The 54,933-nt window shown below is 68.1% G+C and carries 59 protein-coding genes (1 of these 59 only partly in view); 27 read left to right on the top strand and 32 right to left on the bottom strand.

What is annotated here, in order from left to right; genetic code table 11:
* Together H7A85_RS17365 and H7A85_RS17360 are read right to left on the bottom strand one after the other, a co-directional pair.
* On the bottom strand, nt 1–306 hold the 5' portion of the coding sequence (locus H7A85_RS17365) for an AI-2E family transporter (protein WP_182087226.1). It extends 765 nt beyond the left edge of the window; the window shows 306 of its 1,071 coding nt (coding positions 1–306); its start codon is at nt 304–306; its stop codon lies beyond the left edge, outside the window.
* Nucleotides 307–485: 179 nt separating this feature from the next.
* Nucleotides 486–1,169: a YggS family pyridoxal phosphate-dependent enzyme gene (locus tag H7A85_RS17360; protein WP_182087225.1), complete on the bottom strand. Its 684-nt coding sequence runs from the start codon at nt 1,167–1,169 to the stop codon at nt 486–488.
* A gap of 392 nt (nt 1,170–1,561) precedes the next feature.
* Here H7A85_RS17360 and leuS point away from each other — a divergent pair, with 392 nt between their 5' ends.
* From leuS to H7A85_RS17335, 5 genes are read left to right on the top strand one after another with little or no spacing between them, the layout of a single operon-like run.
* A complete protein-coding gene (gene leuS / locus H7A85_RS17355) occupies nt 1,562–4,204 on the top strand; it encodes a leucine--tRNA ligase (RefSeq protein ID WP_182087224.1) in 2,643 nt (880 codons plus the stop codon).
* Complete coding sequence (locus H7A85_RS17350; RefSeq protein ID WP_182087223.1) at nt 4,191–4,748, top strand: hypothetical protein; 558 nt, start codon at nt 4,191–4,193, stop codon at nt 4,746–4,748. Before leuS ends, H7A85_RS17350 begins: the two co-directional genes overlap by 14 nt.
* A gap of 13 nt (nt 4,749–4,761) precedes the next feature.
* A complete protein-coding gene (gene holA, locus H7A85_RS17345) occupies nt 4,762–5,805 on the top strand; it encodes a DNA polymerase III subunit delta (RefSeq protein ID WP_182087222.1) in 1,044 nt (347 codons plus the stop codon).
* Between the two features lie 59 nt (nt 5,806–5,864).
* On the top strand, nt 5,865–6,908 hold the full coding sequence (locus H7A85_RS17340; RefSeq protein ID WP_182087221.1) for an aldo/keto reductase: 1,044 nt from the start codon (nt 5,865–5,867) through the stop codon (nt 6,906–6,908).
* Nucleotides 6,909–6,967: 59 nt separating this feature from the next.
* Complete coding sequence (locus H7A85_RS17335; protein ID WP_182087220.1) at nt 6,968–7,372, top strand: lysozyme inhibitor LprI family protein; 405 nt, start codon at nt 6,968–6,970, stop codon at nt 7,370–7,372.
* A 132-nt stretch (nt 7,373–7,504) separates the two neighbouring features.
* Here H7A85_RS17335 and H7A85_RS17330 read toward each other — a convergent pair whose 3' ends face one another.
* The 11 genes from H7A85_RS17330 to hemE all read right to left on the bottom strand — a co-directional run bounded on the left by H7A85_RS17330 (nt 7,505) and on the right by hemE (nt 18,573).
* On the bottom strand, nt 7,505–8,509 hold the full coding sequence (locus H7A85_RS17330; protein WP_182087219.1) for a ParB/RepB/Spo0J family partition protein: 1,005 nt from the start codon (nt 8,507–8,509) through the stop codon (nt 7,505–7,507).
* Nucleotides 8,510–8,576: 67 nt separating this feature from the next.
* On the bottom strand, nt 8,577–9,386 hold the full coding sequence (locus tag H7A85_RS17325) for a ParA family protein (RefSeq protein WP_244631255.1): 810 nt from the start codon (nt 9,384–9,386) through the stop codon (nt 8,577–8,579).
* Nucleotides 9,387–9,446: 60 nt separating this feature from the next.
* On the bottom strand, nt 9,447–10,178 hold the full coding sequence (gene rsmG, locus H7A85_RS17320; protein ID WP_182087218.1) for a 16S rRNA (guanine(527)-N(7))-methyltransferase RsmG: 732 nt from the start codon (nt 10,176–10,178) through the stop codon (nt 9,447–9,449).
* The gene (gene mnmG, locus H7A85_RS17315; RefSeq protein WP_182087217.1) at nt 10,162–12,045 is read right to left on the bottom strand and encodes a tRNA uridine-5-carboxymethylaminomethyl(34) synthesis enzyme MnmG; all 1,884 of its coding nucleotides are present in this window, start codon (nt 12,043–12,045) and stop codon (nt 10,162–10,164) included. The genes rsmG and mnmG overlap by 17 nt, the downstream gene beginning before the upstream one ends.
* 63 nt (nt 12,046–12,108) lie before the next feature.
* Nucleotides 12,109–12,663, bottom strand: a complete 555-nt coding sequence (locus H7A85_RS17310) for a GNAT family N-acetyltransferase (protein ID WP_182087216.1) — start codon at nt 12,661–12,663, stop codon at nt 12,109–12,111.
* Between the two features lie 45 nt (nt 12,664–12,708).
* Nucleotides 12,709–14,016, bottom strand: a complete 1,308-nt coding sequence (gene mnmE / locus H7A85_RS17305) for a tRNA uridine-5-carboxymethylaminomethyl(34) synthesis GTPase MnmE (RefSeq protein WP_182087215.1) — start codon at nt 14,014–14,016, stop codon at nt 12,709–12,711.
* Complete coding sequence (locus tag H7A85_RS17300) at nt 14,013–14,498, bottom strand: YbaK/EbsC family protein (protein ID WP_182087214.1); 486 nt, start codon at nt 14,496–14,498, stop codon at nt 14,013–14,015. Before H7A85_RS17300 ends, mnmE begins: the two co-directional genes overlap by 4 nt.
* A 107-nt stretch (nt 14,499–14,605) precedes the next feature.
* Nucleotides 14,606–15,871 carry a transcription termination factor Rho gene (gene rho / locus H7A85_RS17295; RefSeq protein ID WP_182087213.1) on the bottom strand — a complete coding sequence of 422 codons (1,266 nt, stop codon included), beginning with the start codon at nt 15,869–15,871 and terminating at the stop codon, nt 14,606–14,608.
* A gap of 227 nt (nt 15,872–16,098) precedes the next feature.
* Nucleotides 16,099–16,599, bottom strand: a complete 501-nt coding sequence (locus tag H7A85_RS17290) for a gluconokinase (RefSeq protein WP_182087268.1) — start codon at nt 16,597–16,599, stop codon at nt 16,099–16,101.
* A gap of 125 nt (nt 16,600–16,724) precedes the next feature.
* Nucleotides 16,725–17,255 (bottom strand): protoporphyrinogen oxidase HemJ, encoded by a 531-nt coding sequence (gene hemJ / locus H7A85_RS17285; protein WP_182087212.1) that lies wholly within the window; start codon nt 17,253–17,255, stop codon nt 16,725–16,727.
* Between the two features lie 295 nt (nt 17,256–17,550).
* Nucleotides 17,551–18,573 (bottom strand): uroporphyrinogen decarboxylase, encoded by a 1,023-nt coding sequence (gene hemE / locus H7A85_RS17280; RefSeq protein ID WP_182087211.1) that lies wholly within the window; start codon nt 18,571–18,573, stop codon nt 17,551–17,553.
* Nucleotides 18,574–19,168: 595 nt separating this feature from the next.
* Here hemE and H7A85_RS17275 point away from each other — a divergent pair.
* The 7 genes from H7A85_RS17275 (at nt 19,169) to H7A85_RS17245 (ending at nt 24,585) form a co-directional block, all read left to right on the top strand.
* Nucleotides 19,169–19,768, top strand: coding sequence for a Maf-like protein (locus H7A85_RS17275; RefSeq protein WP_182087210.1), 600 nt, complete (start codon nt 19,169–19,171; stop codon nt 19,766–19,768).
* Nucleotides 19,761–20,597 (top strand): shikimate dehydrogenase, encoded by an 837-nt coding sequence (locus H7A85_RS17270; protein WP_182087209.1) that lies wholly within the window; start codon nt 19,761–19,763, stop codon nt 20,595–20,597. Before H7A85_RS17275 ends, H7A85_RS17270 begins: the two co-directional genes overlap by 8 nt.
* The gene (coaE, locus tag H7A85_RS17265; protein ID WP_182087208.1) at nt 20,594–21,181 is read left to right on the top strand and encodes a dephospho-CoA kinase; all 588 of its coding nucleotides are present in this window, start codon (nt 20,594–20,596) and stop codon (nt 21,179–21,181) included. Before H7A85_RS17270 ends, coaE begins: the two co-directional genes overlap by 4 nt.
* Before the next feature lie 63 nt (nt 21,182–21,244).
* Nucleotides 21,245–21,958 carry a DNA polymerase III subunit epsilon gene (dnaQ, locus tag H7A85_RS17260; RefSeq protein WP_182087207.1) on the top strand — a complete coding sequence of 238 codons (714 nt, stop codon included), beginning with the start codon at nt 21,245–21,247 and terminating at the stop codon, nt 21,956–21,958.
* 105 nt (nt 21,959–22,063) lie between these two features.
* Nucleotides 22,064–22,969 carry an EamA family transporter gene (locus H7A85_RS17255; protein WP_182087206.1) on the top strand — a complete coding sequence of 302 codons (906 nt, stop codon included), beginning with the start codon at nt 22,064–22,066 and terminating at the stop codon, nt 22,967–22,969.
* A 37-nt stretch (nt 22,970–23,006) separates the two neighbouring features.
* On the top strand, nt 23,007–23,345 hold the full coding sequence (locus H7A85_RS17250) for a hypothetical protein (RefSeq protein WP_182087205.1): 339 nt from the start codon (nt 23,007–23,009) through the stop codon (nt 23,343–23,345).
* 142 nt (nt 23,346–23,487) lie between these two features.
* Complete coding sequence (locus H7A85_RS17245; RefSeq protein WP_182087204.1) at nt 23,488–24,585, top strand: alpha/beta fold hydrolase; 1,098 nt, start codon at nt 23,488–23,490, stop codon at nt 24,583–24,585.
* A gap of 48 nt (nt 24,586–24,633) precedes the next feature.
* On the opposite strand, the gene secB is transcribed toward H7A85_RS17245, so the two are convergent.
* On the bottom strand, nt 24,634–25,152 hold the full coding sequence (gene secB / locus H7A85_RS17240; protein ID WP_182087203.1) for a protein-export chaperone SecB: 519 nt from the start codon (nt 25,150–25,152) through the stop codon (nt 24,634–24,636).
* 160 nt (nt 25,153–25,312) lie between these two features.
* A complete protein-coding gene (locus tag H7A85_RS17235) occupies nt 25,313–25,828 on the bottom strand; it encodes an FxsA family protein (RefSeq protein WP_182087202.1) in 516 nt (171 codons plus the stop codon).
* A 171-nt stretch (nt 25,829–25,999) separates the two neighbouring features.
* On the opposite strand from H7A85_RS17235, the gene H7A85_RS17230 reads away from it, so the two are divergent.
* From H7A85_RS17230 to H7A85_RS17215, 4 genes are read left to right on the top strand one after another with little or no spacing between them, the layout of a single operon-like run.
* Nucleotides 26,000–26,698: a Tim44/TimA family putative adaptor protein gene (locus H7A85_RS17230; protein ID WP_182087201.1), complete on the top strand. Its 699-nt coding sequence runs from the start codon at nt 26,000–26,002 to the stop codon at nt 26,696–26,698.
* Nucleotides 26,699–26,728: 30 nt separating this feature from the next.
* Entirely contained in the window at nt 26,729–27,865 is a 1,137-nt protein-coding gene (locus H7A85_RS17225) for an MltA domain-containing protein (protein WP_182087200.1), read from the top strand.
* Nucleotides 27,862–28,407, top strand: a complete 546-nt coding sequence (locus tag H7A85_RS17220) for a Smr/MutS family protein (RefSeq protein WP_182087199.1) — start codon at nt 27,862–27,864, stop codon at nt 28,405–28,407. Before H7A85_RS17225 ends, H7A85_RS17220 begins: the two co-directional genes overlap by 4 nt.
* Nucleotides 28,404–28,808, top strand: a complete 405-nt coding sequence (locus tag H7A85_RS17215) for a helix-turn-helix transcriptional regulator (RefSeq protein ID WP_182087198.1) — start codon at nt 28,404–28,406, stop codon at nt 28,806–28,808. Before H7A85_RS17220 ends, H7A85_RS17215 begins: the two co-directional genes overlap by 4 nt.
* A 193-nt stretch (nt 28,809–29,001) precedes the next feature.
* On the opposite strand, the gene H7A85_RS17210 is transcribed toward H7A85_RS17215, so the two are convergent.
* Entirely contained in the window at nt 29,002–29,940 is a 939-nt protein-coding gene (locus H7A85_RS17210) for a DUF1402 family protein (RefSeq protein ID WP_182087197.1), read from the bottom strand.
* Nucleotides 29,941–30,108: 168 nt separating this feature from the next.
* Complete coding sequence (locus H7A85_RS17205) at nt 30,109–30,570, bottom strand: Lrp/AsnC family transcriptional regulator (RefSeq protein WP_182087196.1); 462 nt, start codon at nt 30,568–30,570, stop codon at nt 30,109–30,111.
* Nucleotides 30,571–30,733: 163 nt separating this feature from the next.
* On the opposite strand from H7A85_RS17205, the gene H7A85_RS17200 reads away from it, so the two are divergent.
* The 3 genes from H7A85_RS17200 (at nt 30,734) to ilvD (ending at nt 34,337) form a co-directional block, all read left to right on the top strand.
* Nucleotides 30,734–31,459 (top strand): aspartate/glutamate racemase family protein, encoded by a 726-nt coding sequence (locus tag H7A85_RS17200; protein WP_182087195.1) that lies wholly within the window; start codon nt 30,734–30,736, stop codon nt 31,457–31,459.
* 63 nt (nt 31,460–31,522) lie between these two features.
* Nucleotides 31,523–32,320 (top strand): class II glutamine amidotransferase, encoded by a 798-nt coding sequence (locus H7A85_RS17195; RefSeq protein ID WP_182087194.1) that lies wholly within the window; start codon nt 31,523–31,525, stop codon nt 32,318–32,320.
* A gap of 172 nt (nt 32,321–32,492) precedes the next feature.
* Nucleotides 32,493–34,337 (top strand): dihydroxy-acid dehydratase, encoded by a 1,845-nt coding sequence (gene ilvD / locus H7A85_RS17190; protein WP_182087193.1) that lies wholly within the window; start codon nt 32,493–32,495, stop codon nt 34,335–34,337.
* 62 nt (nt 34,338–34,399) lie between these two features.
* Here the strand turns inward: ilvD and H7A85_RS17185 are convergent, their stop codons facing one another.
* The gene (locus tag H7A85_RS17185) at nt 34,400–34,789 is read right to left on the bottom strand and encodes a helix-turn-helix domain-containing protein (protein WP_182087192.1); all 390 of its coding nucleotides are present in this window, start codon (nt 34,787–34,789) and stop codon (nt 34,400–34,402) included.
* Nucleotides 34,790–34,897: 108 nt separating this feature from the next.
* Here H7A85_RS17185 and H7A85_RS17180 point away from each other — a divergent pair, with 108 nt between their 5' ends.
* Complete coding sequence (locus H7A85_RS17180; protein ID WP_182087191.1) at nt 34,898–35,668, top strand: SDR family oxidoreductase; 771 nt, start codon at nt 34,898–34,900, stop codon at nt 35,666–35,668.
* Between the two features lie 48 nt (nt 35,669–35,716).
* Here H7A85_RS17180 and hslU read toward each other — a convergent pair whose 3' ends face one another.
* A complete protein-coding gene (hslU, locus tag H7A85_RS17175; protein ID WP_182087190.1) occupies nt 35,717–37,030 on the bottom strand; it encodes an ATP-dependent protease ATPase subunit HslU in 1,314 nt (437 codons plus the stop codon).
* A 323-nt stretch (nt 37,031–37,353) separates the two neighbouring features.
* Between hslU and H7A85_RS17170 the strand changes: the two genes are divergently transcribed.
* On the top strand, nt 37,354–38,076 hold the full coding sequence (locus tag H7A85_RS17170; RefSeq protein WP_182087189.1) for a LuxR family transcriptional regulator: 723 nt from the start codon (nt 37,354–37,356) through the stop codon (nt 38,074–38,076).
* A gap of 20 nt (nt 38,077–38,096) precedes the next feature.
* Nucleotides 38,097–38,699: an alpha-ketoglutarate-dependent dioxygenase AlkB gene (locus H7A85_RS17165; protein ID WP_182087267.1), complete on the top strand. Its 603-nt coding sequence runs from the start codon at nt 38,097–38,099 to the stop codon at nt 38,697–38,699.
* Nucleotides 38,700–38,703: 4 nt separating this feature from the next.
* Here H7A85_RS17165 and H7A85_RS17160 read toward each other — a convergent pair whose 3' ends face one another.
* From H7A85_RS17160 to hisB, 9 genes are all read right to left on the bottom strand, one after another.
* A complete protein-coding gene (locus H7A85_RS17160) occupies nt 38,704–40,266 on the bottom strand; it encodes a glucan biosynthesis protein (protein ID WP_182087188.1) in 1,563 nt (520 codons plus the stop codon).
* 114 nt (nt 40,267–40,380) lie between these two features.
* Nucleotides 40,381–41,355: a type I pantothenate kinase gene (coaA, locus tag H7A85_RS17155; protein ID WP_244631254.1), complete on the bottom strand. Its 975-nt coding sequence runs from the start codon at nt 41,353–41,355 to the stop codon at nt 40,381–40,383.
* Nucleotides 41,345–41,665, bottom strand: coding sequence for a phosphoribosyl-ATP diphosphatase (locus tag H7A85_RS17150; RefSeq protein WP_182087187.1), 321 nt, complete (start codon nt 41,663–41,665; stop codon nt 41,345–41,347). The genes coaA and H7A85_RS17150 overlap by 11 nt, the downstream gene beginning before the upstream one ends.
* A 17-nt stretch (nt 41,666–41,682) precedes the next feature.
* A complete protein-coding gene (gene hisF, locus H7A85_RS17145) occupies nt 41,683–42,489 on the bottom strand; it encodes an imidazole glycerol phosphate synthase subunit HisF (protein WP_182087186.1) in 807 nt (268 codons plus the stop codon).
* 53 nt (nt 42,490–42,542) lie between these two features.
* Entirely contained in the window at nt 42,543–43,100 is a 558-nt protein-coding gene (locus H7A85_RS17140) for a Uma2 family endonuclease (RefSeq protein ID WP_182087185.1), read from the bottom strand.
* A 68-nt stretch (nt 43,101–43,168) separates the two neighbouring features.
* Nucleotides 43,169–43,903: a 1-(5-phosphoribosyl)-5-[(5-phosphoribosylamino)methylideneamino]imidazole-4-carboxamide isomerase gene (gene hisA / locus H7A85_RS17135; protein ID WP_182087184.1), complete on the bottom strand. Its 735-nt coding sequence runs from the start codon at nt 43,901–43,903 to the stop codon at nt 43,169–43,171.
* Nucleotides 43,904–44,557, bottom strand: coding sequence for an imidazole glycerol phosphate synthase subunit HisH (gene hisH, locus H7A85_RS17130; RefSeq protein ID WP_182087183.1), 654 nt, complete (start codon nt 44,555–44,557; stop codon nt 43,904–43,906).
* Nucleotides 44,558–44,562: 5 nt separating this feature from the next.
* Nucleotides 44,563–45,024: a DUF2628 domain-containing protein gene (locus H7A85_RS17125; RefSeq protein WP_182087182.1), complete on the bottom strand. Its 462-nt coding sequence runs from the start codon at nt 45,022–45,024 to the stop codon at nt 44,563–44,565.
* On the bottom strand, nt 45,021–45,629 hold the full coding sequence (gene hisB / locus H7A85_RS17120; protein ID WP_182087265.1) for an imidazoleglycerol-phosphate dehydratase HisB: 609 nt from the start codon (nt 45,627–45,629) through the stop codon (nt 45,021–45,023). The genes H7A85_RS17125 and hisB overlap by 4 nt, the downstream gene beginning before the upstream one ends.
* Nucleotides 45,630–45,933: 304 nt before the next feature.
* On the opposite strand from hisB, the gene hslV reads away from it, so the two are divergent.
* The 5 genes from hslV (at nt 45,934) to H7A85_RS17095 (ending at nt 51,676) form a co-directional block, all read left to right on the top strand.
* Nucleotides 45,934–46,494: an ATP-dependent protease subunit HslV gene (gene hslV / locus H7A85_RS17115; protein ID WP_348519702.1), complete on the top strand. Its 561-nt coding sequence runs from the start codon at nt 45,934–45,936 to the stop codon at nt 46,492–46,494.
* Nucleotides 46,495–46,951: 457 nt separating this feature from the next.
* Entirely contained in the window at nt 46,952–48,196 is a 1,245-nt protein-coding gene (locus H7A85_RS17110; RefSeq protein WP_182087181.1) for a porin, read from the top strand.
* Between the two features lie 207 nt (nt 48,197–48,403).
* Entirely contained in the window at nt 48,404–49,159 is a 756-nt protein-coding gene (locus H7A85_RS17105) for a potassium channel family protein (RefSeq protein ID WP_244631251.1), read from the top strand.
* Nucleotides 49,160–49,571: 412 nt separating this feature from the next.
* Nucleotides 49,572–50,819: an EAL domain-containing protein gene (locus tag H7A85_RS17100; protein ID WP_182087179.1), complete on the top strand. Its 1,248-nt coding sequence runs from the start codon at nt 49,572–49,574 to the stop codon at nt 50,817–50,819.
* Between the two features lie 47 nt (nt 50,820–50,866).
* The gene (locus H7A85_RS17095; protein ID WP_244631250.1) at nt 50,867–51,676 is read left to right on the top strand and encodes a trypsin-like peptidase domain-containing protein; all 810 of its coding nucleotides are present in this window, start codon (nt 50,867–50,869) and stop codon (nt 51,674–51,676) included.
* 3 nt (nt 51,677–51,679) lie between these two features.
* On the opposite strand, the gene H7A85_RS17090 is transcribed toward H7A85_RS17095, so the two are convergent.
* The 4 genes from H7A85_RS17090 to H7A85_RS17075 form a co-directional block, all read right to left on the bottom strand.
* A complete protein-coding gene (locus tag H7A85_RS17090; RefSeq protein WP_182087177.1) occupies nt 51,680–52,267 on the bottom strand; it encodes a hypothetical protein in 588 nt (195 codons plus the stop codon).
* A 61-nt stretch (nt 52,268–52,328) separates the two neighbouring features.
* Nucleotides 52,329–53,141, bottom strand: coding sequence for a hypothetical protein (locus tag H7A85_RS17085; protein ID WP_182087176.1), 813 nt, complete (start codon nt 53,139–53,141; stop codon nt 52,329–52,331).
* A 190-nt stretch (nt 53,142–53,331) separates the two neighbouring features.
* The gene (locus tag H7A85_RS17080) at nt 53,332–53,628 is read right to left on the bottom strand and encodes a hypothetical protein (protein ID WP_182087175.1); all 297 of its coding nucleotides are present in this window, start codon (nt 53,626–53,628) and stop codon (nt 53,332–53,334) included.
* Nucleotides 53,629–54,255: 627 nt separating this feature from the next.
* On the bottom strand, nt 54,256–54,630 hold the full coding sequence (locus tag H7A85_RS17075; protein ID WP_182087174.1) for a hypothetical protein: 375 nt from the start codon (nt 54,628–54,630) through the stop codon (nt 54,256–54,258).
* Between the last annotated feature and the right edge of the window lie 303 nt (nt 54,631–54,933).

The following is a 54,933-nucleotide window of genomic DNA, read 5'->3' as shown; positions in this document are numbered from 1 at the left end:
ATCGTTGAACTGCTGCACCAGGGCGACGCCGCCCCAGGCGACGGGGGCGATGATGAGCGCGAAGGTCACGAGATAGACGATGGCGAGCGCCAGCCAACGGGGCATGCCTGTACGCTGGAGAAGCCGGGCGAGGCCGCAGAAGATCGCCGCGATCAGGAGGCTCGCGAAGATCAGGAAGAAGGCGGACGCCGCCAGCGAGAACACCACCACGAGGAGGATCAGGCCCAAGACGATCGCCGCCATCGTCACGGTTCGATAGGCGAGGCGCGGGGGAACGGCGGCGTCGGGCGCGGATGTATCGGTCACGGGGGTCGATCCGGATGGGAAGGGCCGGGTCCCTTGTCAGGGATCCGCCGTTCGGGGCCATGGGCGCTCCGGCACGAGCGTCGGATCGCGAGCGGGCATATAAGGCGCCCCGCCCCCTCGGGAACATGCGCGGCGCACGGCAGGGACCCCAGCCCTGCCGGAGCGCCGCTCGCCGCCCGTCAGGCCGGGTCCTTGGCCGCGCGATGGCCGAAGATCGCCGACCCCACGCGAACGCTCGTCGCGCCGAACGGGATGGCGCGCTCGAAGTCGCCCGACATGCCCATGGACAGCTTCGGGACGCCGGCTTCCCCGGCGATCTTCTGGAGAAGCGCGAAATAAGGCCCGGGATGCTCCGCCACGGGGGGAATGCACATCAGCCCCTCGATCGCGAGACCGTGGCTTTCGCGGCAGCGCCGAACGAACTCGGCCGCCTCGCGCGGCGCGATGCCGGCCTTCTGCGCTTCCTCGCCGATATCGACCTGCACGTAGAGGTGCGGACGCCGGTTCTGGCGTTCCATCTCCTTCTTGAGCGCGCCGGCGATCTTGTCCCGGTCCACAGTCTCGATCACGTCGAACAGCGCCACCGCCTCCGCCGCCTTGTTGCTCTGGAGCGGGCCGATCAAGTGGAGTTCGACGCCTGTGAACTCCTCGCGCAGGGCCGGCCACTTCGCCCCCGCTTCCTGAACGCGGTTCTCGCCGAAGACGCGCTGTCCGGCCCCGAGCACGGGGCGGATGTCGTCGGCCTCGAAGGTCTTCGACACGGCGACGAGCTCCACCGAACCCGCGGGGCGTCGGGCCTCTTCCTCGGCGGCGCGGATGCGGGCCCGGATCTCCTCGAGGCGTTGGACGGCGGTCTCGCTCATGGCGTTCCTTGAAGGCAGCACGGTTTCGAATTAGATTGAGGAGCAGGTGCCGGAGCGCTAACTCCGACACCCTTCGCCTTAGATGAAGAGTTGGACCCGGAGGATAGCTTGCCGGCCTCTCCGGGGCCGTTTCATCTCAAGCGTGATGATACAGCGGTATCAACCACATCGCGATCACTCCTTTCGAAGACAAAGCCTATGCCAAGGCCGCGGGGGCTCATCCTCCGCGGCGGCGCGGGCTGGCGTCGCGCGTCTGCTTCTGTCTTCGAAGGCGCTGTTATGCGGTCTCCCCGCGAGCTTGTGAAGGCGGCGATAAGTCAATATTGACTTATGCCCGAGGCTCCGCGCCTTGCCCGCCCGCATCCACGTCTCCGCAGGAACCACCGCCCGAAATGGCCATCGAACGATACAATCCCCGCGCCGCCGAACCCCGCTGGCAGGAGGCTTGGGGGCAGGCGAAGCTTTTCGAGACGGACACGGACGCCGACGGCCAGCCCTACTACGTCCTCGAGATGTTCCCCTATCCCTCGGGCCGCATCCACATGGGCCACGTGCGCAACTACGCGATGGGCGACGTCGTGGCGCGCTACAAGCGGGCGCAAGGGTTCAACGTCCTCCACCCGATGGGCTGGGACGCGTTCGGCATGCCGGCCGAGAACGCCGCCATGCAGAACAAGGTCCATCCGCGCGAATGGACCTACCAGAACATCGCCACCATGCGCGGCCAGCTCAAAAGCATGGGCCTGTCGCTCGACTGGTCCCGCGAGTTCGCCACCTGCGACGTCGAATACTACGAGCAGCAGCAGCGCCTCTTCCTCGACATGCTGGACAAGGGTCTCGCCTACCGGCGCAAGTCCAAGGTGAATTGGGACCCGGTGGACCAGACCGTGCTCGCCAACGAGCAGGTGATCGACGGGCGCGGCTGGCGCTCGGGCGCCGAGGTCGAAAGCCGAGAGCTGACGCAATGGTTCTTCCGCATCACCGACTATGCCGACGACCTTCTGTCCGCGCTCGACGCGCTGCCCGGCTGGCCGGACAAGGTGCGCACCATGCAGCGCAACTGGATCGGCAAGTCGGAAGGTCTGTCGGTACGCTGGGCGCTAGAATCCGGTACGGCGCTTTCAGCCGCGATCGTCGCAGGCGACGAGATTCGACCGGAGATCGAGGTCTTCACGACGCGCCCCGACACGCTGTTCGGCGCCTCATTCCTCGCAGTGGCGCCTGATCACCCACTAGCCAAGGCGGCCGCCGAAGCGAACCCGGACCTCCAGGCCTTCATCGACGAGGTGAAGCGCGGCGGCACGGCGGCGGCCGAGATCGAGACCGCGGAAAAGCGCGGCTTCGACACGGGGCTGCGGGCCGTCCATCCGCTCGACCCCGAATGGACGGTGCCGGTCTATGTCGCCAACTTCGTTCTGATGGAATACGGCACGGGCGCCATCTTCGGCTGCCCGGCGCACGACCAGCGCGACCTCGACTTCGCGCGAAAGTACGGCCTCCCCGTCACGCCCGTGGTCCTGCCGGACGGCGGCGACGCTTCGAGCTTCAATGTGGAGGCGACCGCCTATGACGGGGACGGGCGCCTCTTCAACTCGCGCTTCCTCGACGGGCTGACCCCGGCGGAAGGCTTCGACGCCGTGGCGACGCGCCTGGAAGCCGAAACGCTCGGCAATCGCCCGGTGGGGACACGCCGCGTCAACTTCCGCCTGCGCGACTGGGGCATCTCGCGCCAGCGCTACTGGGGCTGCCCGATCCCGGTTCTCCATTGCGAAGCCTGCGGCGTCGTGCCGGAGCGCCGCGAGAACCTGCCCGTGCGCCTGCCGGACGACATCGACTTCGAGAAGCCCGGCAACCCGCTCGACCGCCATCCGACCTGGCGCCACGCCACCTGCCCGCAATGCGGCGGCGAAGCCCTGCGCGAAACCGACACGATGGACACCTTCGTCGATTCCTCGTGGTACTTCACGCGCTTCACAAGCCCCCGCGCGCCCGAGCCGACCGTTCCGGCGGTCGCCGACCGCTGGCTGCCGGTGGACCAGTATATCGGCGGCATCGAGCACGCGATCCTGCATCTTCTGTATTCGCGCTTCTTCACCCGCGCGATGCGCGCCACCGGCCATGTCGGCTTCGACGAGCCGTTCCGCGGCCTCTTCACCCAAGGCATGGTGGTGCACGAGACCTACCGCGACGGGCGGGAATGGGTGCCGCCCGCCGATGTCGCGATCGAGGAGATCGAAGGGTCCCGCACCGCCCGCCGCCTGTCCACCGGCGCTCCGATCGAGATCGGCGGCATCGAGAAGATGTCGAAGTCGAAGCGGAACGTCGTCGATCCCGACGACATCATCGGCTCGCTCGGCGCCGACACCGCCCGTTGGTTCATGCTGTCGGATTCGCCCCCCGAGCGCGACGTGATCTGGACGGAAGCGGGCGCGGAAGGCGCGCACCGCTTCGTGCAGCGCGTCTGGCGGCTCGTGGCCGAGACCGCCGAGGTCCTGAACGGGCTGGAACAGGGCTTTGCGGAAACGAGCAGCGCGGCCACCGCCGTTCGCCGCGCTGCGCACCGGACGGCGGCGGGTGTCGGCGACGACATCGAGCGCCTCGCCTTCAACAAGGGCGTCGCGCGGCTCTACGAGCTCGTCAACACCCTGTCCGCCGCCCTGACCCCGGAAGCCCTGAAGGCCGACGTGTCGCTGCGCGAGGCCGCGCGCGAAGCGCTGTCCATTCTCGTGCGGCTGGTCGCGCCGATGATGCCGCATCTGGCCGAAGAATGCTGGCGCGCGCTGGGCGAAAGCGGCCTGTGCGCGGCCGCGCGCTGGCCAAAGGCCGACCCGGCGCTCCTTGCGGTCGACGAGATCACCCTGCCGGTGCAGATCAACGGCAAGAAGCGCGGCGACATCACCGTCTCGGCCAAGGCCGCCAAGGAAGACGTGGAAGCCGCCACCCTGGCGCTTCCCTTCGTGGTGGAAGCGCTTGCCGGCGCCAGCCCCAAACGCCTCGTCGTGGTTCCGGGAAGGATCATCAATGTCGTCGTCTAGCCGCCTCGCACTTCTGGCCGCCTCGGCGCTGCTTCTGGCCGGCTGCACCTCCGGCCCGCTCTACGGCACGACCCATGTCGATCCGGCGACCGGCGCGCGCTCCTCGATCCTCACCGATCTTCGCGGGCGCATCGCCGTGACGCCGGCTTCGACGCGCACCGCGCAGGTCTTCCGCAACGCCGTCCTTTACAAGCTGAACGGCGCGACGCCCGTGTCCGCGCCGCTCTACGAGCTGCGCTACACCGTCACCGGCACCGATCAGGTCGCTTCGGTGGAAGCGGGCACGGGCACGCCGAGCGCCGCGATCTATCGCATGAGCGTCCAGTACCAGCTCGTGCGCACGAGCGACAACAAGCAGATCGCCAACGGCACGCGCTCGGCCATGGTGCCCTACGACCGGACCAACCAGCTCTTCGCCGCCGAGCGCGCGGTGATCGATGCGCGCGATCAGGCGGGCGAGGGCGCGGCCGAGCGCATCCTCGGCGCCATCGCGCCCGTTCTCCAGCGCGAGGCCTTCCAGACCCCGACCGTCGCCAAGAACTGACGGGGAAGCCGGCTTGGCCCAGAAAAAGGCGCACGAGGTCGACGCCTTCCTGTCGCGGCCCGACACGTCCTTCCCGGTGATCCTCCTTTACGGACCCGATCCCGGCCTCGTGTCGGAGCGGGCCGAGGTCGCGGCCCGGCTGTCGGGCGTCGAAGCGGGCGACCCCTTCGCTCACGTCGTTCTCCAGGCCGACGAGCTCGAGCGCGACATCGGCCGCCTGTTCGACGAAGCGCGCACCGTTTCGATGTTCGGCGGCCGCCGCCTCGTGCGCGTCAAGGGCGCGGGCAACGGGCGAAACCTCGCCGACGCCGTCGCCGATCTCGCCGCCGAGCCGCCGCCGGGCTGCACCATCGTCATCGAGGCGGGGGACCTGAAGAAGTCCGCGCCCCTGCGCACCCAGACCGAGCGCGGGCGCGCCGCGATGGCGTTGCCCTGCTACCAGGACGAGGACAAGGCGCTCGATCGGATGATCGACGAGGAATTGACTGAAGCCAAGCTCACGATCGACCGCACCGCGCGCGAGGCACTGCGCGATCGCCTCGGCGCCGACCGGCGCGCCTCGCGCGGCGAGGTCCGCAAGCTCTGCCTTTATGCGCTCGGCAAAAGCCAGATCTCGGTGGAGGACGTCGAGGCCATCGTCGGCGACGTGTCGGCCGAAACCGTGGACGAGGCGGTGGACGCGGCCGCCAGCGGCGAGGTGAAGCGCCTGCCAGAGGTCATCGGTCGCCTCGTTTCGGGCGGCACGTCCACCTTCCAGCTGCACGGCGCGCTTCTGCGCTTCTTCCAAGGCTTGCAGCTCCTGCGCGCCGAGGTGGAGCGGGGCATGCCCGTCTCGGCGGCGGTCGAAAAGCGCCGCCCGCATTTCCGCCGACGCCCGGCGCTGGAAGCCGCGCTCGGCGCCTGGGACGGAGCGGGCATCTCCGGCGTTCTGGCGCGGCTCGAAGCCAACATTCTCCTGTCGCGCCGCGAAAGCGCCTTGGCGATCACGATCATGCGCCGTAGCCTGATGGAGATCGGCGTCGACGCCGCGCGCCGGCGCGCGCGCAACCGGCGCTGACCGGGACAAGCGAAGGGCGGAGGATCCCTTCGCATCCCGTAGAAACGGGAGGGAAACCCATGGAATACCGCACGCTCGGACGCTCGGGACTGAAGGTCTCCGCGCTCACCATGGGCACGATGACCTTCGGCGGCTCGGGCGTCTTCGGCGCCACCGGGGCGACCGGTCTCGAGGAGGCGAAAAGCCTCATTAACATTTGCCTCGATGCCGGCATCAACCTCATCGACACGGCCAACATGTATTCCGCCGGTCTGTCGGAGGAGATCATCGGCGAAGCGCTGGGGGCCAAGCGTCCGAACGACGTCCTGATCGCCTCCAAGGTCCGCGCGCGCATCGGAAAAGGGCCGAACGACGAGGGTCTGTCGCGCCACCACGTGATCCGCGAGTGCGAGCGCTCCCTGAAGCGGCTGCGCACCGATGTGATCGACATCTACTACCTCCACGAATGGGACGGCACGACGCCGCTGGAGGAAACGATCGCCGCCCTCGACACGCTCGTGGCCCAGGGCAAGATCCGCTATATCGGCTGTTCCAACTATTCCGCATGGCAGGTGATGAAGGGGCTCGGGATTTCCGATCTCCGCCATCATCCGCGCTTCATCACCCAGCAGATCCACTACACGCTGGAAGCGCGCGAGGCCGAGTACGAGCTCCTGCCGCTTTCGGTGGACCAGGGGCTCGGCGTCCTTGTCTGGAGCCCGCTCGCCGGCGGTCTTCTGTCCGGCAAGCATCGCAAGGGAGCGACCGCCGAGGGAAGCCGTCTCACCGCCGGTTGGACCGAGCCGCCGATCCGCGACGAGGATCGCCTGTGGCGCATCGTCGACGCCCTGGTGGAGATTGGGAAGGGACGAGGCGTTTCGGCCGCTCAAGTTGCGCTCGCCTGGCTGCTCGGGCGCCCGGCCGTCGCCTCGCTGGTGATCGGCGGGCGACGCGAGGACCAGTTCCGCGACAACATCGCCGCCGCCGCGCTGACCCTGTCGGACGAGGAGCGTCGGCGTCTCGACGAGGTCAGCCGGCCGCCGGTGATCTATCCCTACTGGCACCAGCAGAACACCTCGCGCGACCGCTTCGGCCCGGCCGACCTCGTTATGGATCGCGGCTGAGCGGACCGGGGTCTGCGAAAGACGATCGCACCGCCTGCGTCGAACTGGAGGAAACCACCATGCGGACTTTCGCTTTCTGCATCGTTGCCGTCCTCATCGGTTCCACGATGGCGAGTGCGGCGGACATCTGCGACGACCAGACCACCCAGACGGCCCTCAGCGCCTGCGCCGCGCAGCAGTTCGAACAGGCCGACGACAAGCTGAACACGGCCTATGCCGAAGTTCTGGAACGCCTGGAGGGGGAGCCCCCGCGCCGCGACCTCCTGCGGGCCGCCCAGCGCGCCTGGGTGGCGTTTCGCGACGCCGAATGCACCTTCGCCGTCTCAGGGACCGAGGGCGGTAGCGCGGAGCCGATGGTGAACGCGCAATGCCGCGCCGAACTGACGGACAGGCGAACCGGCGACCTGAAGGATTATCTCGCCTGCGGCGAGGGCGACCTCAGCTGCCCACTCCCGCCGAACTGATACCCTTTTCGGGGGAGAAGAATTTCGGCGAAACGGCCGAACTCGAACGTGGCGCGGCGTCCCCATACGAGCGGATCGTTCGAGTTCATGCCCATCTCGAACGTCCGGTTCCGGCGCCCCGAAGCCGAGCGCTCAGAGCGAGCGAACGCGCGGTCCCTTGTTCTCCTCCTGCGGCCCGCCCGACTGGAGAAGGCGGCAGATCGCGTCGAGCTGGTCGAGATTGCGGAAGTCGAGGCGCAGGGTCCCGCCCTGGCCGGCCATCTCGATAGCGACGGGAAGCGACAGCGTTTCGGTGAGAAGCTGGGCGAGGGCGCGCGCGTCGGACGCCTCGGGCGAGGCGGGGGCCATCGGCGTGCGGCGCCGGGGGCTCGGCTTGGAAGCGGACACAGGGGAGGGGGAGGGGGAGGGCGCCGGGGTCTCGGGCCCGCGCGCCAGCACCTCGGCCTCGCGCACCGACAGGCCTTCCTCGACGATGCGCCGGGCGAAGGCTTCCGGGTCGTCCTGCACCACGGCGGTGCGCGCCGCGCCCGCCGACAGCTGGCCTTGGCTCACCATCGCCTTGACGCTGTCGGGCAGCTTCAGGAGGCGCAGCGTGTTGGCGACATGGGAGCGGCTCTTGCCGACGACGTCCGCAAGGTCGGCCTGCGTATAGTCGTGCTCGGCGATCAGCATCTCGTAGCCCATCGCTTCCTCGATCGGGTCGAGATCGGCGCGTTGGACGTTTTCGATGATCGCGATCTCAAGCGACTGGCGATCGGAAATCTCGCGAAGGACGATCGGCACGTCTTTCAGCGCCGCGCCCTTGGCCGCGCGCCAGCGCCGCTCGCCGGCGACGATCTCGAAGCCGGCCGCCCCTTCCACCTTGCGCACCAGGATCGGCTGCACCACGCCGTGCTGGCGAACGGAGGCGGTGAGCTCGGCGAGATCCGTCTCGTCGAAATGCCGGCGCGGGTTCTTCGGGTTGGCGCGAAGCTCGCCCACGGCCACGCGCCGCTCGCCACCGCCGCTCCCCTCTCCCCCGCGTACGGGCGCGGGAAAGGCGCCGGCGGCGCGCTGCGGCAGGCCGGAGGAAGCCGATCCGCCGATCAGGGAGGCGAGCCCGCGCCCCAGCCTCTGGCGACCCTTGTCCTCGCTCATACGCGTCTCCTGCATGTGGTCAGCACCGGACGGTTCGGCCCGCCCTTCGTTGTCGTTTCGAATTCGCTCAGGCGGCCGCCAGATCGCGCTCGCGCTGGATCACCTCGGACGCCAAGCGGATATAGGCCTGACTGCCCGGGCATTTCATGTCGTAGAGGATCGCCGGCTTGCCGAAGCTCGGCGCCTCCGACACCCGCACGTTGCGCGGGATGATCGTCTCGTAGACGTGGTCGCCCATGTAGGAGCGCACGTCGCGCACCACTTGGCTCGCCAGATTGTTGCGCCCGTCGAACATGGTGAGAACGATGCCGTGCAGCGACAGGGCGGGGTTCAGCGTGTCGCGCACCTGCTCCACCGTTTCCAGAAGCTGGCTGAGCCCTTCCAGCGCGAAGAACTCGCACTGGAGCGGCACGAGGATCGCGTCCGCCGCCGCCATGGCGTTGATCGTCAGGAGGTTCAGCGAGGGCGGGCAGTCCACCAGCACGAAGTCGAACTGGGTGCCTTCCTCGCCGTGGAAATGCAGCGCGTCGCGCAGGCGATAGGCGCGCCCCGTGGCGTTGGAGATCTCCATCTCGACACCGAGGAGATCCAGCGTTGAGGGCACGACCGACAGGTTCGGAACGGCCGTCGCCATCGCCGATTCCGAGATCGAGGCGTTCTCGACGAGGACGTCGTAGGACGAGGTCGCGCGGTCCTCCCGGTCGATGCCGAGACCCGTGGAAGCGTTGCCCTGCGGGTCGAGGTCGATCAGGAGCGTGCGCTTGCCGATCGCCGCCAGCGCCGTCGCCAGATTGATCGCGGTCGTGGTCTTGCCGACGCCGCCCTTCTGGTTCGCGACCGTAATGACGCGCATACGCGGAACGGAAAGCGTGTCCATGTTCTGTCGTCTCCAACCCGGGCGCGGTGCGCGCGAGCGTCATTCCAAAGGCCGGCGGGTTTAGGCGATCCGCTGGAGGGAGCGGATTTCCAGGACCACCGAGCCATCCTCGACGGGTGAGGGATGCTTTACCATGTTAGAACGCCAATGGGCAGCAGCTTCCGCGATTTCGCTCTCGTGCGAGCGCCCCTTGAGGAACCAGAGAATGGTGTCCTCACGCTTGTGCGGGGCAACGAGGGAGAAGAGATCGGCGAGCGAGGCCAGCGCCCGGGCGCTGATGCCGTCCGCCGCTGCCAGCACGCCTCCGCAGCCCTCGATCCGCTCCGCATGGACCGTCACCGGAAGGTTCAACTCGCGCGCGGCCGTGCGCAGGAACGCTGCCTTCTTGTCGTTGCTCTCAATGAGATGCACCGACCCGCCCTCACGCTCGGCCATAAGAATACCGAGAACGATCCCCGGCAGTCCGGCACCCGAGCCGAGATCGACCCAGCGCGAAACAGCTTTCGCCTTCTCGCCGAGGACCAGACCGTCTTCGATATGGCGCGTCCAGATTTCCGGCACGGTGGAAGGCGCGATCAGGTTAATGCGTGCCTGCCACGTGCGTAGGAGAGTGACATAGGCGTCCAACCGCTCCACTGTTTCACGTGAAACAGCGTTGCGTGACAGGACAGCGGAGCGCTCTTCGGCAAGCTTCGCCTCCGTCGCCGCCTTGCCCATGCGGGGACGGGGAGGGGTCGAGCGCTTCGGGGAGGCGGCGGGGCGAGCCGCCTTTCGATCAAGCGGCTTGCGCAAGGTCCACCTTTCGAAGGGCGACGAGGATCAGGGCGAGGGCGGTCGGCGTCATCCCGTCGATGCGCTCGGCTTCGGCGACCGTCGTGGGCCGACGCTCCGTCAGCTTCTGGCGAAGCTCGTTCGACAGGCCTTTGATGGCGGCGAAATCGAGCGTTTGCGGAATGGCTCGCGCCTCGTCCCGCTTCAACTGCAACTGGTCGCGGCGCTGGCGATCGAGATAAACGTCATAACCCGCCTCGATTTCGATCCGCTCCCGAACCGATCCTTTTATATCCTGGATTTCCGGCCAAACCTTGATGAGCATATCGAGCGAAATGTCGGCATGCGACAGGAGCAGCCACGCCGTTCGCGTGCGTCCATCCTGATTGACCGGTAGCCCGTTGCGGGCGGCCTCGGTCGAGGTCAGCGACAGGGATTCGAGGCGCTTGCGCGCGTCGGTCAGCGCCAGTTCGCTGGCCTCGAACAACGAGCGGCGCCTGCCGTCCACCAAACCCCACTCGATCCCGAGCGGCGTCATCCGCCGGTCGGCGTTGTCGGCGCGCAGCGACAGGCGGAACTCGGCGCGGCTGGTGAACATGCGATAGGGCTCGGACACGCCCCGGCTCGTCAGGTCGTCCACCATCACGCCGAGATAGGCGTCGGAGCGGTCCACCACGACGGGCTCGGCCCCGCCCGCGCGGCGCGCCGCGTTGAGCCCGGCGAGCAGCCCTTGCGCCGCCGCCTCCTCGTAGCCCGTCGTTCCGTTGATCTGCCCGGCGAGGAACAGGCCTCGCGCCGCGCGCACCTCCAGCGAGCGGGTAAGCTCGCGCGGGTCCACATGGTCGTATTCGATGGCATAGCCGGGCTTCAGGATGGCGACGCGTTCGAGACCCGGAAGCGATCGGAGGAAGGCCTCCTGCACGTCGGCGGGAAGCGATGTCGACAGGCCGTTCGGATAGACCGTCGGGTCGTCCAGCCCTTCCGGCTCCAGAAACACCTGATGCCCGTCGCGGTCGCCGAACTTGACGATCTTGTCCTCGATCGAGGGGCAATAGCGCGGGCCGACGCCTTCGATATCCCCGGAATAAAGGGCCGAGCGGTGGAGGTTGTCGCGGATGATCTGGTGGGTCTCGGGCGTCGTGCGGGTGATGCCGCAGTCGATCTGCGGATTGTCGATCCGGGTCGTCAGATACGAGAACGGGTAAGGCTCGTCGTCCGGGCGCTGCATGTCGAGCCCGGCCCAGTCGATCGTACGCCCGTCGAGCCGCGCCGGCGTACCCGTCTTCAGGCGGCCGAGGCGCAGGCCGAGGCGGCGCAGCGTCACGGACAGCCCAAGCGAGGGCTTTTCCCCAACGCGCCCGGCCGGGATCTTGGTGGTGCCGATGTGGATCAGGCCGTTCAGGAAGGTGCCGGTGGTGATGACGGCCGCGCCGCAGCGGATGCGCCGGCCGTCCTCCAAGACGACGCCCCGGACGCGGTTGCCCTCATCTAGATCGAGATCGAAGGCATCGCCCTTGACCACCCGCAGCCCGGCTTGCGCGCGCACCGCGGCCTGCACCGCCGCCTTGTAGAGCTTGCGGTCGGCCTGGGTGCGAGGGCCGCGAACGGCCGGACCCTTGCGTCGATTGAGGAGGCGGAACTGGATACCGCCCCGGTCGGCGGCCTCGCTCATGATGCCGCCGAGCGCATCGATCTCGCGCACGAGATGGCCCTTGCCGATGCCCCCGATCGCCGGATTGCAGCTCATCGCGCCGACCGTCTCGAAGGCGTGCGTCAGGAGAATGGTGGACGCCCCGGCGCGCGCGGCCGCGCTTGCGGCCTCGACGCCCGCGTGTCCGCCGCCGATCACCACGACGTCGGCGACGAGTTCGACTGGTTCCTGTGTCATGGGACAAGGGTTAAGCCTTGGCGCCGCCGGGCTGTCAATCGATGCCGTACGAACGCGATGCGGTCAGGGTGCGAGCGGCGGGGTCGAGGAGGGCGTCGTCGGAACCGGTCGCAGGCGGGCCATGATGAAGCAGTCGACATAGGCGCCGGCGCGAAGGGTGGACTGGCGCGCCCGCCCCTCGATCTCGAAGCCGGCCGAGCGGTAGAGCGAGACGGCCGGATCGTTGTCGACCTGGACGTCGAGTTCGAGCCGCAGGAGGCCGAGCCAATCGTCGGCCAGATCGAGGAGCGCGCACAGAAGGGCGCGGCCGATGCCGCGGCGGTGGAAATCGTCGTGGACGCCCATGCCGATCGCCCCGACATGCGCCCGCCGCCCGGCGTCGCGATGGAGCGAGGCGGTGCCCACGATCTGCGGGCCGATTTCGGCCACGAGGAGGGTGAGGTCCGACCGCCCCTCGAACAGGCGGCGCCGGACCTTGTCGCCGGTCTCGAAGGGCAGGCGCAGCGTGCCGAACCGAAAGGCCGGCAGGTTGCACAGGGCCGCGATGCCGTCGGCATCGCCCGGCTCGGCGCCGCGGATGACGAACGGGTCGCTGGGGACGGCGGCTGGTCTCGGCATTCGACCACGATCCAAGGACGCCCCCCAGTTCCAGGGGCCGCGCCCCTACTTGCCGATACAGAACTCGGAAAAGATGACGCCAAGAAGGTCCTCGACGCCGGTTCGCCCCGTCAGGCTCCCGAGCCGGTCGGCGGCAAGGCGAAGGGTTTCGGCGGCGATTTCCGGGGGGAGGGTCGTATCGAAGTCCCGGAGGAGGCCAAGCGTGCCCGCGATGATCTCGCGATGGCGCTCGCGCGCCGGCAGAACGGCGGCGGGGTCGCCCACCGCCGCGCCGGCATGGGCGGCGATGCGCGCGATCAGTTCGGGAAGACCCGCGCCCGTCTGCGCCGATATGGCAAGGTCGGCGTCCGGCCGGGAAGCCGTGTCGCCGAGATCGGACTTGGTGCGGATGCGCAAGCTCGGAATAGCCGGATCGAGCCCGAGGTTTTCGTTCGTCCCGCCCGGCTCAGTGAGATGAAGCACGAGCCCGGCGGCCTCCATCGCGGCACGGGCGCGCTCGATGCCGATGCGCTCCACGGCGTCGCCGGCCTCGCGCAGGCCCGCCGTGTCGGAAAAGCGCACGGGAATGCCGCCGAGGTCGAGGCGCAGCTCGATCACGTCGCGCGTTGTGCCGGGAACGGGCGAGACGATCGCGACCTCGCGCTCGGCCAGCGCGTTGAGAAGGCTGGACTTGCCGGCGTTCGGCGCGCCCGCGATCACGACGTGGAATCCGTAGCGCCAGATTTCGCCGCGCCGGGCGCCGGAAAGGCTCTCCTCCATGTCGGCGAGGAGACGCGCGATCTCGGCGGCGACCCCTTGCGAGACGTCGTCCGACACGTCGCCTTCGTCGGAAAAGTCGAAATCGGCCTCCAGCAGCGCGCGGGCGTGGAGAAGGCGGCGCATCCAGCCGTCGGCCAACTGGCGCATGCCGCCGTCGGCCTGCGCCAGCGCCTGGGCGCGCTGGCCTTGCGTTTCGGCTGCCAGGAGATCGGCAAGGCCTTCGGCTTCCGTCAGGTCGATCCGCCCGTTCTCGAAGGCGCGGCGGGTGAACTCGCCGGCCTCCGCCAGTCGGATGCCGGGAAGGCGGGTGAGGGCAGCCAGCATGGCGCTCGCCACCGCTCGCCCGCCATGAATGTGAAACTCGGCGAGATCCTCGCCCGATACCGAGCCGGGCGCGGGGAAGAACAGAAGGAGGCCCCGGTCGATCGGCGCGCCATCGGCACCCCGAAACGTGCGCAAGACCGCGCGGCGCGGTTCGGGAACGCCGCCCGAGAGGTTCTCCATCGCCCCGCGCGCCGCCGGCCCGCTGACGCGCAGGACCGCGATGCCGGCGGGCAGGGTGCCGGACGACAGGGCGGCGATCGTGTCCGTCATGACACCCCGATCACCTCGGCGTCGCAGGCGACGCGAAGCGCGTCCGGCACCGTTTCGAACACGTGGAACGGCGTGCCGGCGGCCGCCCAGACGAAGGGAAACGCGAGGAGGTCGCGGTCCATGAAGGTGCGCAGCGGCGTGGGGGCCCCGAGCGGCGCGACACCGCCGATGGCAAAGCTCGTGGCGTCCCGCACGAAATCGGCGTCGGCGCGGCCGAGCGCCTCGCCGATCACGGCGCCGACCGCCTTCTCGTTCACCCGGTTGGCGCCCGACACGAGAAGCAGATAGGCGGTGCCCGTCTCCTTGCCCCGGAAAACGAGGCTCTTGACGATCTGCCCGACCGAGACCGACACGGCGGCGGCGGCTTCCTCGGCCGTGCGCGCGATGGTCTGCGTTTCCACCACGCGAATGGCAAGGCTTTTGGCGAGCGCCGCGATCTCGACGCGGCGCACCGCATCCGGTCGGCTCGGCTGGTCGGTCATGGCGGGGCTGGCTCCTGTCCTGTTCGCCGGGCTCTAGCACTCCGTTCGCGCACGAAAAAGGCCGCCGTGTCGCCACGGCGGCCTTCGGAAAGGGGAAATGTCCCCCCTTACGTGTTCATCGAGTCGAAGAAGTCCGCGTTGGACTTGGTCTGCTTGAGCTTGTCGTTGAGGAACTCGATCGCGTCCGTGGTGCCCATCGGCGCCAGGATGCGGCGCAGGACGAAGATCTTCTGCAGGTCCTGGCGCGGCACGAGGAGGTCCTCCTTGCGCGTGCCGGACTTGAGGATATCCATGGCCGGGAAGATGCGCTTGTCGGCGACCTTGCGGTCGAGCACGAGCTCGGAATTGCCGGTGCCCTTGAACTCCTCGAAGATCACCTCGTCCATGCGGGAGCCCGTGTCGATCAGCGCGGTCGCGATGATGGTGAGCGAGCCGCCTTCCTCGATGTTGCGTGCCGCGCCGAAGAAGCGCTTGGGGCGCTGGAGGGCGTTGGCGTCGACGCCGCCCGTCAGCACCTTGCCGGAGGAGGGAACCACCGTGTTGTAGGCGCGGCCGAGACGCGTGATGGAATCCAGAAGGATCACCACGTCGCGCCCGTGCTCGACGAGGCGCTTGGCCTTCTCGATCACCATCTCGGCGACCTGGACGTGGCGCGTCGCCGGCTCGTCGAAGGTCGAGGACACGACCTCGCCCTTCACCGAGCGCTGCATGTCGGTGACTTCCTCCGGCCGCTCGTCGATGAGCAGCACGATGAGGTAGCACTCGGGATGGTTGGCGGTGATCGAATGGGCGATGTTCTGGAGGAGCACCGTCTTGCCGGTGCGCGGCGGGGCGACGATCAGCGCGCGCTGGCCCTTGCCGAGCGGGGCGACGAGGTCGATCACACGGGCCGACAGATCCTTCTTGGTCGGATCCGGATTCTCCATCTTGAACCGCTCGTTCGGATAGAGCGGCGTCAGGTTGTCGAAGTGGCTCTTGTGGCGGATCCGCTCCGGGTCGTCGAAGTTGATCGTATTGACCTTGAGAAGCGCGAAATAGCGCTCGCCGTCTTTTGGGGAGCGGATCGTGCCTTCCACAGTGTCGCCGGTCTTCAAGGAGAAGCGGCGGATCTGGGAAGGGCTGATGTAGATGTCGTCGGGGCCCGGCAGATAGTTGGCCTCGGGGCTGCGCAGGAAGCCGAAGCCGTCCTGCAGCACCTCGACGACGCCCTCGCCGATGATCTCGACATCCTGCGCGGCCAAGCGCTTCAGGATGGCGAAAAGCAGCTCCTGCTTGCGCAGGACGGACGCGTTCTCGACCTCGTTCTCCTCGGCAAAGGCGACGAGCTCGGCGGCGTTCTTGTTCTTGAGGTCCTGGAGTTTGATCTCGGACATGGAAATAGGGCTCCACCCCATCCGGGCCGTCAGGCCGCTCGGCGATGGGGGCGTAAATCAACGGGGGATGGGCTCGGCCGGAACAGCAAGGCGAGGGGTTCGGCAGAAGCAGACGGGACGATCGGCCATGCCGCGTCGCGCCTTGAGGCGGGATAGACGAAGAATCCTATAGCGGACCCGCCGACGCCCCGCAAGATGGGATCGGAGCGGGCGGGGCGCGCGGGTATCTAAGCGGAGGAGGCCTGCGCTTCGAGCCCCAGGCGGTGCAGGGCATCCTCCACCACCGCGTCCGGCGCCTGCGCGACCGACACGCGCACGCCTTCCTCATCGGCTTCCAGCGGCTGGAAATCGGCGAACTGCGAGGCGAGGAGCGAGGGCGGCATGTAGTGCCCCCGGCGCTTTTCCATCCGCTCGCGGATCACGTCCATGTCGCCTTCCAGCTCGACGAAGCGCACATGCGAGCGTGCCTCGCGCAGGGTGTCGCGGTAGCGGCGCTTCAGCGCCGAGCAGGTGATCACGACGCTCGCCCCCGCGTCCGCGCGCTCCGATATCCAGTCGCGGATGGAAGCCAGCCACGGCGCCCGGTCCTCGTCGTTCAAGGGAACGCCCTCCCGCATCTTCTCGATGTTGGCAGGGGGATGGAACTCGTCGGCTTCCGCGAAACGCCAACCGAGGCGCGCGGCAAGCCCCTTGGCCGTCGTGGTCTTGCCCGTGCCCGACGGCCCCATCACGACGAGACAGGTGGGGCGGCCGGAAACGGGGGAAGGCTGGGACACGGGAACGGACGCGGCTCCATGGAACGGACGACACCCAAGATCGCGCCGCTCCGCCGAAAGGCAAGCACCGCCGCCCGTCAGAACGGCTTCACCACCACCAGGATCACGATGGCGACCATGAGAAGCGCCGGCACCTCGTTGACGATGCGCCAGTGTCGACTGGTCTTGGTGATCTCGTCGCGCTCGAAGCGCTTGCGCGAGGCCGACAGATAGCCGTGCACACCCGACAGGAGCACCACGAACAGAAGCTTGGCATGCAGCCAGCCGCCCCGGAACGCATAGACCTCGTAGGCCAGCCACAGTCCCGCCACCCAGGTCACGATCATCGCCGGGTTGATGATGCCGCGCATCAGGCGCCGCTCCATCACCTTGAACGTCTCGGCCTGCGCCGAGCCGACGCCCGCCTCCGTGTGGTACACGAAGAGGCGCGGCAGATAGAGCATTCCCGCCATCCACGAGATCACCGCCAGGATATGCAGGCTCTTTACCCAGAGCTCCGCTTCCAGCGGAACGAACCCGAACAGCACCACCGCCAGAACCAGCCCGCCCGCCAGCGAAACCAACAGCGACCGATCCTTCGCCACCTCCGAAGACCCCTGAACGCTCATCGACCAACCACCCTCATCATCTTCCAACCTGCCTAATCCAGAACCCTTCCAAACAAAAGCCGACGCTTTGTCCAAGGGCATGGGGCGAGGGTTGGCGGACGGGTGGCATGGGGCTCAGCCCCAAACCCCGCCAGGGGAAATGATTTCCCCTGGACCCCTCTTCGTTGGGGATGTGTCCGAGATCAGGGAGGGCCGCTGGCCCTCCCCGATCTCGGAAATAAGTCCAAACGAAAAGAAGGGTTCGGGAATTCCTTCCCGAGCGGGGACCGGGGCGGCAGCCCCGCCATTCCATCCGCTACCCGCGCCGCACGCGTTCGAGCAAGGCTTCGACGTGGGCGATGGGGGCGTTGGGGGTGATGCCGTGGCCGAGGTTGAAGACGAGGGGGCCGGCGCCGAGGCGCTCGAGGATGGTGTCGATGCCCTCGTCGAGCGCTCGGCCGCCGGCGATGAGGCGGAGGGGGTCGAGATTGCCTTGGACGGGGCCGGATTTTTGGAGCTCGGCGGCGTGAGAGAAGGGAACGGACCAGTCGAGGCCGAGCGCGTCGACGCCGGTGCCCTCGCGGTAGGCCTGGAGGAGGGGGCCGGCGCCCTTGGGGAAGCCGATGATGCGGGCGCCGGGGACGGCCGCGCGCACGCGATCGACGATCACCTTCGTCGGACGGATCGAGAAGCGGTGGAAGGACAACTCGTCGAGGACGCCAGCCCAGGAATCGAAGATCTGGACGCAGTCGGCCCCGGCCTCCAGCTGGCGGATCAGATATTCGGCGCTCATCTCGGCGAGGAGGGCGAGGAGTTCGTCCATCGCCTCCGGGTGCTGGTAGGCGAAGAGGCGGGCGGGGGCTTGGTCGGGCGTGCCGTGGCCGGCGATCATGTAGGTCGCCACCGTCCAGGGCGCGCCGCAGAAGCCGATGAGGGCGGTCTCAGGGGGAAGCTCGGCGCGCAGGCGCGCGACGGTCGCGATCACCGGGGCGAGGTGCGTTTCGGCGCGGCTCGGATCGAGCGCGGCGATCTCGTGGGGGGCGATCGGGTCCATCTGCGGCCCTTCGCCTTGCACGAAGCGCACGTTGCGCTGGAGCGCGTCGGGGATCACCAGGATGTCGGAAAAGAGGATCGCCGCATCGAAGCCGAAGCGCCGGATCGGCTGGAGCGTGACCTCGGTGGCGAGATCGGGATTGTAGCAGAGGTCTAGGAAGCCGCCGGCCCTGGCGCGCGTCTCGCGGTATTCCGGCAGGTAGCGCCCGGCCTGGCGCATCAGCCAGACGGGGGGCGGAAACACCGTCTCGCCGGCGAGGACGCGCAGAAGCTTTCGCTCTTCCATGAAGGACCTTTCGAAACCGGGAGGATTGTCGGAGCAGGGATGCCGCCCCTCGGGCGCCCCGTCCAGTGCTTTCTCAGAAGGGTTGGCGGCGGGCGCCTCCGGTTCGGGAGATGGGCCGCAGAGGTTTTCCCGTCCTCCCCTCTTAGAAAAGAAATCCATGAAAAGAGAGATTCTGATTCTATGAGTCGGTGGATCATGGGAATTCACAGGGGACACCGGAAAAGGCTGCGAATGCCCGGCCGCACCGCGATCGTTTCGCAGCCGTTGGAAACCCTTGGAGCGCATGGGTTCTGGCTTTCCGAAGCGAGTGTAGCGGAAGTGGGAAAGACCCGCTTTTCACAAGCACTCGTCCACAGGGGGGATGGGGTGCCGATCTGTGGATGACGGCGGGGTTTTCAAAAGGGGCGAAAATTCGCTCCAAGGCTTGACGGACCTTGTCCGCTGATTCCCACAGAGGCCCCGGAATCACGGGGTTTTCGCGGGGGCTCCCTTGCCACGAGGGGCCGAATCGAGTCCGTCCGCCAGGCTCTCGGGCTTTCCGAAGCGGTGTCCGCTCCCGTATGAACGGGGAGGGCTCGCGAGGAAGGATCGCTCGATGACGCAAACCCTCATTCTGGCATCCGGCAGCCGCCACCGGCAGGCGCTTCTGCGACAGGCCGGCATCGAGGCGATGGCGGACCCCTCGACGCTGGACGAGCGGTTGGTGGAAGCGCCCCTGAAGGATTCGGGCGCGACGCCGGACGAGGTGGCGCTGGTTCTGGCCGAGGCGAAGGCCGTGGACGTGTCCGAGCGCCATCCCGGCGCCCTGGTGATCGGCGCCGATCAGGTCCTGTCCGTCGGCGACGAGGTGCTGCACAAGCCGGCCGATATGGAAGGGGCGCGGCGCACGCTTCTCAAGCTGTCGGGGCGCACCCATCATCTCGACTCCGCCGTGGTGCTCGCCAAGGACGGCGAGGCCGTGTGGCGCCACGTGTCGCGCGCCTCGATCACCTTTCGCGAGTTGAGCCCCCCCGAGATCGGGCGCTATCTCGCGGTGGCCGGCGATGGGGTTCTGACGAGCGTCGGCGCCTATCAGGTGGAAGGATTGGGGATCCGGCTGATGAGCCACATCGAGGGCGATCTCTTCACCATCATCGGCCTGCCCATGCTGCCGCTTCTGGCCGAGCTCCGATCGCGGGGCGCGATCGATGGCTGACACGCCACGCGCCTTCGTCACCGGCTGGCCGATCCACCATTCCCGCTCGCCGCTGATCCACAACACCTGGCTGCGCGAGCTGGAACTTCCCGGCTCTTACGAGCGGATCGCGGTGCCGCCCGAAGAGTTCGGCGCCTTCCTCGGCGGTCTGCGGGCCGACGGCTTCGTCGGCGGCAACGTCACCATCCCCCATAAGGAGGCGGCGTTCGCGGCCTGCGCCCGGCGCGACGGCGCGGCCGAGGCGATCGGGGCGGTGAACACCTTGTGGTTCGAGGGGGACGCGCTCGTCGGCGGCAACACGGACGCCTACGGCTTTTCCGCCAATCTCGACGAGCGCCTCGCCGGTTGGCGCGAGGCCGGCTCGGCGCTGGTGCTGGGGGCGGGGGGCGCGGCGCGGGCCGTGGTGCATGCCCTGAAGGGGGCCGGCATTCCCCGCATCACCGTCCTCAATCGGACGCAAGCGCGCGCCGAGCGGCTGGCGGCCGAATTCGGCGTCTCGGCCGACGGCGAAGCGGCGTTCGCGGCGCTGGCGGGCGGGGCCGATCTCGTGGTCAACACGCGCGCACCCAATTCGGACGGCGCCCAGGCCGACGCGCGGGCGCTGGATGCCCTGCCCGCCAGCGCGCTCGTCACCGACATCGTCTATGTGCCGCTCCAAACGCCGATCCTGGAAGCCGCCGTCGCGCGCGGTCTTCGAACGGCGGACGGTCTCGGCATGCTTCTCCATCAGGCGGTGCCCGGCTTCGAGCGCTGGTTCGGTCGTCGTCCCGAGGTTCGCGGGACGCTTCGCGAGGCGGTGATCGGCGATATCGCGGCGCCGGCGGGATGATCGTTCTCGGCCTCACCGGCTCGATCGGCATGGGCAAAAGCACCACGGCCGCCATGTTCGAGGCGCTTGGCGTTCCCGTCCACTCGGCGGACGCGGCGGTACATCGGCTCTATGCCGGCCGCGCCGCGCCGCTCGTCGAGGCGCGCTTTCCCGGCACGGTGCGCGACGGCGTCGTAGACCGGGCGGCGCTCGGCGCGGCGGTCATCGGAAATCCGGAGGCGCTGGCCGCGCTGGAAGCCCTGGTGCACCCGCTGGTGCGCGAGGAGGAGCGCGCCTTTCTCAGAACCGCGCGCGGCTCGGGCGCGCCGCTCGCGGTTCTCGACATCCCGCTCCTGTTCGAAACGGGAGGCGAGGGGCGCGTCGACCGGACGCTCGTCGTTTCCGCGCCGGCCGACGTCCAGCGCGCCCGCGTCCTTGCGCGCCCCGGCATGAGCGAGGCGAAATTCGACGCCATCCTCGCCCAGCAGATGCCGGACGCGGAGAAACGCCGACGGGCCGATTTCGTGATCGACACGGGCGATGGACTGGACGCGGCGCGCGGCGCCGTCGCCGCCCTCGTGGAAAGCCTCACCCCCCGAACTTGAGGCTTGCGCCGCGCGCCCGCGCGTCCGACATGGAAAGGCGAACCATCCGAAAGGCCGGACCCCATGCGCGAGATCGTCTTCGACACGGAAACCACCGGGCTCGATTTTGCCGAGGACCGGGTGATCGAGATCGGTGGGATCGAGCTCTGGAACCACATTCCGACGGGGCGCGAGTTCCACCGCTTCATCCGACCGCAGGGCCGGAAGGTCGATCCCGGCGCCTTCGACATCCACGGCATTTCCGACGACTTCCTCAAGGACAAGCCGGTCTTCGCCGAGGTGGTGGAGGATTTCCTCGCCTTCTTTGAGGGGGCGACGCTGGTCGCCCACAACGGCACGTTCGACATGCGCTTCGTCAACGCCGAGCTCGCCCGCCTCGCTCGCCCGCCGATCCCGAACGAACGGCTGATCGACACGCTCACCATGGCGCGGCGCAAGTTCCCGATGGCGCCCGCCACGCTCGACGCCCTGTGCTCGCGCTTTTCCATCGACACGACCAAGCGCGACAAGCACGGCGCGCTCGTCGATTCCGAGCTTCTCGCCCAGGTCTATATCGAGCTGATCGGCGGCCGGCAGTCGGCGCTTCGCCTCGTCACCGAGGACGAGGCGCGCATGAACGAGGACGCGGCGGGCGGCGTCACCCGCGCCCTGCCGCCCCGCCCCGCGCCCCTCCCCCCGCGCCTGACGGCGGCCGAGATCGAGGCGCATCGCCGCTTCGTCGAAGGCATGGGCGAGGGCGCGCTGTGGCGTCAGGTTCCCGGCTTCGACGAAGGCTGACGGCAGGCCTCCGAGGCTTTCCAACGCAAGGCCGGGCGCCTAGAGGAGACCGCAAGCGAAAGTCCGTCCGGCTTTCGCATCGGGTCCATGCCGGGAATGCCTTCCATGAATCAGGCCACCCTTCCGCTTCGCCACCTTCTTCTGGGGCTTGCCGTGGTGGCGGTCTGGGGCACCAACTTCGTGGTGATCCACCGGGGGCTGGAAGCGCTTCCCCCGCTTCTCTTCGCCGCCCTGCGCTTCGTGTTCGTGGCCTTTCCGGCGGTGCTCGTCCTGCCGCGCCCGCGCGTTCCCTGGCGCCAGCTCGCCGCCTACGCCATCCTGATCGGCGCCGGGCAGTTCGGTCTCCTGTTCGTGGCGATGCGCAGCGAAATCTCGCCGGGGCTCGCATCCCTCGTCATCCAGGCGCAGGTGTTCTTCACCATCGGTCTCGCCATGCGCCTGTCGGGCGAAACGGTGCGGCCCTTCCAATGGGTGGCGCTGGCGCTCGGTCTCGCCGGCCTTCTCGTGATCCTCACCCATACCGACGGGACGACCACGCCGCTCGGTCTCGCGCTCGTGCTCCTGGCGGCTTTATCCTGGGCGGGCGGCAACACGGTCGCGCGCCGGGGCGGGGTCACCAACATGCTGCCCTATGTCGCCTGGGCGGGCCTCTTTTCCGCCCCGCCGCTTCTCGCCCTCTCGCTTCTCCTGGAAGGGCCGGCGGCGATCGCGCGCGGGCTGGCGGCGGCCGATGCCGGCACCTGGGCCGCGGTCGCCTGGCAGTCGGTCGGCAACACCCTGTTCGGCTATGCCGCCTGGGGCTGGCTCCTGTCGCGCCACCCGGCAGCCCTCGTCACCCCGCTCGCGCTTCTCGTCCCCGTGTTCGGCATGGGCGCCTCGGCCTGGATTCTCGGCGAGCCCCTGCCCTTCTGGAAGGTCGGCGCCGCGCTCCTCGTCCTGTCCGGGCTCGTTCTCGGCCTCCTGTATCCGCGCTGGCAGGCAAGGGCTGGCGCGCGAAGCCAACGCGGCTAGCTTCGAGATTTCGAACGGCAGGGAGGAAACACAAGCCATGACCAGTTTCGTGATCCGGACGCGGGACGAGGACGACCTCGGTTTCCTCCTGTTCGCCGCCCACGAGGGCGAATGGCCGCCGGCCGGTACGATCGACTGCGTCTTCACCGGATCGCCCCACGACCCGAGCCTTCTCGACGATCCGAGGGGGCGTTTCGTCGTCACCCACAAGGATCGCGAATACAGCGCCGAGATCGGCTACACGCCGAGCGAGATGCGTGTGCGGATCGATCTGGGCGACGGCTGGCTGTTCGAGATCGCGAGCGACGAGGCCGGCAACGCCTGGACGGCGACGCGCGGGACGGAGCGGCTCGGTGGCTCGGGTCTGTTCCTTTGATGTTCGATATGATCGAGCGTTCGAGCCCTGTAGACATCAATCCGCTGAACGAGCCGGTCCGAAACGCTTGAGCATGGTCCCGTCCGCCCCGTCCTTCCCTTTTCGATGCTCGGCCCTTCGGCTGCGGCCGAACCTTGCCCTCGTGCTCCTGCTGCTCGTCGTTCTTCTGACGGCGGGCTGCGCGACCCGCCCCGGGGACACGGCCCTGGCGCCGGGCGGTAGCGCCCCGTCCGGTGCCCGGCAGGTCACGATCTTCGTGGCCACCGACCCCGCGCCGCTGGAGGAGAAGGCCGTCGGCACCGCCGTCGAACGGGCGGCCTTGAACTACATGGAACTGACGGTCTCCGTTCCGCCGGACCACCAGAGCGGAGCCGTCGAGTGGAGCGAGGCGGGCGCCGGCGATCCGTCCCGGAGCTTCGTGGTGACGGGGCGACGGGTGCTGGACAAGGCCGCCTTCGCCCGCACTATTGCGGCACGCGCGGGCCCCAAGGGCACGATCGGCATCTTCGTCCACGGCTACAACTACACTCTGGCGGAGGCGGCCTTCCGCACCGCCCAGCTTTCCGCCGACACGGCGGGCGTCGATGTGCCGATCCTGTTTTCCTGGCCCTCGGAAGGTGCCGTCACAGGCTATGTCGCGGACCGGGACGCGGCGACCTATGCCCGCGACGATCTGGCGGAGGTGATGAAGATCGTCGGCCGAACGAAGACCAGCGGCCGGATCTTCCTCGCCGGCCACAGCATGGGCGGCTGGCTGGTGATGGAAACCCTTCGCCAGTTGCGCCTCGAAAAGCGCGATGCGCTGATCGCCCGCTTCGACGTCGCGCTGGCCGCGCCCGACATCGACGTCGACGTGTTCCGCCGGCAGCTCGACGTCGTCGGGCCGCTCGATCCGCCGCTGACGCTTCTGGTCGCGGGAGACGATCGGGCGCTGGCCCTTTCACGGCGGCTTTCGGGAAATCGCGGGCGCGTCGGGGCGGTGGATGTCGGCGATCCAGAGCTGCAGGCCGTCGCGACGAGGGCGAACCTTCGCATCGTCGACATCTCGTCGGTCACGGCGGGCGACGGGGCGCGGCACGACCGCTTCGTCCGCTTCGCGGCGCTGCAGTCGCGGGAAGCGGCGAGGGACGGCGGGCCGCTCGGCTCGATCGGGCGCGCCGGGGCCTATGTGTTCGATGCGGCGGGGGCGACCGTGGCCAGCCCGTTCGTCTTGGCCAGCCGGATTCTCGGCGGGACCTGAACCTCCGGGCGCGAACGCCCGGAAGTTCGAAATTCTTCGTGGCCGCCCTCAGGCGACCGGCTGGACCTGTGCCTTGGCGCGCTCTTCGGCGAGGCGCTGGGTGAAGAGGGCGGCAAAATCGATCGGGTCGATCATCAGCGGCGGGAAGCCGGCATTGCGCGTCACGTCGGCGACGATCTGGCGCGCGAACGGGAAGAGAAGACGCGGGCACTCGATGAAGAGCACGGGCAGCATGTGCTCCTGCGGGAAGCCGGCGAGGCGGAACACGCCGCCATATTCGAGCTCGACGTGGAACAGCGTTTCCGCGCCCTCGCCGGCGCGCGCGTTCAAGGTCAGGCGCACGTCGTATTCCTGATCGCCGCCCTGAACCGGGTTGGCCCCGACGTTGACGCCGATGTTGATGCCCGGCGCGCGGGTCTGGCCGCGCAAGGAGGCCGGCGCCTTCGGGCTCTCGAAGGAGAGGTCCTTGATGTACTGGGCGAGGATGTTGAGGGCCGGCTGCTCGGGCGCGGCCGAGCCGTTGGCTCCGTTGGCGCCGTTCGTCGAGGTGTTGTCGATCTGGGACATGGAGGGTCCTCCCTGAAGCGTGTCGCGTCGGCCGCGTTCGGGTGTTGGCCGCGTTCGGGTGTTGGCGACCGTTTGAGGACGCTCGCCGCTGTCGCGGCAGCTATCACGGGGTCGGGGGCGGAAACAAGCGCGCCCGCGCCCTAGGGGCTTCCCAGGGGCTTCAGTGCAGGGTGCGCGGGCCCTTCGGATCTTCGTCCGTGATCTCCCGCCACGGGCTGTCGCCCTCGCCCTCGCGGCGCCGGAACTCGCCGCCCGAAAGATCGATCACCTCCGGACCCGCGTTCGGGCGATAGGGCGCGTCGCGCCGCTGCGGCGTCACCACCTTGATGCGCGAGCGCAGCTGGCGCCAGACGAGGTCGCGCACCGGGGGCAGGAACAGGAGAAGGCCGGCGATGTCGGTCAGGAAGCCGGGCAGGATCAGGAGGATGCCGGCCAAGCCGATCATCGCGCCGTGCACGATCTCGCGCTCCGGCACCCGGCCGGCGCGCGCCTGGGCTCTGGCCGCCTGGAGGGTCGACAAGGTCTGACGCTTGAGGAGAACCGCACCGAGCACCACGGAGGCGACCACGAGAAGCAGCGTCCAGCCGACGCCGATCCGGCCGCCGACCCAGATGAAGACCCCGATCTCCAGAAGCGGCAGCGCCAGGAGCGACAGGGGAAGAAGGATCAGCGGCATCGGGAAACGAAATCTCCTCGGCAGGGTTGTACGCGGGAGGGAAGTCGCCCGCGTCCGAAATTCGCACCCTAGATAAGACGCGCTTTCGTGAATTTGAATGGAAGGGCCCGGCGGACTATATGAAACCCGCGTGACCAGCGTCCTGGTCTGATCATAGGCGAACGGAATTTCATGGGCTTCGGGACGATCTTCTTCATCGTGGTGGCGGCGATCGTCCTGTATCAGCTGCGGTCCGTGCTCGGCCGGCGCACGGGCAACGAGCGCCCGCCTTTCGACCCCTATTCCCGGCCGAGCGACGGGGCGGCTCCCTCGCAGGGCAACGTCGTCACCCTTCCGTCGCGCCGCGTCAACGCGGACGACGCGCCCGCCGCTGCCTCCCCCTATGAGGCGATCGACAAGGTGGCGCTGCCCGGCACCCCCGCCAACGAAGGGCTTCGTCGCATCAAGGACGCCGATCCCGCCTTCGATGTCGCCGAGTTCGTGGACGGCGCCAAGATCGCCTACGAGATGGTGGTGACGGCCTTCGCCGACGGCGACCGCAAGCTCCTCAAGAACCTCCTGTCGCCGGAGGTCTACGGCGGCTTCGACGCCTCGATCACGGATCGCGAGGCCAAGGGCGAACGGCTCCAGTCCTCGTTCATCGGCATCAACGAGGCGACCGTCACCGGTGCCGAGATGAAGGATCGCGAGGCGCTCGTCACCGTGCGGCTCGTGTCGCAGCTGATTTCCGCGACTCTGAAGAGCGACGGCACCGTGGTGGACGGCGACCCGGAAACCGTGGTCGAAGTCATCGACCTCTGGACGTTTGCCCGCGACACGCGCTCGCGCGATCCGAACTGGAAGCTCGTGGAAACCGAATCCGAGGACTGATCCGTCCCATCGATCCGGGACAGTCCCGCGATGTCCGCCTCCACCCCTCCCCAGCCGGACGCTTCGTGGCGCCGGCGCTTCGCCGAGCGGTCGTTCGACACGCTGGCCGGTTGGCGCGATGCCGACCCTCGACCGGCCTTCGCCGCGTTTCTGCGTTCCGCGCCATCCATCCTTCGCGCCGACACAGCCTCGGCGCGCTCCGGGCTCGGCCCCGCCCATTTCGCCCCCGCCGCCGAACGGGCGCTGGAAGCGAAGGGGCCGCCGACGCAGCGCGAAGCGCGCACCTTCTTCGAGCGTTTCTTCCGGCCCTTCGCCATTCTGGACGGCGGGGCTCCCGCGCCCGGCTTCCTGACAGGCTACTACGAGCCGGAACTGCCGGCCTCGCGCGAGCGCAGCGCGCGCTTCTCGGTTCCGCTCTACCGGACGCCCGGCGATCTCGTGCGGCTTCCGACTGAGACGCGCCTCGACGGGATGGACGGGGAAACGCGCTTTGCGTGGCGAGCCGAGGACGGGCGCCTGCGCCCCTATCCCGACCGCGCGGCGATCGACGGCGGTTGGCTGCGCGGGCGCGGGCTGGAACTCGTCTGGCTGGAAAACCCGGTGGACGCCTTCTTCGTCCACATCCAGGGCTCGGCACGGCTTTCCCTGCCCGGAGGCGAGACGATGCGCGTCGGCTACGACGCCAAGAACGGCCACCGCTTCACCGCGATCGGCCGCGTTCTCGTGTCGCGCGGGGCGCTGCCGCTGGAAGAGGCCGATATGGCCGGCATCCGGCGCTGGCTCGCCGCCCATCCCGGCGAGACGCAAGCGCTTCTCCACCAGAACCGCTCCTTCATCTTCTTTCGCGAAGTGGAAGCGCGCGAAGGCGAGGGGCCGATCGGCGGCGCCGGCGTGCCGCTCACCCCGCTCGGCTCGCTGGCGGTGGATGCCGCGATCCATCCCTACGGCATGCCCGTCTTCGTCGATGCGCCGGGGCTCGCGATCGAAGACCGGCCGTTCCGCCGGCTCGTGGTGGCGCAGGACACCGGCTCGGCCATTCTGGGCCCCGCGCGCGGCGACCTCTTCGTCGGGTCGGGCCTGGCGGCTGGCGCGATCGCCGGTGCGATCCGCCATCCCGCCGCCTTCACGGCGCTCCTGCCCGTGGCCCTCGCCGAGGCGGGCCGATGAGACGGCGGCGCGATCTGTCGGGCGAGGAAAAGCGCCTGTGGGCGAGCGTCGCGCGCTCCGCCGTGCCGCTGCACGGCAAGACGATGCCCGAGCCGCCGCCGGAGCCTGTGCCGGCGCCCGAACCCGCGGTGCCGCTGTCGAAGCCGATCCCGAGCCTGCCGACGACCTCCGCCGCCCGAGCCGGGCAGCGCGCGGTGCCTTCCACGGCGCCCGCCCTCCACCCGATCGAGCGCCCGACGCGGCGCAAGATCGGCAAGGGGCGGATCGAGCTGGAGGACCGCATCGACCTCCACGGCCAGACGGAGGCGATCGCCCACGGCGCGCTCCTGTTCTTCCTGCGCCGCGCGCAGACCAGCCAGTTCCGCCACGTCCTGGTGATCACCGGGCGCGGCGCCTCGTTCGGCTCCACCGGCTCGCTCCGGCGCGCCCTGCCGCACTGGTTCTCGACCCCGGAGTTCCGCGCCCTCGTGTCGGGCTTCGAGCAAGCCGAGCGCGGCCATGGCGGCGAGGGGGCCTTCTATGTGCGGGTGCGGCGGCGATGACCCCGTTCGGCGAAAAGGTGCGCGAGCTGCGCGCCGCGCGCGGGGTGACGCAAGGCGAGATGGCCAAGGCGCTCGGCGTGTCCGGCGCCTATCTCTCCCAGCTCGAGCACGGCAAGCGCGGGCGCCCGACCTGGTCGATGCTCCAGCGCATCATCGGCTTTCTCCACGTCATCTGGGACGACGCGGAAGAGCTGGAACGCCTCGCCGAGCTCAGCCATCCCAAGGTGGTGCTGGAAACCGGGAGCCTCGGGCCCGGCGCCACGGCTTTCGCCAACCGTCTGGCCGAATCCATCGCCCTTCTGAGCGCCGAGGACATCGCCGCCCTCGACACGCTGCTGCTCGAAGCGGTGGCGCGCGCCGAAGCCGCCCAGCGCGAGGCGCGCCGGCGCCAGAAGGCTTAGAGACTGTTTCGAAAGTCCGCCGGGTCGGCTCGCCGATTCTTTTCGCGCCCCGCTTCGTTGCTTCGGGGCGAGCCACTGGTCTCGCCCGCCCTTCGGACGCTCGCCGATGCCGGCGGCATCGACTGCGCTCGGCTCCTAGCAAGGAACGAAAATTCCTCGCCGATCCTCCGCCAGGGACTTCCGAACCAGTCTCTCAAGGAAAGATCGCCTTGAGCTCGGCGAGCTTCTCGTTGACCAGCCAGCCGTAGTAGTTCTCCTCCGGCAGGCGGCGGGAGCCCGAGCGGTTCTCGGCCGCGAGCCGGGCGGCGCGGCCATACGGGTCGCCGACATTGTAGAGCGTCGCCACGACCCCGGGATTGTCGGAAATGTCGAAGCCCGCGACTTGCGTGTAGGCGTCGATCGAAGTGCGGATCACCGCCGCCATGTAGGCCAGCGTCTTGTCGGGATCCATGATCGCCTCGTAGACCTCGCCGGCATCCCGCATGTCGAGCTCGGGATAGCCCGAACGGCGATGGACGATATCGGACACCGAGAGCGCCGTCAGCGGGTTGAGCTGACCGAGGCCGAAGGTCTGCCCGGCATAGAAGGGCTGGAAGAACACCGCGCCGAAGCGGTTGTCGGGGAAGGCGGTGCCGTCCACCGTGCGCCCCCGGAAGCGCGTCTCGAACACGCGCTCCCGGCAGGACCAGAGGGCGGTGTCGTTCTTCGCGCCCGCGCATGTCGCGAACTGGGGCCGGGCGACGAAATCGGCCACCGTCTCGCCGCGATAGGCGAAGGCGACGCCGGAGGTCAGATACGAGGCGGCCTTGACGTAGTAGGTCTGCAGCCGGTCCAGCGCATCGACATTGTAGGTGTGCTCTCCGACCAGCGCGCCGGCGATGTGGATCGGCTGGATTCCGTAGGCCCGTGCGGCGCGGCGGATCTTGTCCTGGAGATCGCGGTTTTCGGCCAGGAGATCGTGGATCTTGCGGTACTTCGCCTCGAAGCTCGAGCGTGTCGCCTTGGTGCGCGAGCTCGACCCGCCGGGGATGGCGGGTTGCTCGGCATGCCGGTTGCCGGGCGGCACCCGCACGGCACCGAGCGCCGGCATGGCGAGGCAAAGACTGAGAGCGAGAAGAATGGGACGGATCATCGACCGGTTCCGGGACATGCGGCACCTATCCCCTCGCGCTAGCGCATTCAGCCTCGTAGGAAAATCAAAAACCCGTCCGAGCTGGGAAAGGGTGCCGAACCGAGATCTCAGGTGCGCCCGATCGGACACAGAAGCACCGATTGCTTCACGTGAAACATTTCGGCCGGATCAGGCGTAGCGCGTCGGCACGGCGGTTTCCGACTTCACCGTCTCCATCGAGATATAGGCCGACACGTCGAACAGCTCGATGCGCGACACCAAACGCTTGTAGATCGTGTCGTAGTGCTCGACGTCGGGCAGGACGATCTTCAGGATGTAATCGACGTTCCCGGTCAGCCGGTGGACCTCGACGATCTCGGGGATCGCGGCGAGCGCCGACTTAAACTCTTCGAGCCACCCGCCGGAATGGCGCGAGGTCTTGACGATGACGAAGACGGTGGTCGGAAGGTTGATCCGCCGCCGGTCCACCAGCGCGACGCGGCGCTTCACGTAGCCCTCGTCGCGCAGGCGCTGGATGCGCCGCGAGCAGGCGGATGGGGACAGGGCGGCTCGCTCGGCCAGTTCCCCGACCGGGCGGTCGGCATCCTCTTGGAGAAGGTCGAGAAGCAGTCGGTCGCGATCATCGAGCATGCCGGTGGAATGCAGTGTTTCGGCGTTGGGCGCAACTGAATAGCGCCGAAAGCCGGTTGGGCGCTTCCAATGTGCATCGATAGCCCTTCGCTTCCCCGAATTGGCGAACCGATTGCACAAGGCGCGCGGTAGTCTACGTTCGAACTCGGATGGGGTATAAGCTATGAAGCGTATTGGACTGATCGGCGGGATGAGCTGGGAATCCACGGCGGTCTATTATCGCCTCCTGAACGAGACGGTGCGGGCGGTGGAAGGTCCGCTTCATTCGGCCGACATCCTCCTGCATTCCGTCAACTTCGCCGAGATCGTCGAGATGCAACGCGCGGGCCGCTGGGATCTGGCGGCCGAGGCGCTTTGCGACAGCGCGCGCCGGCTGGAGCGCGCGGGCGCCGACTGCGTCCTGATCTGCACCAACACGATGCACCTCGTGTCGGCGGAGGTTCAGGCCGCCGTTTCCATTCCGCTGGTCGACATCATCGAGGAAACGGGCGCGTCGCTGGCGTCGGCGGGGCGTCGGCGTCCGCTGCTCCTGGCCACCCGCTACACGATGGAGCACGGCTTCTACGCCGACCGGATGGAAGCATCCACCGGCATCCGCCCCATGGTGCCGAAGGCGGAGGACCGCGAGAGCGTCCATCGCATCATCTTCGAGGAGCTTTGCGCCGGCCGCGTCCTCGATGCCTCGCGTCGCCAGCTCCAGGCCATTGTGGAGCGCGGGCGGGAGGCGGGCGCCGACAGCGTCATCCTCGGCTGCACGGAGATCGTCCTGTCGCTGGACCCCGCCGCGCAGGTCCTGCCCGGCTTCGATTCCACCGCGATCCATGTGGCGGCCGCCAGCCGCTTCGCGCTGGGGGAAGCCGGCCAGCCTCGCGAACGGAAGGCGGCGTAGGGTCGGTCCCTTCGGGGCTCCATCCCCAGGGAACAGGACCGCTCGCCGCAGGACCGCTCGCCGATGTGCCGTCTTCTCGCCTATCTCGGAACGCCGCTGTTTCTGGAGGACCTCCTGATCCGGCCCGAAGGCTCGCTCGTGTCGCAGTCGCTGGCCGCGCGAGAGGCGCGCACGGTGGTCAACGGCGACGGCTGCGGCCTCGGCTGGTACGGAGAGCGGCCCGAGCCCGGCCTTTATCGGGGCGTCCTGCCGGCCTGGTCGGACGCCAACCTCGCCTCGCTCTGCGGGCAGATCCGCTCCGGCCTGTTTCTGGCCCATGTGCGCGCGGCGACCTCCGGGGGCGTGTCCACCGCCAACTGCCATCCGTTCGCGCTCGGGCGACACCTCTTCATGCACAACGGCCAGATCGGCGACTACGGGCGCCTGCGCCGACAGGTGGAGGCGATGATCCCCGACGCCGCCTACGAGAGCCGGCGCGGCACCTGCGATTCCGAGGCGCTGTTTCTGGCAGCCCTCGCCCACGGGCTGGAGCGCGACCCCGCCGGCGCCTATGCCCGGACGCTCGGCACCGTGGAGGCCCTGAAGGCGGAAGGCGCCGAGCCGACGCGCTTTGCCGCCGTCCACACCGACGGGCGACGGCTCTTCGCCTTTCGCTGGGCGAGCGACGGCCAGCCGCCGTCCTTGTATTGGCGCGTCGAGGCGGGCGGCGTCCTCGTCGCCTCCGAGCCCTGCGGCGACGACCCGAGCCTTTGGTCGGCCCTGCCGCCCGGCAGCGTCCTGGAAGCGGGGCCGGAGGGGGCCTGGCTGCGTGCCTTCGAGGTCGGCCCCCAAGCATGCGTCCGGGCGCGGCACGCCGCCTGATCGTGGCGCGATTGCGGCACGCCCCGCCCATTTGCCACGATCTTAAGTCCTTTGCGGAACGGCCGGATTCCCGGTCGTCTGGAACGATTATCGCCGTTTTCAAATTGACGGTTGGCGCGAGGCGTCAACAGGTGTAATGCCGGGTACGCCTCTAGAGGAAAGGCCCCGACCCATGCCCCATTATCGCTCCCGCACCACCACGCACGGCCGCAACATGGCGGGCGCACGCGGCCTTTGGCGTGCCACGGGCATGAAGGACGAGGATTTCGGCAAGCCGATCATCGCCGTGGTGAACTCGTTCACCCAGTTCGTGCCGGGCCATGTCCACCTCAAGGATCTCGGCCAGCTCGTGGCGCGCGAGATCGAGGCGGCCGGCGGCGTCGCCAAGGAGTTCAACACGATCGCGGTCGACGACGGCATCGCGATGGGCCACGACGGGATGCTCTACTCGCTCCCCTCGCGCGAGCTGATCGCGGACTCGGTGGAATACATGGTCAACGCGCACTGCGCCGACGCCATGGTCTGCATTTCCAACTGCGACAAGATCACGCCGGGCATGCTGATGGCCTCGCTCCGGCTCAACATTCCCGTCGTGTTCGTGTCCGGCGGCCCGATGGAAGCGGGCAAGGTCAAGCTCAGCGACGGCAAGATCCATGCGCTCGACCTCGTCGACGCCATGGTGGCCGCCGCCGACGACCGGATGTCGGATGCCGACGTCCAGGTCATCGAGCGCTCGGCCTGCCCGACCTGCGGCTCGTGCTCGGGGATGTTCACCGCCAATTCGATGAACTGCCTGACGGAAGCGCTGGGGCTTTCCTTGCCCGGCAACGGCTCGACGCTCGCCACCCATGCCGACCGCGAGGACCTGTTCCTGGAGGCCGGGCAGCGCATCGTGGCGCTCGCCAAGCGCTACTACGAGGGCGATGACGAGACGGCGCTGCCGCGCTCCATCGCCACCAAGGCCGCCTTCGAGAACGCGATGGCGCTCGACATCGCCATGGGCGGCTCGACCAACACCGTTCTCCATATTCTCGCCGCCGCGCACGAGGCCGAGGTCGACTTCACCATGGCCGACATCGACCGCATGTCGCGCCGCGTGCCCTGCCTGTCCAAGGTCGCGCCGGCCAAGGCCGACGTCCACATGGAGGACGTCCACCGCGCGGGCGGCATCATGGCGATTCTGGGCGAACTCGCCCGGGCCGGCCTTCTCAATCTCGACGTGCCGACCGTCCACACCGCGACGATGCGCGAGGCCATCGCCAAGTGGGATATCGCGACGAGCCGGGACGCAAGGGCGCTGAAGCTCTTCAGCGCGGCGCCGGGTGGCGTGCCGACCCAGGTCGCCTTCAGCCAGAACGCTCGCTGGAAGGAGCTCGACACCGACCGCGCCGGGGGCGTCATCCGCGACCGCGAGCACGCGTTCAGCCAGGACGGGGGCCTCGCCGTCCTCTTCGGCAATCTCGCCGAGGACGGCTGCATCGTGAAGACGGCGGGCGTCGACGAGAGCATCCTCACGTTCAACGGGCGCGCGCGCGTCTACGAGAGCCAGGACGCGGCGGTGAAGTCGATCTTGTCCAACGAGGTGACGCCCGGCGATATCGTGCTGATCCGCTACGAGGGGCCGCGCGGCGGGCCGGGCATGCAGGAAATGCTCTACCCGACGAGCTATCTGAAGTCGAAGGGCCTCGGAAAGGCCTGCGCGCTCGTCACCGACGGGCGCTTCTCGGGCGGCTCGTCGGGCCTGTCCATCGGCCACGTCTCGCCGGAAGCGGCCGAAGGCGGGCTGATCGGGCTCGTCGAGGAGGGCGATCCGATCGAGATCGACATTCCCAACCGGCGCATCCATCTGGCCGTCGACGACGCCGAGATCGCGCGCCGCCGGGCCGAGATGACTGAACGCGGCGCGGACGCCTGGAAGCCGACCGAGATCCGCAAGCGCAAGGTGACGCTGGCGCTGCGCGCCTACGCCTCCATGGCGACGAGCGCGGCCAAGGGCGCGGTTCGCCAGCTCGACTGAGCCGGCCTCGTCGCGACGATCGCTGCAAGGCGTCGGCCCCCGGGGTCGGCGCCTTTTCGCGTTCAGCGGCGGTCGAAGCGCTCGCGGGCCGCTTCCACGCTGTCGCAATGCTTCTCGGCCCAGATCCAAACGCCGCAGAAGGCCGCCCCGAGGCTTTGGCCGAGATCGGTCAGGCCATAGTCCACGTGCGGCGGCACTACGGGATGGACGGTGCGCGAGACGAGGCCGTTGCGCTCCATCGCCCGCAGCGTCTGCGTCAGCATCTTCTGGCTGATCGTGGGCACGCGCCGCCCGATCTCGCTGAAGCGCAGGGTTCCCGCCTGTTCCAGTTCCTCCAGGATCAGGAGCGTCCACTTGTCGGCGACGGCGCCGATCAGGTCGTTGACCAGAGCCTCGACGCGCGGATCGGCGACCTCGCCTGCGGGCGAGACATGGCGGGCGGGAGCGTTCATGCCGACACTCTCCTTTCGGTGCGTATCATTCTTTTGGGTGCCTTCTTCCCAATGGGAAGCGTCATCTCCCATATGACGGATATCGCGACCGAAACAAAGGCGGTTTCCATGAAGACCACAGGCAACACCATTCTCGTCACCGGTGGCACGGGCGGTATCGGAGAGGCTCTCGCGCTTCGCTTCCACGAAGCCGGCAATACGGTGATCGTCGCCGGGCGGCGGCAGGACCGGCTCGATGCCATCGCGAAAGATCATCCCGGCATCGAGGGCGTGGTTCTCGACGTCGACGGCGAGGAGGGCGTCCAGCGCTTCGCGGCGGAGGTAATCGCTCGCTTTCCCAAGCTCAACGTCCTCGTCAACAATGCCGGCATCATGCGCTTCGAGGATCTCGGCCGGACGCGCGATCTGAAGGACGCCGAGGACACGATCGCGACCAACCTCCTCGGCCCCATCCGCCTGACCAACGCGCTGGTGGAGCATCTCAGCGCACAGAGCGACGCGGCGATCGTCAACGTGACGTCGGGCCTCGCTTTCGTGCCGCTCGTCGCGACGCCGACCTACAACGCCACCAAGGCGGCGATCCACTCCTACACGGTCTCGCTGCGCGAGGCGCTGAAGGGCAAGATCGAGGTGATCGAACTGGCGCCGCCCGCCGTCCAGACCGGGCTGACGCCGGGCCAGGAAACGCGGGAAGGCTACATGCCGCTGCCCGAGTTCATCGACGAGGTGATGAGCTTGTTCGCGAAAGCGCCGACGCCGCCCGAGATCCTCGTCGAGCGCGTCCAGTTCCTGCGTCATGCCGAGCGCGACGGCCGCTTCGACGAGACGGTAACCCAGCTCAACGAATTCGCCAACAAGGCGCGCGCCGCGCAGGGCTGATCCGGGCGACGAGGGGCCGGACGATCGCTCGTCCGGCCCTTGTGTGTCCTAGAGAATGTAGCGCGACAGATCGGTGTTGCCGGCGATCCCGTCCAGCGCCTTGTGGACGTAGTCGCCGTCCACCCGGTAGCTCTGGCCGCCCCGGTCCGGCGCCTCGAAGGAGATGTCGTCCAGCACCCGCTCCATCACCGTCTGGAGGCGGCGGGCGCCGATGTTCTCGACCGAGCCGTTCAGCGCCACCGCGACGTCGGCGATCGCGTCGATCGCGTCGTCGGTGATCTCGAGATCGACGTTCTCGGTCTTGAGGAGCGCGACGTACTGCTTGAGGAGCGAGGCCTCGGTCTCGGTCAGGATGCGGCGGAAGTCGTCGCGCTCCAAGGCGCGCAGCTCGACGCGGATCGGCAGGCGGCCCTGGAGTTCGGGCAGAAGGTCCGAGGGCTTCGAGACGTGGAAGGCTCCGCTCGCGATGAAGAGGATGTGGTCCGTCTTCACCGGCCCATGCTTGGTCGCGACCGTGGTGCCCTCAACAAGGGGTAGGAGATCGCGCTGGACGCCCTCGCGGCTGACGCCCGCGCCGCCGCGCCCATCGCCGTTGTTGGCGACCTTGTCGATCTCGTCGAGAAACACGATGCCGTTGTTTTCGACCGCGCGGATGGCGTCGGCGACCAACGCCTCGTTGTCGAGGAGCTTGTCGGATTCCTCGTTGATCAGAAGGGCGTAACTATCCTTCACCGAGGTGCGGCGCGTCTTGGTGCGCCCGCCGCCCATCGCCTTGCCGAACATCTCGGACAGGTTGAGGACGCCGATATTGCCGCCCGGCATGCCGGGAATGTCCATGCCGCCGAGCGGATTGGACGTATCGGCCACCTCGACGTCGATTTCCTTGTCGTCGAGCTCGCCGGCGCGCAGGCGCTTGCGGAAACTGTCGCGCGTCGCCGGCGAGGCGGTCTTGCCGACGAGCGCGTCCAGCACCCGGTCCTCGGCACCGGCATGGGCCTTGGCGCGCACGTCCTCGCGCCGCTTCTCGCGCGTCAGCGCGATGCCGATCTCGAGGAGGTCGCGGATGATCTGCTCGACGTCGCGCCCGACATAGCCGACCTCGGTGAACTTCGTCGCCTCCACCTTGATGAAGGGCGCGCCCGCGAGCTTGGCGAGGCGGCGCGAGATTTCCGTCTTGCCGACGCCCGTCGGGCCGATCATCAGGATGTTCTTCGGCATCACCTCTTCGCGAAGCGCGCCGTCCAGCTGCTGCCGGCGCCAGCGGTTGCGAAGGGCGACGGCCACCGCGCGCTTGGCGTCCTTCTGGCCGATGATGTGGCGGTCCAGCTCGGACACGATCTCGCGGGGGGAAAAGTCGGTCATCGAATCTTGGGATCTCGAAGAAAACGGGATGGTCGGATCGCCGCCCGGACGGATCGGGATCCACCGCGCGGCGAGGCATCACATGGGAATGCGCGAAGGCTCGCGCCAGTCCCGCGCGCCTCTCGCCTTGAGCGGATCGATGGCGCGCGACGGGAAAAAGGTGGCGGAAAGGGGGTCCCATCGCGGCGCCTTCGCGATAGGATAAAGGATACAAAGGCTCGCCCCCCGTTTCCCCGGCGATCCCTTGGCCTCCCTCCGTTGGAAAGGATCGTCATGGCCGCCCCTTCGCCGTTCATCCGTTTCCGCCGCGCTGCGCGCGCCGCATGAGGGGAGCCGGTGCCGGACTGATCCCCCGCCTCGAGAGACCCTGGACGGAAGGCGGCCTCAAGGCGGCGCTCGGAAGTCTTGCCGCCGAGAACGGTTTCACCCGCTTCGCCCTCCTCAGCATTCCCTCCACGGATGCGGCGGGCGCCGAGATGCGACCCGTCCTGTCCAACTGGGAGGACGAGTTCCGCGTCGGCTTCGAGCGCTTCGCGCTCCATCGCTTCTCGCCGGTGCTCCGCTCGCTGATCAACGGGACGCTGCCCTTCGTCTGGGACGCGGAGTTCCTCCATGGCTATGATCCGGCCGATCCCGATGGCTCCTCGCCGCAAGGGCGGTTCCTGGCGGCGAACGGCTGCCTGTCGGGCATCTACTGTCCGGTGCACGGGATCAACGGCTTCACGGGCGTCCTGTCCCTCTCCGGCCCGCAGCCGGTGACGGACGAGGCGGGCGGGGACGCGTTCCAGCTTCTGGCATTCTCCGCCTTCGGGGTCCTCGCGTCCTGCCGCTTCGAGGAGAACCGGCGCAACAACCCGCTGACGGGGCGCGAGCGCGACTGTTTGAAGCTCGCGATGCTCGGCAAGACCTCGTCCGAGATCGGCACGATCCTGAAGCTTTCCGAGCACACGATCTCGCAGTACCTGACGGCCGCGACGCGCAAGCTCGACGCGTCCAACCGCACGCACGCGGTCGCGCTCGCCGCCCAGCTCGGCTACCTCTCGTGAGCGCGCGGGCGCCGGGGCCGCTGCCGCCGGGGCTCCACCATTACCCCCTCCGCCTCGATCCGGGCGAGCAGGCGACCCTTCTCCAAGGCATCCGCGACGTGGTCGCCAAGGCACCGCTCTACCGGCCCCGCATGCCCGGAAGCGGGCGCCAGTTTTCCGTGCGGATGACCAATTGCGGCGCGCTCGGCTGGGTGTCGGACGCGGGCGGCTACCGCTACCAGCCGGTTCACCCCGAAACGGGAGAGCCCTGGCCGCCGATCCCGGACATGCTCCTCGCGCTCTGGGCGGAACTGTCGGACTACGCCCATCCGCCGGAAGCCTGCCTCGTCAATTTCTACGAGGCGGGCGCCCGGATGGGCCTGCATCAGGACAAGGACGAGACCGATCTCGACGCCCCCGTCCTGTCGGTCTCGCTCGGCGACGAGGCGCTGTTTCGCATCGGCGGCACGGAGCGCGGCGGGCCGACGCGCTCGCTGCGCCTCTCGTCCGGCGATGTCCTCGTCATGGGGGGCCCGAGCCGCCTCGTGTTCCACGGGATCGACCGGATCTATCCGGGCACCTCGACCCTCCTGAAGGGGGAGGGCCGCATCAACCTGACGCTTCGCCGGGTGACGCGGCCCTGATCCCTCAGCTGCCCATCGAAACGGGCAGGAACTGGTAGGCCCAGGTTTCGGTGAGCACCTTGTCGCCCTGGCGCATGTAGAGGCGCAGCTCCACCGGGTCGCTGCCCTCCGCCGTCAGATCGAAGGTGACGCGCCAGGCGGTGCCGACCTTGATCGAGTAGCAGTCGACCTTACCGACCGTCCCGCGCGAGGTGGTGGCGAGCGCTTCGACGCCCTTTTCCTCGCGCCCGAGCGCGGCGACGAGGCCGCCGTCGAAGTCCACCACGATCTTGGTCACGCCGGCCGGGCGCGGCTGGCCGGCGATGCCCCCCCGCCCGAGGCGGGTCGCCACCACCTTGCCGACGTCGCCGGGATAGGGCTCCTTGTTCGCCCAGTGGAGCTTATAGTCGAGCGCGATCGCGTCGCCCCGGCGCACGGGCTTCGACGACACCCAGTAGGCGGCGATGTTGTCGTGGATCTCGTCGTCGGTCGGGATCTCGACGAGCTGCACCGCGCCCCCGCCCCAGTCGCCCTTCGGCTCCACCCAAACGCTGGCGCGCTTCTCGTAGAAGACGCCGTCGTCCTCGTAGTTGGCGAAGTCGCGGTCGCGCTGGAGAAGGCCGAAGCCGCGCGGGGTGGCGTCGGTGAAGCTCGAGGTCATGACGCGCGGCGGGTTGTTGAGCGGGCGCCAGATGCGCTCGCCCGAGCCCGTCCACATCGCCAGGCCGTCGGAATCGTGGACCTCCGGCCGCCAGTCGATGCGGCGCGCCTTGTCGGTCTCCGAGTACCAGTACATCGAGGTGAGGGCGGCGATGCCGAAGCGGGCGATGTCGTCGCGCGCGAAGTAGCGCGCCTGGATGTCCATGACGATCGGGCCGCCCTTTTGGATATCCATGCGCAGGACGCCGGCGACGCGGGGGCTGTTGAGGAGGCAGGAGATCGCGAGCCGGCCATCGGGGGAAGGCTCGAGGAAGAAGTCGGTGAAGCGGGGAAACTCTTCCGGGGTGGGCATCGCGACGTCGATGGCGAGCGCGCGCGCCGACATGCCGAACTGGTTGTCCTCGCCAGACGTGCGGAAATAGGCGGCGCCGAGGAACGCGATCCAGTCGGCGTCCGAATTCGGCTCCAGGACGCGGAAACCCGCAAAGCCGATGTCGTCCGGGAGCTCCTTGGCCGGCGAGTCCGCCGGAATGGTGAAGAGGTTCGGGTCGTAGCGCAGCGTGCGGGCCTGACCCCCTTCCACCACGTGGATGCCGACCGGCAGCTTGAAGTAGCGCCCGAGATGGAAGAAGCGGATCGGCGCCTTGCCGTCGTTCAGGAGAAGGGTCTGGTCCTTCTTGTACTGAATGCGCCAGTGCTGGTCGAAGTCGATCCGCTCCAGCGTGTCGCCCGAGCGCGGCACTTCCGGCACGTAAGGGGCGACGGCGAGCGCCTTCGCCCGCTCCACCAACGCGTCGAACGAGAAGGGCTCGGGCGCCCCGAACTGGAGAAGGTCGCCGTCGGCTGCGAGCGCGGTGCCTGTCGCACCGGCCAGGCCGAGAAGGCTGAGACCCATCATCAGTTCGCGTCGGTTCAGATCGATCGTCATCGGCGTCCTTGTGTTCCGCTTCGGATTGCGCGCGGGGGAGTTGGGCCGGTCGCGGGTGAAAGTCAACTCACCGCATGCGCTGGCGAAGGCCGCGCCCCGCTTGGCCCCACCTCATCAAATCTTGCGGAGCGCCACCTCCTCCACGAGGTGATCGCCCCCTTTTCGCAGGATCAGGTCGGCGCGAGGGCGGGTGGGGAGGATGTTCTCGTAGAGGTTTCGCGCATTGATCGTCGACCAGAGGCGTTCGGCGACCTCCAGCGCCTCGGCCTCCGAAATCTTGGAATAGCGATGGAAGAACGAGCTTTCCTCGCGGAACGCCGTCTCGCGCAGGCGCATGAAGCGCGACACGTACCAGCGATGCAGGTCGCGCTCGTCCGCGTCGATGTAGATCGAATGGTCGAAGAAGTCCGAAACGAAGGGCACGAACTTGCCGTCCTTCGGCATCTCGCGCGTCTGGAGGACGTTGAGCCCCTCGAAGATCAGGATATCGGGCTGATCGACCTCGATCCGGTCGCCGGGCACCACGTCGTAGACGAAGTGGGAATAGACCGGGGCGGTGACCGAGCGCGCGCCGGCCTTGATGTCGGACAGGAAGCGCAGGATGGCCCCGACATCGTAGCTTTCGGGAAAGCCCTTGCGCTGCATCAGGCCCTCACGCTCCAGAACAGCGTTCGGATAGAGAAAGCCGTCGGTGGTGACGAGATCGACCTTGGGCGTTCCCGGCCAGCGGGCAAGAAGCTCCTTGAGAATGCGGGCCGTCGTGCTCTTTCCCGCCGCGACCGACCCGGCGATGCCGATGATGAAGGGGGTCTTCACCTGCTCCTGCCCACGCAGAAAGCGCTTGCGTTGGCGAAACAGCGCCTGACTGGATTCCACATGGGCATAGAGAAGACGCGAGATGGACAGGTAGATGCGCTCCACCTCGTCGACATCGATCGTGTCGCCGAGCGAGCGCAGGCGCGCCACCTCTCCCTGCGTCAGGGTCAGCGTTTCACGTCCGCGGAACGTCGCCCATTCGGCGGCCGAAAAGAAGTGGTAGGGCGACAAGGGCGGGGAGGCGAGCTGGTCCATGGCCGTCCTACCCGGCATGGGGCCGGGCGGCCTTTTCCTCGAGCCCGGTCTGGGCGGTGCGCCGTTCGAGCTCGGCCATGACCTCGGCGACCGGAACGTCGCGCAAGTGGAGAAGCACGGTCAGGTGGTAGAGAAGATCGGCGGCCTCGCCGACGAGCTCGCCGCGGTCCTGCGACACGGCGGCGATCACCGTCTCCACCGCTTCCTCGCCGAGCTTCTGGGCGACCTTGGGAACGCCGCGACGGGCGAGCTTGGCGGTGTAGGAGTTCGGATCGCCCGAGGTGGCGCGGGCGGCGACGATCGCCTCGAGGGCGGCGAGATCGAACATGGGGCGCCTCGAACGGTTTAGGGCACGGCGGGGGCGAGCGTGCTCGCGCCGTCGAGCCGCATGGGAATGCCGGCCGCCGCCATGTGGCGCTTGGCCTCGGCGATCGTGTGGGTGCCGAAATGGAAGATCGAGGCGGCCAGCACCGCCGTCGCGCCGCCATCGCGAACGCCGGCCACGAGATGATCGAGCGTGCCGACGCCGCCGGATGCGATCACCGGCACCGGGACGGCGTCCGCCACCGCGCGGGTGAGGGGAAGGTCGAAGCCCGCCTTGGTGCCGTCGCGGTCCATGGAGGTCAGGAGGATCTCGCCCGCCCCCAGCGCGACCACGCGGCGCGCGAACTCGACCGCGTCGATGCCGGTCGAGGTGCGCCCGCCATGGGTGAAGATTTCCCAGCGATCGGTTTCGCCGATCCCCGAGACGCGCTTGGCGTCGATCGCCACGACGATGCACTGGTTGCCGAACTTGTCGGCGGCTTCCGCCACGAATTCCGGCCGCTTCACCGCCGCCGTATTGATCGACACCTTGTCGGCTCCCGCGAGCAGGAGCTTGCGGATATCGGCGACCTCGCGCACGCCCCCGCCGACCGTGACGGGCATGAAGCAGGCTTCCGCCGTGCGCGCGACGACGTCGAAGATCGTCTCGCGGTTATCGGAGGAGGCGGTGATGTCGAGGAAGCAGAGCTCGTCGGCGCCCGCCGCATCGTAGGCGCGCGCCGCCTCCACCGGGTCCCCGGCATCCACCAGCCCCTCGAAGTTGACTCCCTTGACGACGCGTCCGTCCTTGACGTCGAGGCAGGGGATGATGCGGGCTTTCAGGGTCACGTCCGGGCGAACTCCATGCGGGGCGTCTGGGCCGAGCGCCGCGTCGTTTCAGCTTATGCGATGCCGCGATAAAGCTCGGCAAGCGGCAGGGTCAAGCCGAAGCCGGGCAGGGGGAGGCTTTCGCCCGCACCCGCGATCATCTCCGGCGTGCCGAAGGCGCCGTCCTCGCCGCGCTGCCACAGCCAGACGCGCGGCTCGTCCTGCGCCAGGACGACGTAGTGGAGGAGCGAGGGAAGGGCGGTGTATTCCCCGACCTTCTCGCCGAAGTCCCGAGCCATGGAGGAGGGCGAGAGAATTTCCGCGACGAGAAGTGGCGCATGCGCCGTCAGGTCTCTGCCGTTGCCGCCCGCGGTATCCACCAGAACATCGGGAAAACGAACACCGTCGCGCGTTCGCACACCGAAGTCCGCCGCACCGACCTCGAACCGGTCGGGGTCGAGGTGACGCGCCAGAACCACCGTCAATGCCGTCGTCAATCTCGCATGGTTGCGAGAGACATTGATCGTCAAGTCGACCACCTTTCCGCGCACGAATTCCCGCTTCCCTTCGAGAACTTCGAAGGCCCGCAGGAAATCATCCGCAGTTCTGATCGCCGGAACCTGAATGTTCATGCGTCCAACCTAATGGAACGCGTCGTTTCCGCAAAGGGCCGTCGGGTGTCACACGTGAAACATTGACTTCACCCCCGGAGACGAGCCAGCGCTTCCGCCGGGTCGATCCGCCCGTCGTAGAGGGCGCGGCCGGAAATGGCGCCTTCCAGGATCGTGGCCTCGGGCGAGGCCAGGCGCTCGATGTCGGCCATGGAGGCAAGACCGCCCGAGGCGATGACCGGAATGCGCACGGTGCCGGCCAGATCGATCGTGGCGTCCCAGTTGATGCCGGCGAGAATCCCGTCGCGGTCGATGTCGGTGTAGATGATCGCCGACACGCCTGCGTCCTCGAAGCGGCGGGCGAGGTCCACGGCGGTCAGCTCGGAGGATTCCGCCCAGCCCTCCACCGCGACCCGGCCGCCCTTGGCGTCGATGCCGACGGCGACCTGTCCGGGGAAGCGCCGGGCGGCTTCGCGCACCAAGGCGGGATCGCGCACCGCCACCGTGCCGAGGATGACGCGGGCAAGGCCGGCGCCGAGCCAGCGCTCGACGTCGGCGAGTGTGCGGATGCCGCCGCCGAGCTGCACCCGCATCGTCTCCCCGACAGCACCGAGGATCGCCTCCACGGCTTCGGCGTTCACCGCCCGGCCCTCGAAGGCGCCGTTGAGATCGACGACGTGGAGATGGGTGAAGCCTTGAGCCTGGAAGGCGCACGCCTGCGCCGCCGGGTCTGCGTTGTAGACGGTTGCCTCTTCCATCAGCCCGAGCTTGAGGCGGACGCAGGTGCCGTCCTTGAGGTCGATGGCGGGAAAGAGGATCGGCATTCAGGGTTTCCAGCGCAGGAAGTTGGCGAGGAGGGCGAGGCCCAGCGTCTGGCTCTTTTCGGGATGGAACTGCGTCCCGGCCTTGTTGCCGTCGGCCACGATCGCGGTCACCGGGCCACCGTAGTCGGTGGTGGCGACGATTTGGGAGCGGTCACCCGGGTTCAGGTGATAGGAATGGACGAAATAGGCGTGCAGCCCGTTCGGCCCCGTTGCGACCCCCTCCAGAAGGGGATGGGCGTGGTTCACCCGGATCGTGTTCCAGCCGATCTGCGGAATCTTCAGGCCGGGGTCGCTCGGCACGATGGGCTCGACATCGCCCCGGATCCAGCCGAGGCCATGGGTGATGGTCTTTTCCAGGCCCCGTTCGGACATCAGCTGCATGCCGACGCAGATGCCGAGGAACGGTCGGCCCTTGTCCTCCACCGCCTCGCGCAGCGCTGGAAGGAGACCGGAAACGGCATCGAGCCCGGCCCGGCAGTCGGCATAGGCGCCGACGCCCGGCAGGACGAGGCGGTCGGCGCGCGCGATCGTCTCCGGATCGTCGGTGACGAGAACGCGCGTCTCGACACCCGCTTCGCGTGCGGCGCGCTCGAAGGCCTTGGCGGCCGAGCGCAGGTTGCCCGAGCCGTAGTCGATAATGACGGTGACGGACATCGCGATCAGGCTCCGCGTAGGTCGAACAAGGTGCGGCCAGGGCGCAGCGGCGAAACGTTGGTCGCCGTAGTATGCTGCGGAGTATCCAGGGGTGCCGATACCTCGGCTGGCTCCGCTTCGCCGGCAAAGTAAAGCACTTCGGCATCCCGTTCGCCCTGCGCCCAAACCGCGCCAGCCTCGCGCCAGCCTTTGCGTAGGAGGCGCGCGGCGCGAAGGCTCGGCCCTTCCAGCGCCACCAGCGCGCCCAGAAGCAGCGACAGGCCGAGCGCAGCCGTCGTCTCTCCGGCCGCGATCTTGATCAGGAGATCGAGCAGAAACGCACCCGCCGCCCAGAACCAGAGGCGGAAGCGAAGCAGCCAGACCCATGGGAGCAAGAGCGCCCACCAGCCGAACCCGTCGCGCAGGAACACGGCGCTCTCGCTCCGGCCCTCAACGCTCGGCGGCTCGAAGACGCGGTATCGCCTCACGCCAGCATGCCCTTGGTGGAGGGCACGAGGTCGGCCTGGCGCGGGTCGATCGACAGCGCCTCGCCGAGCACGCGCGCCACCGCCTTGAAGCAGGTTTCCGCGATATGATGCGAGTTCTCGCCATAAAGCGTCTCGATATGCAGCGTCAGCCCGGCATTGACCGCAAACGCCTGGAAGAACTCGCGCACCAGCTGCGTGTCGAACGCGCCGATCTTCTCCGTCGGAAACCGCGTGCGGAACACCAGGAACGGCCGCCCCGACACGTCAATCGCCGCGCGCGTCAAACACTCGTCCATCGCCAGATCGAGCGACGCATAGCGCCGGATGCCGCGACGCTCGCCCATCGCCTGCCGGATCGCCTGCCCCAGCGCGATCCCCACATCCTCCACCGTATGATGGTCGTCGATATGATAATCGCCCTCCGCCGCCACGCGAATGTCGATCAGGGAATGGCGCGCCAGATGATCCAGCATATGGTCGAAGAACCCGACCCCGGTCTTCACCTCCGCCCGCCCCTCACCGTCGAGATCGACACGAACGCTGATCCGGGTCTCCTTGGTCGCTCGTTCGACCGCCCCGTCCCGCCGTCCCGCCGTTCCGCTCATCGCTCGAAATCCCCGCATCGTTCGCCACTTCATACAGAACGCCGCCGCCTGCGCCAACAAGGAGCGCGGGTGGTGGGAAGATCGGGGGCTCCGCCCCCAAACCCCGCCAGGGGAAATGATTTCCCCTGGACCCCTCCCCGATCTCGGAAATTAAGTCCAAACGAAAAGAAGGGTCCGGGAAGTCCTTCCCGGATGGGGTTCGGGGCGATAGCCCCGCAACGTCCCACCACTCGCCACCCTTGTCCGCAACGCGGCGGCGTTCCCATATGGGGTGCGAACGAGACGAGGAATTCGAGCGACGATGATGGACCAGCACGACCCGGCGAAGATGTATGCGACGACGATCGTCACGGTGCGCAAGGGCGGCAAGGTGGTGATCGCGGGCGACGGGCAGGTGTCGCTCGGGAACACGGTGATGAAGGGGAATGCGAGGAAGGTCCGGCGCATCGGCAAGGGGGGGCAGGTGATCGCCGGGTTTGCCGGTGCGACGGCGGATGCGTTCACGCTTCTGGAGCGGCTGGAGGCCAAACTGGAGCAGTATCCCGACCAGTTGATGCGGGCCTGCGTGGAACTCGCCAAGGACTGGAGGACGGACCGCTATCTCAGGCGGCTGGAGGCGATGATGATCGTCGCCGACAAACAGGTGACGCTGACGCTGACCGGCAACGGCGACGTCCTGGAGCCGGAAAACGGTGTGATCGCGATCGGCTCGGGCGGCAACTACGCGCTGGCGGCGGCAAGGGCACTGGCGGAGACGGACTATTCGGCCGAGGAGATCGCGCGGCGCGCGATGCGCATCGCGGGCGAGATCTGCATCTACACCAACGGCAACGTGGTCTTGGAAAGCCTCGACGCCGCCGACTGAGGCGATCCGCATTCGAGCCTCATGCAGCGCCGCCGCTTCGCCGGCGGCGTTTTTGCGTCCAGCCTCCGGGGAGGAGTTCGAAGCGCGACGTCGGGTTGTGGGCGGCGGGAAAGGCGGAAGGAGGCAAGGACCTCACCGCGACAACTTCCCGCAAGGTTCGCTCTCCATCCGAATGGAGTAGCGGCGGCGCATTCCGCCGCATTGCGGCAAAACGGTGTCGCCAGCGTGTAAAAGCAAGGAAAAATCTGCCGTTTTTCGATCTCGGCTGAGATCGATGGAAGCCTATCGGCAGAAACGTCGTATTCATAAGACAACCGAAGATTATGTGCCTTGATCGGCACACTCGCTTGCTCTTGCGAATACTGCAGCCGATTAGGCGGTTGAAGACCGAGCGAGGGGGATGTCATGTCTGTGGAGCAGATTTGAACCCTTCCACATCAGTTCTTCAGAAGAAAAAATGGCGCATCTCAAACATCTCTTCCTGGGTACGGCCGCGGCCCTCGTCGCAGTTTCCGGCGCCCGCGCTGCCGACGCCATCGTGGCCGTCGAGCCCGAGCCGGTCGACTACGTCCGCGTCTGCGACGTGTACGGCAAGGGCTTCTACTACATCCCGGGCACCGAGACCTGCCTTTCGGTCGGCGGTTACGTCCGCTTCCAGGTGAACGTCGCCGGTGACCCGGCCGTGAACCTCGAAGGCGACGACTACCAGGTCGCCAGCCGCGTTCGCGCCCGTCTGAACTTCGACGCCCGCGAAGAAACCGAGCTCGGCACCCTGCGCGCCTTCGCCCGTCTCCAGGCCACCAACACGTCCGGCGGCTCCAACGGGGTGGACATCAACCAGGCCTACATCCAGCTCGGCGGCCTGCTCCTCGGCTACCGCGACTCGCTGTGGTCCTCGGGCATCGGCGGCATCGAGGACGGTCTTCTGACCGACACCGATCTCGTCGTCGGCGACTTCAACACCAACCAGGCATCCTACACCTTCACGTCCGGCGGTTTTGCCGCGACGCTGGGTATCGAAGACGACGGCACGGGCGACGTGGTTCCCGACGTCCATGCCAAGCTCGTGTACTCGGGCGCCTGGGGCGGTGCGTACATTTCGGGTGTCTACGACGAGACGTTCAACCGCGAGGACGTGCGCCGGGCCTACGGCACCAATCTCGGCTTCATCAATCTCGCCGGCGTGACGCCGACCCTTCTTCAGGACGGCAACAACGACGCCTTCGCCCTCAAGGGCGGCGTCCTCCTGAAGGACCTGATCGCACCGAAGTCGCAGTTGAAGATCGAGGGTCACTACGCCTTCGATCCGACGGTCTACGCGACTCTCGCGGGTGTCGACACGGTGGCCGGATTTGCCGCCAACAACCCGAACATCCTCAACCCGACGCCCGGCGCGATCCCGATCTTCCTGGAATACGCGGTCGGCGCGGGCTATGCCCAGGCGTTCGGCAAGTTCGGTGTGGCGATTGCCGGCCAGTACGGCGAGACCTTCGACACGACGTTCTTCCTCAACAACAACGGCGTCGTGACGCCCTATACCGCCTCGGCGGACTATTATGCGGTGGTCGGCAACGTCGGCTACCAGATCACCAACAACTTCGCGACGCTCGCCGAAGTCTCCTACAAGAACGTCGATTTCTCCGGCCCGATCGGCGAGACCGACCAGGTCAGCGGCTTCCTGCGCTTCCAGCGCGGCTTCTGATCGAACGACGAACGGGCGAAGGGGGCTTGGCCCCTTCGCCCGCATGCCTCCGGTTCCAGCGGGGGAGTTCGTCGTCCCGAACTCTCCCGAGCCGCCCGGCATAAGGCAAAGCGACCCCGCACCCTGTCGAGGCGCCGGAAACGCCTATCATCTCCCCGCATGGACGTTTCCCACTCCCCTTCGAAGCCTTCCCGGGGTTGGCGCGCGATGCGCCGCCGCCTCGACTTCCTGTACCATGCCGACCATCCGACGGCGGTGCGCTTCCAGGGCTGGGTGGCGATCGTCGATCTCGTGATCATCGCCTTCTTCGTGTTCAGCCCGGTGCTGCAGGAAAAGCGCTACTTCCTCTGGCTCGACTATTCGCTGGCGGGGCTCCTGGCGCTGGATTTCGCGGCGCGCGCGCTGGCGGCCCCGAGCCTCAAGGCCTGGGCGAAGCGTCCGGTGATCTGGGTGGACGCGCTGGTGCTTTTGACGCTGCTTCTGCCGAGCGTCTTCTTCAACCTCGGCTTCCTGCGCATCCTGCGGCTGTGGACCCTGTCGCGCAAGGACGTCCTGTGGCGCTCGCTGCGCCGCCGAGGCTGGCAGGCCTGGGAGGAAGCGGGACGGGCGGTGATCAATCTCCTGACCTGCCTGTTTCTGGCGACCGGCTTCATCTACACGGCCTTCGTGCGCGAGGGGTCGGGCATCGAAGGCTATGTCGACGCCCTGTATTTCACCGTGGCGACGATGACGACGACGGGCTTCGGAGACGTGACGCTGCCGGGACCGCAGGGCAAGCTCACCTCCGTCGTCATCATGATCGTCGGCATCTCGCTCTTCGTGCGCCTCGCCCAGACGATCTTCCGTCCCTACAAGGTGTTCTTCCGCTGCCCGCGTTGCGCGCTGGAGCGGCACGAGCCGGATGCGGTGCATTGCAAGGCCTGCGGCGAGATCCTGGCGATCCCGGACGAGGGCGGGGACTGACCGGACGCTTCCGAGCGAACCTCAAGGGCGGCAGACGCGTACGGATGGCGCCCGGCGGCAGGGCGCGAGAAGCGAAACGCGACGGAAGGCACATCGAAGAACGCGGCCTCTTGTACCTGCCGCCTGGCGGTCCCATATCGGGTTCAGGCGATGCTTCCCGGATATCCGGTTCGAAGCGAACGCCCGAAAATCCGGCCTTTCGTTCGACCACGGATGTACTGGCGCCCCGAGGGGTCGGATCACGCGTTTCGGTTGTCTTTCGTCCGAAGCGCCATGCGGAGCCGCTGGGTCGAACCTGGCGGCTTTTTCGCGTTCCTAGCTGACAAGGTTTCTCCAAAGGAGTAACCTTTCATTCATGTCCCATAACCCTAGATAGAATGACGTAACCCGATACTGGGTCTGGTCGTACTCCATGCTGGACAAGGTGGACGTTCCCTCCAACGACGACACGGCGGACATGCGCGGCATGTTGCGTCTCGTGCGTCAGAACCTCGGTCTCGACATCGCCTTCGTCAGCGAGTTCTCGGGCGACCGGCGGATCTTTCGTTGCGTCGATGCGCCATCGCGCCACTCCGGCATCGTGGAAGGCGACGAAACCGATCTACGCGACAGCTACTGCGCCCATATCGTGGACGGACGGCTGCCGGAGGTCATGCCCGATACGCGGCGCGTGCCGCAGGCGCAGCTTCTGCCCGTCACGCACGACCTGCCGGTGGGCTCCCATGTCGGCGTTCCCATCCGCCTGTCCAACGGCATGGTCTACGGTACGCTCTGCTGCGTCGGCCACGAACCCCATCACCACCTCGACACGCGCGACGTCGCGATGCTGCGCGTGGTGGCGGGCATCGTGGCGCAGCGCGTGGATCGCGGCCTGCAGACCGAAAGCCTCGCATCGGCGAGGCGCGCGCGCATCCGCCAGCTTCTGGACGCCGGGGGGCCTTCCATCGTCTACCAGCCGGTGTTCCTGGCGGACGGGTTGCGCCCGGCGGGCGCCGAGGCGCTGTCGCGCTTTCCCGAAGGCGGGGTCCGCCAGTCGGTGGATGCCTGGTTCAGCGATGCGGCCGACGTGGGACTCCAGGCCGAGCTGGAACTGGCCGCCGTTCGCAACGCGCTCCAGGGTTTCGCGCCCCTTTGGCGGCGCCATCGCTTCCAGCTCGGGATCAACGCCTCGGCCACGACGATCCGCGACGAGCGTTTCATCCGCTGCTTCGACGGCTATCCGACGGACCGGATCGTGATCGAACTCACCGAACACGAGAAGATCGGCGACTATGCCCCGCTGGTGGAGGCGTTCGCGCGGCTTCGCCGCACCGGGATCAAGATCGCGGTCGACGACGTGGGGGCGGGTTACGCCAGCATGAGCCATATCGTGGCGATCCGCCCCGACATCATGAAGCTCGACCTCGGCATCGCCCGCTCGATCGACAAGGATCCGATGCGCTGCGCGCTGACGGCGGCACTGGTCGGCTTCGCCAACCAGTTCGACTGCCGCGTGGTGGCGGAAGGCGTGGAAACGCCGGCCGAACTCGAAGCCCTCAGCGGGCTCGACGTGCAGGCGCTTCAGGGGTACCTCCTCGGGCGCCCGATGAGCGTCGAGGCCTTGAGCGAGGTGTTCGACCGGGGCCGGGCGGTGCTCGGCCCCGCGCCCGTTCACGCCTGAGGCGGCGGCGTGCCACCTCGTAAACGTCGCTGCGACGGCGGCCGGCCGTGGGAGGCTCACGGCCCGTCGTCCCATGCGAAGGTTCGCCCTCATCCAACGCGCATCCTCGCTCGCCGAGCCGCTGCCGGCCGCCTGACGCGCGGTCTTCGAATCTCGATGGGACTGTTCGGCGTTGTAATGGTCCTTGGTGCCGGCCCGGGGCCGGCGACGGGGGCGAGGCGGGCGCGCTGCGCCACCGGGTCGACCCGGCGCAAGCGCCCTTCGCGGCGATCGGGCAGGTCAACACGGGCGCGCAGGGACGCTGCACCGGCGTGCTTCTGCGAGCCGATCTCGCGGTGACGGCGGCGCACTGCGTGTTCAACCCGGCGACCGGGCGCTTCCTGCCGCCCGCCTCCATCCATTTCATGCTGGGCTACGACCGGGGCGCCTACGCGTTCCAAAGCGTGGCGCGGGCGATCCGCATGGACGGGGCGCAGAACGGCGACCGCTCGTTGGCGGCACTTGGTCGCGACTGGGCGCTGCTCGATCTCGCCGCCCCCGCGCCCGCCTCGATCGCCTCGATCCCGCTCCTCCCGCAGGCGCCGGCACCCGGCACGGCGCTGCGGGCGGCCGGCTTCGGCCGCGACCGCGCCTACGCGCTGACGGTGGCCGAAGGGTGCCGGGTGGAAGGACCGGCGGGCCTCCATCTCCTGGCGGTGCGTTGCCCCATCATCCCCGGCTATTCCGGCGGCCCGCTTTTGGACGCCGATGGGCGGCTCGCGGCGATCGCGGTGGCGAGCGTCGGCGGGCAGGGCGAGGACATGACGGCCCTCGGCGTCCTCGCCTCGGCCTTTGCGAGCGCGATCGGCGACCCTTGAGCGTCAGGAGCAGCGCTGAAGCTGGGCGGCGTAGCGTGCGGCCATGTCGCGCGCGCGCTTGGCCCCGCGCAACGCTTCCGGGCGGTTGCGCCAGACGCCGCGCTCGTAGCCGGCATGGCCGGAATGGTAGGCGAGGTAGAGGTTGTAGGCGTCGGACTTGGCGATGCCGAGACGGCGGCTCGTGTCGGCGTGGTACCAGCCGATGAAGCGGACCGCGTCGGCGAAGTCGTTGCGCCGGTCGCCATGCCGGCCGGTGCGGCGCTGGTACTCGTCCCAGGTCCCGTCCAGAACCTGGGCGTAGCCGTAGGCGGTGGAGATGCGCTTGCCCGGGATGAAGCCGAGGATCCAGCGGCGCGGCGGGCGGGCGCGGCCGTCGAAGTTGGATTCCGCCTGGATCGTCGCCATCAGGACGTGGACCGGTACGCCGAACTCGGCCGACGCGCGCTCCGCGTCGCCCCGCCAGTCGGACACGAAACCGGAGCGCTGGTCGAAGATCGCGCAGGCGTTGCCGGTCATCTTCGGAGCGGAGGCGCAGCCGGCCAGCGCGAGGACGGCGGCCAGGGCGAGAAGGCGCTGGGCAGAAGCTTTCATGGCCCGAAGGCTAAGGGCGAGTCCGTTTCCGAAAGGTTGACCGATTCCGGTAGCGGTGCCTTTACCCTGTTCTTTCCCATGACTGCCCTTCGCCGGGGGTCGGAGCCTCGCGCTCGGTCGGATGGCAGAGAAGACTGAACCTGGCTTCGATCTCCGGGTCGACCTCGTGCCCTATGAAGGCGAGGTCCGCGGGGTCGATCGCCTCGTATCGCGTCGGCTCGTAGGCGCGATTGTTGTTGCCCTTGTAGGACCAGACGGGCTGGAAGGCTCCGAGCGGGGACAGACCGGTCAGCCGGGCGAGGGCCTCCACCACGCCGGCCGGATCGTCCTCCAGCGCCTGATGCGACAGGAGGGCGACGTTGTGGGCGCGCGCGCCGAGTTCGGACCAGTGCCGGAGCTTGGCGGTGCGCTTGGCGATCGGGTGGCGGAAGCGCTCGCCGGTGATGGGATCGCGCTCGTGGGGCATTTCCAGCCCGCGCAGCGGATGGTCCGGCCCGATCCCGCCGAACTCGTCGTCCCAGTAGGAATGCCAGGGCGAGCGGATGAACTCGGCGAAGGGAAGCGATTTCAGCTCGGGATGGGCGTGCCAGGGCTGGCGGTGCAGGCTGCGCAGCCAGTCGAAGACGTTGCGGGCCACCACGAGAACCAGAACCTCTTCGTGGAACAGGGTTTGTTCGGGCACGAACCAGTGCTTGAAGCCGTAGGCGCGAGTGGGAACGCCGGTGCCGAAGTTGCCCTCCAGGAGCCGGGCGAGCGCGTTGGTGCCGCTGCATCGCTGGCCGAAGATCTGGATGTGGCGGATCGGCCGGGTGCCGCGGCGCAGGGCGCGAAGGCCCGGGCCTGCCTCCACCCATGTCTCGTCGCGAAAGCCCATTCGCCCCTCCCGGTCCCGAAACGGCGCCCGCCCGTCCCCGTGGCGGGGAGGGAATGGGCGGGCCGTCTGGCGAGGGCTTGTCCCCGATCCGCGCGGGGTCGGCCATCGGACATTTGGTCGCTCGGGGACTGAGGTCGGAGCGCCCGAAGGCCGTGCGATCGACCTTCGGGGGTCGATCGAAACGGTCTCGCTAGATCTGCTGGCTTTCCTCCAGCCGCGCCCGCAGACCCATGGCGAAAGCGCGCACCGCCGCCTGGACGTCGGCGAGGTGCTGGGTCTGGCCTTCGAAGCCGTCCTCGTCCTCTCCACGCTCCATCTGGGCGTTGATAGCCAGAACCTCCTCGGCCGCTTCCTGCGGAAACGTGCCGCGCTGGAGGGCGCGCTCGGCGTAGAGCGCCTGGATCAGGAGGTCCTGGGCGTGAACCTGCGCCTGCAGCTTCATGATCGCCTCCGCCATGACGCGCAGGGTGTTGTCCGAAGAGGGCATGAGGAAACCTATGGGGTTAGGGGTATGGAGGGAGCGTGGGGTGGAACGTCCCGCCGAGCGCCCACGCCGCACCGGTGGCTTGAAGCCGTTTCTAGGGCGGCGGCCGGCCGGGGTCGACATCGCCGGCGCTTGGATCCGCGGCTCCGGTCGCGCGGCAAAGGGCCGAAACGAGGAAGCCCGCCGGCTCCCTCCCAAGAGCCGACGGGCTTCGAAGCCGGTGCAGCTCGCCGGCGCAACGCAGCTCGGATGGATTTGGTATCAGATTGCGCTTTCGTGACAATGGCGTATCGAGAGATGATCTGCACCGATGCGCGACGTTTGCACCGATTTCCACCAGGCGACGGCTGGGAATGTAGGCATTTCGTGTCCGGCGCTGGCTCAGCCCCTTCATTCCTGCAAGGCAGCCATGCGATCTCGGCTCTATCGCAGCGCACAAAACATCCGTACCTTCTGGTCATAGAGTTTCGCACAGGCTTCTTCCTCCCAAATAGCCTGTGTGGATCGCCTGAGGGCTACCTCCTCCCAGCCCAAGGGCAACCCTTAGCGCCTGCCGGTCCTCCCCCGGCAGGCGTTTTTGTTTTGGGCGCCCAGTCTTTGGCGGTTACCCGGAGGATTTCCCCTCGATCGCTAGAGACTGGATCGGTCGGCGATGGCGAAGGAAACCGTGTCGGGCTTCTCGTTTTCCGCCCGCCAGGCCAGCTGAAAGAACGGCAGAAGGAATTTCTGCCAGTCCGGCGTGGAAACCGTCACCGCCAGCGATCCCTTGTCGTCGAAGAGCCCGGTCACGATGGTGGCGGGAAGCGGGCGGTTCTCCACCACGAGGAACAGCTGCTTGGCGGTCTCGTAGACGCGAACCAGCCGGGGAATGCGCCAGGGCTGGTCATGAGCGTCGCGGGCGGAAAGCTGGGGCGTGTATTCCCGGTCGTCGTGCTTCTGGTCCCAGGTGCTTTCTTCGTAAAGCCACTGGTCGAAGGAGGTCGGCCGATGGGGAGCGCGGGCCATGGTTGCGGTGTCCGGATGGTGCCAAGAAAAACGGTTGCCTCAGCTTTCCCACAACGTTCCTACTCAAACCTTGCGATCTTACCCCTGGGTTGTGGAAATTGCCGGACAAGCGGCCGGAAATGCTGACCCTGCCGCGGCCCGATCTCTTCAAAAACAAGCGGCTCCATTTCGCGCCGGTCGTGGCCTGCCCCTATCAGGTGGTCCGGTTCAAATCTAATGCATGGTAGGTTTGGCGACCACGGTTGAGGTGGCCGGCGAAGCGGGTTGGGGTGGCGCAGCCGGCCATAGCGCGGCGGCAGGTGC

This window comes from Aureimonas sp. ME7 (assembly GCF_903970965.1).
Classification (GTDB): Bacteria; Pseudomonadota; Alphaproteobacteria; order Rhizobiales; family Rhizobiaceae; genus Aureimonas.
This window is presented reverse-complemented; position numbering and strand designations above follow the sequence as displayed.

Coding starts and splice junctions, on each gene's coding strand:
- H7A85_RS17360 (WP_182087225.1), bottom strand. CDS start 1,169: ATGAGCGAGACCGCCGTCCAACGCCTCGAGGAGATCCGGGCCCGCATC.
- leuS (WP_182087224.1), top strand. CDS start 1,562: ATGGCCATCGAACGATACAATCCCCGCGCCGCCGAACCCCGCTGGCAG.
- H7A85_RS17350 (WP_182087223.1), top strand. CDS start 4,191: ATGTCGTCGTCTAGCCGCCTCGCACTTCTGGCCGCCTCGGCGCTGCTT.
- H7A85_RS17340 (WP_182087221.1), top strand. CDS start 5,865: ATGGAATACCGCACGCTCGGACGCTCGGGACTGAAGGTCTCCGCGCTC.
- H7A85_RS17335 (WP_182087220.1), top strand. CDS start 6,968: ATGCGGACTTTCGCTTTCTGCATCGTTGCCGTCCTCATCGGTTCCACG.
- H7A85_RS17330 (WP_182087219.1), bottom strand. CDS start 8,509: ATGAGCGAGGACAAGGGTCGCCAGAGGCTGGGGCGCGGGCTCGCCTCC.
- H7A85_RS17325 (WP_244631255.1), bottom strand. CDS start 9,386: ATGGACACGCTTTCCGTTCCGCGTATGCGCGTCATTACGGTCGCGAAC.
- mnmG (WP_182087217.1), bottom strand. CDS start 12,045: ATGACACAGGAACCAGTCGAACTCGTCGCCGACGTCGTGGTGATCGGC.
- H7A85_RS17310 (WP_182087216.1), bottom strand. CDS start 12,663: ATGCCGAGACCAGCCGCCGTCCCCAGCGACCCGTTCGTCATCCGCGGC.
- mnmE (WP_182087215.1), bottom strand. CDS start 14,016: ATGACGGACACGATCGCCGCCCTGTCGTCCGGCACCCTGCCCGCCGGC.
- H7A85_RS17300 (WP_182087214.1), bottom strand. CDS start 14,498: ATGACCGACCAGCCGAGCCGACCGGATGCGGTGCGCCGCGTCGAGATC.
- rho (WP_182087213.1), bottom strand. CDS start 15,871: ATGTCCGAGATCAAACTCCAGGACCTCAAGAACAAGAACGCCGCCGAG.
- H7A85_RS17290 (WP_182087268.1), bottom strand. CDS start 16,599: ATGGGGCCGTCGGGCACGGGCAAGACCACGACGGCCAAGGGGCTTGCC.
- hemJ (WP_182087212.1), bottom strand. CDS start 17,255: ATGAGCGTTCAGGGGTCTTCGGAGGTGGCGAAGGATCGGTCGCTGTTG.
- hemE (WP_182087211.1), bottom strand. CDS start 18,573: ATGGAAGAGCGAAAGCTTCTGCGCGTCCTCGCCGGCGAGACGGTGTTT.
- H7A85_RS17275 (WP_182087210.1), top strand. CDS start 19,169: ATGACGCAAACCCTCATTCTGGCATCCGGCAGCCGCCACCGGCAGGCG.
- H7A85_RS17270 (WP_182087209.1), top strand. CDS start 19,761: ATGGCTGACACGCCACGCGCCTTCGTCACCGGCTGGCCGATCCACCAT.
- coaE (WP_182087208.1), top strand. CDS start 20,594: ATGATCGTTCTCGGCCTCACCGGCTCGATCGGCATGGGCAAAAGCACC.
- dnaQ (WP_182087207.1), top strand. CDS start 21,245: ATGCGCGAGATCGTCTTCGACACGGAAACCACCGGGCTCGATTTTGCC.
- H7A85_RS17255 (WP_182087206.1), top strand. CDS start 22,064: ATGAATCAGGCCACCCTTCCGCTTCGCCACCTTCTTCTGGGGCTTGCC.
- H7A85_RS17250 (WP_182087205.1), top strand. CDS start 23,007: ATGACCAGTTTCGTGATCCGGACGCGGGACGAGGACGACCTCGGTTTC.
- secB (WP_182087203.1), bottom strand. CDS start 25,152: ATGTCCCAGATCGACAACACCTCGACGAACGGCGCCAACGGAGCCAAC.
- H7A85_RS17235 (WP_182087202.1), bottom strand. CDS start 25,828: ATGCCGCTGATCCTTCTTCCCCTGTCGCTCCTGGCGCTGCCGCTTCTG.
- H7A85_RS17230 (WP_182087201.1), top strand. CDS start 26,000: ATGGGCTTCGGGACGATCTTCTTCATCGTGGTGGCGGCGATCGTCCTG.
- H7A85_RS17225 (WP_182087200.1), top strand. CDS start 26,729: ATGTCCGCCTCCACCCCTCCCCAGCCGGACGCTTCGTGGCGCCGGCGC.
- H7A85_RS17220 (WP_182087199.1), top strand. CDS start 27,862: ATGAGACGGCGGCGCGATCTGTCGGGCGAGGAAAAGCGCCTGTGGGCG.
- H7A85_RS17215 (WP_182087198.1), top strand. CDS start 28,404: ATGACCCCGTTCGGCGAAAAGGTGCGCGAGCTGCGCGCCGCGCGCGGG.
- H7A85_RS17210 (WP_182087197.1), bottom strand. CDS start 29,940: ATGATCCGTCCCATTCTTCTCGCTCTCAGTCTTTGCCTCGCCATGCCG.
- H7A85_RS17205 (WP_182087196.1), bottom strand. CDS start 30,570: ATGCTCGATGATCGCGACCGACTGCTTCTCGACCTTCTCCAAGAGGAT.
- H7A85_RS17200 (WP_182087195.1), top strand. CDS start 30,734: ATGAAGCGTATTGGACTGATCGGCGGGATGAGCTGGGAATCCACGGCG.
- H7A85_RS17195 (WP_182087194.1), top strand. CDS start 31,523: ATGTGCCGTCTTCTCGCCTATCTCGGAACGCCGCTGTTTCTGGAGGAC.
- ilvD (WP_182087193.1), top strand. CDS start 32,493: ATGCCCCATTATCGCTCCCGCACCACCACGCACGGCCGCAACATGGCG.
- H7A85_RS17185 (WP_182087192.1), bottom strand. CDS start 34,789: ATGAACGCTCCCGCCCGCCATGTCTCGCCCGCAGGCGAGGTCGCCGAT.
- H7A85_RS17180 (WP_182087191.1), top strand. CDS start 34,898: ATGAAGACCACAGGCAACACCATTCTCGTCACCGGTGGCACGGGCGGT.
- hslU (WP_182087190.1), bottom strand. CDS start 37,030: ATGACCGACTTTTCCCCCCGCGAGATCGTGTCCGAGCTGGACCGCCAC.
- H7A85_RS17170 (WP_182087189.1), top strand. CDS start 37,354: ATGAGGGGAGCCGGTGCCGGACTGATCCCCCGCCTCGAGAGACCCTGG.
- H7A85_RS17160 (WP_182087188.1), bottom strand. CDS start 40,266: ATGACGATCGATCTGAACCGACGCGAACTGATGATGGGTCTCAGCCTT.
- coaA (WP_244631254.1), bottom strand. CDS start 41,355: ATGCCGGGTAGGACGGCCATGGACCAGCTCGCCTCCCCGCCCTTGTCG.
- H7A85_RS17150 (WP_182087187.1), bottom strand. CDS start 41,665: ATGTTCGATCTCGCCGCCCTCGAGGCGATCGTCGCCGCCCGCGCCACC.
- H7A85_RS17140 (WP_182087185.1), bottom strand. CDS start 43,100: ATGAACATTCAGGTTCCGGCGATCAGAACTGCGGATGATTTCCTGCGG.
- hisA (WP_182087184.1), bottom strand. CDS start 43,903: ATGCCGATCCTCTTTCCCGCCATCGACCTCAAGGACGGCACCTGCGTC.
- hisH (WP_182087183.1), bottom strand. CDS start 44,557: ATGTCCGTCACCGTCATTATCGACTACGGCTCGGGCAACCTGCGCTCG.
- hisB (WP_182087265.1), bottom strand. CDS start 45,629: ATGAGCGGAACGGCGGGACGGCGGGACGGGGCGGTCGAACGAGCGACC.
- hslV (WP_348519702.1), top strand. CDS start 45,934: ATGGACCAGCACGACCCGGCGAAGATGTATGCGACGACGATCGTCACG.
- H7A85_RS17110 (WP_182087181.1), top strand. CDS start 46,952: ATGGCGCATCTCAAACATCTCTTCCTGGGTACGGCCGCGGCCCTCGTC.
- H7A85_RS17105 (WP_244631251.1), top strand. CDS start 48,404: ATGCGCCGCCGCCTCGACTTCCTGTACCATGCCGACCATCCGACGGCG.
- H7A85_RS17100 (WP_182087179.1), top strand. CDS start 49,572: ATGCTGGACAAGGTGGACGTTCCCTCCAACGACGACACGGCGGACATG.
- H7A85_RS17090 (WP_182087177.1), bottom strand. CDS start 52,267: ATGAAAGCTTCTGCCCAGCGCCTTCTCGCCCTGGCCGCCGTCCTCGCG.
- H7A85_RS17085 (WP_182087176.1), bottom strand. CDS start 53,141: ATGGGCTTTCGCGACGAGACATGGGTGGAGGCAGGCCCGGGCCTTCGC.
- H7A85_RS17080 (WP_182087175.1), bottom strand. CDS start 53,628: ATGCCCTCTTCGGACAACACCCTGCGCGTCATGGCGGAGGCGATCATG.
- H7A85_RS17075 (WP_182087174.1), bottom strand. CDS start 54,630: ATGGCCCGCGCTCCCCATCGGCCGACCTCCTTCGACCAGTGGCTTTAC.